This is a genomic window from Streptomyces himalayensis subsp. himalayensis, assembly GCF_013778455.1.
In the GTDB taxonomy this organism is placed as follows: Bacteria; Actinomycetota; Actinomycetes; order Streptomycetales; family Streptomycetaceae; genus Streptomyces; species Streptomyces himalayensis.
This window is the reverse complement of the sequence record NZ_JACEHE010000022.1, coordinates 57,439-113,980: the sequence shown is the minus strand read 5'-3', so window position 1 is coordinate 113,980 and position 56,542 is coordinate 57,439. Positions and strand designations below refer to the sequence as shown.

Annotated in this window: 51 protein-coding genes, 1 tRNA gene and 1 riboswitch (2 of these 53 running past the window's edge); of the genes, 20 read left to right on the top strand and 32 right to left on the bottom strand. The window is 70.9% G+C overall.

The window, feature by feature from the left end; all coding sequences use genetic code 11:
* Together H1D24_RS29885 and H1D24_RS29880 are read left to right on the top strand one after the other, a co-directional pair.
* Window positions 1-64: the end of an RNA polymerase sigma factor SigF gene (locus H1D24_RS29885; RefSeq protein WP_374064434.1), read on the top strand. It extends 980 nt beyond the left edge of the window; 64 of the gene's 1,044 nt are visible here — the last part of the coding sequence; its start codon lies off the left edge, out of view; the stop codon is at window positions 62-64.
* A 381-nt stretch (window positions 65-445) separates the two neighbouring features.
* Window positions 446-2,191: a ricin-type beta-trefoil lectin domain protein gene (locus H1D24_RS29880; RefSeq protein ID WP_181660836.1), complete on the top strand. Its 1,746-nt coding sequence runs from the start codon at window positions 446-448 to the stop codon at window positions 2,189-2,191.
* A gap of 37 nt (window positions 2,192-2,228) precedes the next feature.
* Here the strand turns inward: H1D24_RS29880 and H1D24_RS29875 are convergent, their stop codons facing one another.
* The 3 genes from H1D24_RS29875 to H1D24_RS29865 form a co-directional block, all read right to left on the bottom strand.
* Window positions 2,229-2,600 (bottom strand): PIN domain-containing protein, encoded by a 372-nt coding sequence (locus H1D24_RS29875; RefSeq protein ID WP_181660835.1) that lies wholly within the window; start codon window positions 2,598-2,600, stop codon window positions 2,229-2,231.
* Entirely contained in the window at window positions 2,597-2,860 is a 264-nt protein-coding gene (locus H1D24_RS29870) for a hypothetical protein (RefSeq protein ID WP_181660834.1), read from the bottom strand. Before H1D24_RS29870 ends, H1D24_RS29875 begins: the two co-directional genes overlap by 4 nt.
* 90 nt (window positions 2,861-2,950) lie before the next feature.
* Window positions 2,951-3,412, bottom strand: coding sequence for an ATP-binding protein (locus H1D24_RS29865; protein ID WP_181660833.1), 462 nt, complete (start codon window positions 3,410-3,412; stop codon window positions 2,951-2,953).
* A gap of 118 nt (window positions 3,413-3,530) precedes the next feature.
* Between H1D24_RS29865 and H1D24_RS29860 the strand changes: the two genes are divergently transcribed.
* Window positions 3,531-4,379, top strand: coding sequence for a helix-turn-helix domain-containing protein (locus tag H1D24_RS29860; protein WP_181660832.1), 849 nt, complete (start codon window positions 3,531-3,533; stop codon window positions 4,377-4,379).
* Window positions 4,376-4,576 (top strand): DUF397 domain-containing protein, encoded by a 201-nt coding sequence (locus H1D24_RS29855; protein WP_181660831.1) that lies wholly within the window; start codon window positions 4,376-4,378, stop codon window positions 4,574-4,576. The genes H1D24_RS29860 and H1D24_RS29855 overlap by 4 nt, the downstream gene beginning before the upstream one ends.
* An 84-nt stretch (window positions 4,577-4,660) precedes the next feature.
* Here the strand turns inward: H1D24_RS29855 and H1D24_RS29850 are convergent, their stop codons facing one another.
* The 5 genes from H1D24_RS29850 to hutU all read right to left on the bottom strand — a co-directional run bounded on the left by H1D24_RS29850 (window position 4,661) and on the right by hutU (window position 10,618).
* A complete protein-coding gene (locus tag H1D24_RS29850) occupies window positions 4,661-4,858 on the bottom strand; it encodes a hypothetical protein (protein ID WP_181660830.1) in 198 nt (65 codons plus the stop codon).
* A gap of 89 nt (window positions 4,859-4,947) precedes the next feature.
* Window positions 4,948-6,141 carry an imidazolonepropionase gene (hutI, locus tag H1D24_RS29845; protein WP_181660829.1) on the bottom strand — a complete coding sequence of 398 codons (1,194 nt, stop codon included), beginning with the start codon at window positions 6,139-6,141 and terminating at the stop codon, window positions 4,948-4,950.
* 24 nt (window positions 6,142-6,165) lie between these two features.
* The gene (locus H1D24_RS29840; RefSeq protein WP_181660828.1) at window positions 6,166-7,545 is read right to left on the bottom strand and encodes a formimidoylglutamate deiminase; all 1,380 of its coding nucleotides are present in this window, start codon (window positions 7,543-7,545) and stop codon (window positions 6,166-6,168) included.
* Entirely contained in the window at window positions 7,542-8,750 is a 1,209-nt protein-coding gene (locus H1D24_RS29835; protein WP_258564408.1) for an allantoate amidohydrolase, read from the bottom strand. Before H1D24_RS29835 ends, H1D24_RS29840 begins: the two co-directional genes overlap by 4 nt.
* Before the next feature lie 203 nt (window positions 8,751-8,953).
* Entirely contained in the window at window positions 8,954-10,618 is a 1,665-nt protein-coding gene (gene hutU / locus H1D24_RS29830) for a urocanate hydratase (protein WP_181660826.1), read from the bottom strand.
* Window positions 10,619-10,754: 136 nt separating this feature from the next.
* On the opposite strand from hutU, the gene H1D24_RS29825 reads away from it, so the two are divergent.
* Together H1D24_RS29825 and H1D24_RS29820 are read left to right on the top strand one after the other, a co-directional pair.
* The gene (locus tag H1D24_RS29825; protein WP_181660825.1) at window positions 10,755-12,146 is read left to right on the top strand and encodes a type III PLP-dependent enzyme domain-containing protein; all 1,392 of its coding nucleotides are present in this window, start codon (window positions 10,755-10,757) and stop codon (window positions 12,144-12,146) included.
* Window positions 12,147-12,370: 224 nt separating this feature from the next.
* Complete coding sequence (locus H1D24_RS29820; RefSeq protein ID WP_181660824.1) at window positions 12,371-13,732, top strand: APC family permease; 1,362 nt, start codon at window positions 12,371-12,373, stop codon at window positions 13,730-13,732.
* A gap of 58 nt (window positions 13,733-13,790) precedes the next feature.
* Here H1D24_RS29820 and H1D24_RS29815 read toward each other — a convergent pair whose 3' ends face one another.
* Together H1D24_RS29815 and H1D24_RS29810 are read right to left on the bottom strand one after the other, a co-directional pair.
* Entirely contained in the window at window positions 13,791-14,633 is an 843-nt protein-coding gene (locus H1D24_RS29815; protein ID WP_181660823.1) for a MurR/RpiR family transcriptional regulator, read from the bottom strand.
* Window positions 14,634-14,758: 125 nt separating this feature from the next.
* Window positions 14,759-16,306: an aromatic amino acid ammonia-lyase gene (locus tag H1D24_RS29810; RefSeq protein WP_181660822.1), complete on the bottom strand. Its 1,548-nt coding sequence runs from the start codon at window positions 16,304-16,306 to the stop codon at window positions 14,759-14,761.
* A gap of 151 nt (window positions 16,307-16,457) precedes the next feature.
* Between H1D24_RS29810 and H1D24_RS29805 the strand changes: the two genes are divergently transcribed.
* From H1D24_RS29805 to H1D24_RS29785, 5 genes are all read left to right on the top strand, one after another.
* Complete coding sequence (locus H1D24_RS29805) at window positions 16,458-17,507, top strand: ABC transporter ATP-binding protein (RefSeq protein WP_181660821.1); 1,050 nt, start codon at window positions 16,458-16,460, stop codon at window positions 17,505-17,507.
* Window positions 17,504-18,151, top strand: coding sequence for an ABC transporter permease (locus H1D24_RS29800; RefSeq protein WP_181660820.1), 648 nt, complete (start codon window positions 17,504-17,506; stop codon window positions 18,149-18,151). Before H1D24_RS29805 ends, H1D24_RS29800 begins: the two co-directional genes overlap by 4 nt.
* 4 nt (window positions 18,152-18,155) lie before the next feature.
* Window positions 18,156-18,818, top strand: coding sequence for an ABC transporter permease (locus H1D24_RS29795; RefSeq protein ID WP_181660819.1), 663 nt, complete (start codon window positions 18,156-18,158; stop codon window positions 18,816-18,818).
* Between the two features lie 19 nt (window positions 18,819-18,837).
* Complete coding sequence (locus H1D24_RS29790) at window positions 18,838-19,779, top strand: ABC transporter substrate-binding protein (RefSeq protein ID WP_181660818.1); 942 nt, start codon at window positions 18,838-18,840, stop codon at window positions 19,777-19,779.
* Window positions 19,780-19,851: 72 nt separating this feature from the next.
* Window positions 19,852-20,271 (top strand): hypothetical protein, encoded by a 420-nt coding sequence (locus tag H1D24_RS29785; protein WP_181660817.1) that lies wholly within the window; start codon window positions 19,852-19,854, stop codon window positions 20,269-20,271.
* Between the two features lie 487 nt (window positions 20,272-20,758).
* On the opposite strand, the gene H1D24_RS29780 is transcribed toward H1D24_RS29785, so the two are convergent.
* A complete protein-coding gene (locus tag H1D24_RS29780; RefSeq protein WP_181660816.1) occupies window positions 20,759-22,150 on the bottom strand; it encodes a cystathionine beta-synthase in 1,392 nt (463 codons plus the stop codon).
* Window positions 22,151-22,340: 190 nt separating this feature from the next.
* Here H1D24_RS29780 and H1D24_RS29775 point away from each other — a divergent pair, with 190 nt between their 5' ends.
* From H1D24_RS29775 to H1D24_RS29765, 3 genes are all read left to right on the top strand, one after another.
* Window positions 22,341-23,438: an SGNH/GDSL hydrolase family protein gene (locus H1D24_RS29775; RefSeq protein WP_181660815.1), complete on the top strand. Its 1,098-nt coding sequence runs from the start codon at window positions 22,341-22,343 to the stop codon at window positions 23,436-23,438.
* Window positions 23,439-23,920: 482 nt separating this feature from the next.
* Window positions 23,921-25,141 (top strand): acetyl-CoA C-acetyltransferase, encoded by a 1,221-nt coding sequence (locus H1D24_RS29770; protein ID WP_181660814.1) that lies wholly within the window; start codon window positions 23,921-23,923, stop codon window positions 25,139-25,141.
* 280 nt (window positions 25,142-25,421) lie between these two features.
* Entirely contained in the window at window positions 25,422-26,195 is a 774-nt protein-coding gene (locus tag H1D24_RS29765; RefSeq protein ID WP_181660859.1) for a hypothetical protein, read from the top strand.
* A gap of 221 nt (window positions 26,196-26,416) precedes the next feature.
* Here H1D24_RS29765 and H1D24_RS29760 read toward each other — a convergent pair whose 3' ends face one another.
* Complete coding sequence (locus H1D24_RS29760) at window positions 26,417-26,728, bottom strand: hypothetical protein (RefSeq protein ID WP_181660813.1); 312 nt, start codon at window positions 26,726-26,728, stop codon at window positions 26,417-26,419.
* Between the two features lie 101 nt (window positions 26,729-26,829).
* On the opposite strand from H1D24_RS29760, the gene H1D24_RS29755 reads away from it, so the two are divergent.
* The gene (locus tag H1D24_RS29755; protein ID WP_067276214.1) at window positions 26,830-27,060 is read left to right on the top strand and encodes a DUF4287 domain-containing protein; all 231 of its coding nucleotides are present in this window, start codon (window positions 26,830-26,832) and stop codon (window positions 27,058-27,060) included.
* 118 nt (window positions 27,061-27,178) lie between these two features.
* On the opposite strand, the gene H1D24_RS29750 is transcribed toward H1D24_RS29755, so the two are convergent.
* Complete coding sequence (locus H1D24_RS29750) at window positions 27,179-28,081, bottom strand: Bax inhibitor-1/YccA family protein (protein ID WP_181660812.1); 903 nt, start codon at window positions 28,079-28,081, stop codon at window positions 27,179-27,181.
* Window positions 28,082-28,332: 251 nt separating this feature from the next.
* A complete protein-coding gene (locus H1D24_RS29745) occupies window positions 28,333-29,508 on the bottom strand; it encodes a 4-hydroxybenzoate 3-monooxygenase (RefSeq protein ID WP_181660811.1) in 1,176 nt (391 codons plus the stop codon).
* 151 nt (window positions 29,509-29,659) lie between these two features.
* Here H1D24_RS29745 and H1D24_RS29740 point away from each other — a divergent pair, with 151 nt between their 5' ends.
* Window positions 29,660-31,429: an IclR family transcriptional regulator domain-containing protein gene (locus H1D24_RS29740; protein WP_181660810.1), complete on the top strand. Its 1,770-nt coding sequence runs from the start codon at window positions 29,660-29,662 to the stop codon at window positions 31,427-31,429.
* A 440-nt stretch (window positions 31,430-31,869) separates the two neighbouring features.
* On the opposite strand, the gene H1D24_RS29735 is transcribed toward H1D24_RS29740, so the two are convergent.
* The 15 genes from H1D24_RS29735 to H1D24_RS29665 all read right to left on the bottom strand — a co-directional run bounded on the left by H1D24_RS29735 (window position 31,870) and on the right by H1D24_RS29665 (window position 48,716).
* Window positions 31,870-31,953 (bottom strand) — tRNA-Leu (locus H1D24_RS29735).
* 391 nt (window positions 31,954-32,344) lie between these two features.
* Window positions 32,345-33,640, bottom strand: a complete 1,296-nt coding sequence (locus H1D24_RS29730; protein WP_181660809.1) for a class I SAM-dependent methyltransferase — start codon at window positions 33,638-33,640, stop codon at window positions 32,345-32,347.
* A gap of 333 nt (window positions 33,641-33,973) precedes the next feature.
* Entirely contained in the window at window positions 33,974-35,368 is a 1,395-nt protein-coding gene (locus H1D24_RS29725) for an NAD(P)/FAD-dependent oxidoreductase (protein ID WP_181660808.1), read from the bottom strand.
* Window positions 35,369-35,809: 441 nt separating this feature from the next.
* On the bottom strand, window positions 35,810-36,751 hold the full coding sequence (locus H1D24_RS29720; protein WP_181660807.1) for a Ppx/GppA phosphatase family protein: 942 nt from the start codon (window positions 36,749-36,751) through the stop codon (window positions 35,810-35,812).
* A gap of 129 nt (window positions 36,752-36,880) precedes the next feature.
* Entirely contained in the window at window positions 36,881-37,402 is a 522-nt protein-coding gene (locus H1D24_RS29715) for a DUF501 domain-containing protein (RefSeq protein ID WP_181660806.1), read from the bottom strand.
* A gap of 103 nt (window positions 37,403-37,505) precedes the next feature.
* Window positions 37,506-37,976: an FtsB family cell division protein gene (locus tag H1D24_RS29710; protein WP_181660805.1), complete on the bottom strand. Its 471-nt coding sequence runs from the start codon at window positions 37,974-37,976 to the stop codon at window positions 37,506-37,508.
* A gap of 258 nt (window positions 37,977-38,234) precedes the next feature.
* Window positions 38,235-39,521, bottom strand: a complete 1,287-nt coding sequence (eno, locus tag H1D24_RS29705; RefSeq protein WP_181660804.1) for a phosphopyruvate hydratase — start codon at window positions 39,519-39,521, stop codon at window positions 38,235-38,237.
* Window positions 39,522-39,768: 247 nt separating this feature from the next.
* Window positions 39,769-40,674 (bottom strand): LysM peptidoglycan-binding domain-containing protein, encoded by a 906-nt coding sequence (locus tag H1D24_RS29700; RefSeq protein WP_181660803.1) that lies wholly within the window; start codon window positions 40,672-40,674, stop codon window positions 39,769-39,771.
* Window positions 40,675-40,678: 4 nt separating this feature from the next.
* Window positions 40,679-40,874, bottom strand: a riboswitch (cyclic di-AMP (ydaO/yuaA leader).
* Window positions 40,875-41,045: 171 nt separating this feature from the next.
* Window positions 41,046-41,999 carry a LysM peptidoglycan-binding domain-containing protein gene (locus H1D24_RS29695; protein WP_181660802.1) on the bottom strand — a complete coding sequence of 318 codons (954 nt, stop codon included), beginning with the start codon at window positions 41,997-41,999 and terminating at the stop codon, window positions 41,046-41,048.
* Between the two features lie 171 nt (window positions 42,000-42,170).
* Window positions 42,171-43,451: a cytochrome P450 family protein gene (locus H1D24_RS29690; RefSeq protein ID WP_181660858.1), complete on the bottom strand. Its 1,281-nt coding sequence runs from the start codon at window positions 43,449-43,451 to the stop codon at window positions 42,171-42,173.
* Window positions 43,452-43,574: 123 nt separating this feature from the next.
* Window positions 43,575-44,567 (bottom strand): nucleoside triphosphate pyrophosphohydrolase, encoded by a 993-nt coding sequence (locus tag H1D24_RS29685; protein ID WP_181660801.1) that lies wholly within the window; start codon window positions 44,565-44,567, stop codon window positions 43,575-43,577.
* Window positions 44,568-44,613: 46 nt separating this feature from the next.
* A complete protein-coding gene (locus tag H1D24_RS29680) occupies window positions 44,614-45,276 on the bottom strand; it encodes a SurA N-terminal domain-containing protein (RefSeq protein ID WP_181660800.1) in 663 nt (220 codons plus the stop codon).
* A gap of 198 nt (window positions 45,277-45,474) precedes the next feature.
* Window positions 45,475-46,959: a serine/threonine-protein kinase gene (locus H1D24_RS29675; protein WP_220137388.1), complete on the bottom strand. Its 1,485-nt coding sequence runs from the start codon at window positions 46,957-46,959 to the stop codon at window positions 45,475-45,477.
* Window positions 46,960-46,997: 38 nt separating this feature from the next.
* A complete protein-coding gene (locus tag H1D24_RS29670) occupies window positions 46,998-47,732 on the bottom strand; it encodes a hypothetical protein (RefSeq protein WP_258564407.1) in 735 nt (244 codons plus the stop codon).
* 231 nt (window positions 47,733-47,963) lie between these two features.
* Complete coding sequence (locus tag H1D24_RS29665) at window positions 47,964-48,716, bottom strand: HNH endonuclease family protein (protein WP_374064435.1); 753 nt, start codon at window positions 48,714-48,716, stop codon at window positions 47,964-47,966.
* 332 nt (window positions 48,717-49,048) lie between these two features.
* Here H1D24_RS29665 and H1D24_RS29660 point away from each other — a divergent pair, with 332 nt between their 5' ends.
* Window positions 49,049-49,246 carry an antitoxin gene (locus H1D24_RS29660; RefSeq protein ID WP_181660798.1) on the top strand — a complete coding sequence of 66 codons (198 nt, stop codon included), beginning with the start codon at window positions 49,049-49,051 and terminating at the stop codon, window positions 49,244-49,246.
* Between the two features lie 171 nt (window positions 49,247-49,417).
* Here the strand turns inward: H1D24_RS29660 and H1D24_RS29655 are convergent, their stop codons facing one another.
* Window positions 49,418-50,254 (bottom strand): SCO6745 family protein, encoded by an 837-nt coding sequence (locus H1D24_RS29655; RefSeq protein ID WP_181660856.1) that lies wholly within the window; start codon window positions 50,252-50,254, stop codon window positions 49,418-49,420.
* A gap of 212 nt (window positions 50,255-50,466) precedes the next feature.
* Between H1D24_RS29655 and H1D24_RS29650 the strand changes: the two genes are divergently transcribed.
* Window positions 50,467-51,048, top strand: coding sequence for a TetR/AcrR family transcriptional regulator (locus H1D24_RS29650; RefSeq protein ID WP_181660797.1), 582 nt, complete (start codon window positions 50,467-50,469; stop codon window positions 51,046-51,048).
* Between the two features lie 75 nt (window positions 51,049-51,123).
* Here the strand turns inward: H1D24_RS29650 and mfd are convergent, their stop codons facing one another.
* Entirely contained in the window at window positions 51,124-54,654 is a 3,531-nt protein-coding gene (gene mfd, locus H1D24_RS29645; protein WP_181660796.1) for a transcription-repair coupling factor, read from the bottom strand.
* Between the two features lie 144 nt (window positions 54,655-54,798).
* Here mfd and H1D24_RS29640 point away from each other — a divergent pair, with 144 nt between their 5' ends.
* Window positions 54,799-55,074 carry a type II toxin-antitoxin system Phd/YefM family antitoxin gene (locus H1D24_RS29640; RefSeq protein WP_181660795.1) on the top strand — a complete coding sequence of 92 codons (276 nt, stop codon included), beginning with the start codon at window positions 54,799-54,801 and terminating at the stop codon, window positions 55,072-55,074.
* Complete coding sequence (locus H1D24_RS29635; protein WP_181660794.1) at window positions 55,071-55,325, top strand: type II toxin-antitoxin system RelE family toxin; 255 nt, start codon at window positions 55,071-55,073, stop codon at window positions 55,323-55,325. Before H1D24_RS29640 ends, H1D24_RS29635 begins: the two co-directional genes overlap by 4 nt.
* A 70-nt stretch (window positions 55,326-55,395) precedes the next feature.
* Here H1D24_RS29635 and H1D24_RS29630 read toward each other — a convergent pair whose 3' ends face one another.
* Window positions 55,396-56,542 carry the 3' end of an ABC transporter permease gene (locus H1D24_RS29630; protein ID WP_181660793.1) on the bottom strand. 1,433 nt of this gene lie beyond the right edge of the window, so the window shows 1,147 of its 2,580 coding nt (coding positions 1,434-2,580); its start codon lies off the right edge, out of view; it ends in the stop codon at window positions 55,396-55,398.

Below are 56,542 nucleotides of genomic sequence, written 5' to 3'. Positions count from 1 at the left end.
CGTGTCGCGTCTGCTGTCGCGCACGTTGGTGCGGCTGCGCAGGGGGCTGACGGTCGAGGAGTGACCGGCGACGGAGCGGCAGCTGTGCGTCGGCGACCACTGGGAGGTGCCCCGGACGAGCTGGATTTTCCAGCCCGTCCGGGGCACCTCCCGGCGTTTGCTGGGGGAGTTTGAGGACGAGCCCGAAGGGCGATTTCGGGGGTCCAGGGGGCTAGCCCCCTGGTTACGGGAAGGGGCGGGGCTGGGGGAGAACACCGACACCACCGCTGCGCCGATATAGCCCCGTTACCGTGGGAAACACCTTTTCCCGGGCAGCCGCTTCCACCACTATGGGCACACCTTACTCACCGGTACGCCGAAGTACCGGACGGTCAGGCCTACTTGGCGAGGAGGCGTGCGCGTGCGGATGGGGCGGCTCGGCCGGACGGACAGCGACACTTCGACCATGCAGTCGGCCGTACAGGGGGTGCACGCCCAGGCCCCCGACGTACAGCTCACCGATCTGCTCCGGGCCAACGCCTCGACCGCGTACCCGGCACTGCGCGAGCTCCGCCGCCGCCACCGCCCCGCGGTCCTCGGGTACGCCCGGCTGTGCGGCATCGGCGAGAACTCCGCGCGGCAGCTGACGGCGCAGGCGTTCGCGCTCGCCGCGCACGAGGTGAAACAGGGCGCCGAACCGCGTGGCACCTGGCGGCACCATCTGCTGCTGCACGTACTGCGCGTGGCCCGCGCCTGGGCCGCGGACTCCCGGTGCGGACGCCTCGCTCCCGGGCTGCTCGCCCGTCTCGACGCGACGGCGGCGACGGCCACCGCGCCGGACGGGCTCTTCGGCCGGGACGCCGCACCTGCGCACCCGGGAGGCCCGACGGGCCTGGCCGACCCCGTCATGGTCGCCGCCTTCCAGAGCCTTCCGCTCCGTCTGCAGGGCATCATCTGGTACGGCGTGGTGGAGGAGGAGCCGGACCCGAACACGGCCGTCTACGTGGGTGCCTCGCCCGACGAGGTCGCCCAGCTGAAGGAATCGGCCCTGAACGCGATGCGCCGGGCCTGGCTGAACTCCCATCTCACGCACTGCGGAGACACCCGCTGCCGGGGCTACGGCCGCCTCATCGAGGAGGCGGTACGCCCCGGGTACGCCCGGCACAGCCCGGACCTGCACGCCCACCTCGCCGACTGCGCGTGCTGCAGCACGGCGTACGCGGAGCTGACCGGCCTGCGGGACACCCCGCGGGAGGTGCTGGCGGACGGGTTGCTGGGGTGGGGCGGGGCCGAGTACGCGGGCCGCGGCGTCGCACGTGCAGGGGGTGGGGGTACGGCGTGCGGGGTCGGCGGCGCGTTCGGCCGTTCCCGGCGCGCGGGTCGTGCGGAGGTGGACGCGCATGCGCGCTCGGGGACGTACGCCGAGGCGGCCGGCCCCAAGTCCGTGCACCCGGGGACGTACCCCGCGGCAAGGGGCAGTGACGAGGCAGCCGACTGGTGGCCCTCCCGGCGGCTCGTACTCGTGTCGGTCGCCGTGGGTGTGGCCCTGGCTCCGCTTCTCGTGCTGTTGCTGTCGACCGACTCGGAACCAGCCGGGCGCGGCGCCATGCTGCCGCCTCAACAGCCGCCCGTCACGGTGACCAGCACCGCGACCGTCTCCGCGTCGCCCACACCCACGATGTCCGCGAAGCCGACGAAGTCGGCGAAGCCGTCAGAGCGCCCCGCTCCCCCGCCGCCTCCGCCTCCGCCTCCGTCACCGTCCCGGACGAAGTCCCCCGCACCCCCGCCACCGGGCGCCCACTTCACCCAGTTCGTCAACGCGGCCTCGGGACTCTGCCTGGACCTGCCTCCGCACGCCTACGCCCAGAACGGCACGGACGTGGTCACCGCGCCCTGCAGCTCATCGCCCACCCAGCGGTGGCGCGTGGACGCCGACCGCGGCGTCATCCAGTCGTATGCCGCCCCCGCGTACTGCCTGGACAGCCGCGGAGACGTCGACAAGACCATCGGCATCTGGACGTGCTCCTCGGTCGACGGCCCCAACGGCCGCAACCTGACCTTCACCGTCGACACCCATGGCACGATCCACCCGGCCATCGCCCCGGACCACGCCGTCACCCCGTACTCGGAGGCACCGGGCTCCCTACTCGCCCAACTCCCGTCCGGGGGCCGAGCAGACCAACGCTGGACAGCGGGTACCGCACCGGCCTGACGGACTTGCCGATGAACCGGCTGTCGGCGCTCCTGACTCAAGGTTTGCCGATGTCGACCGCCCATACGCCCGTGCCGTTGTAGGCGTCGGGGGTGGCGGTCAGCACTTGACCCTCGACGGTCCTCGAAACAGCGGCGTAGACGGCATGCCCATAGGCCCAGTCCATCCCCTTGGAGACCGTGTGCTCGACCGCAGCCGTACCGGAGAAGTCCAGCGGCAGGAATTCCAAGGCGGGCAGCGCCCCGACATGCGCCGCAGCGCCAGGAAGCTCCAGACTCGCAGCGACCAGGCAGAGCGCCGGAATGTGCGCTCGCTGGTCAGGGTCGTCGACCTCGACGACGGCCAGTCCTGACAGCAACCGATGACCTCGGCACAGGGCGAGGACCGCGGTGTGGTCCAGGATGATCACCGGCGTTCCCCCACTCGGCCGGCCACGATCGCATCCCGCCACTCCTGCGCCTCTCGCACATCGCCTTCGGTGAAGTCCGGGCGCAGGTTCGCGCGGATGTACGCGATCGCCCGCGCCGTGCGCTCGGCTCGCTCTGCCTCGGTGGGAGTCGCGGCGACCACGCGCTCGACATACGCGCGCGTGCTGAGCCCCCGCTCCTCGGCGAGGGTGCGCAGGCGGTCCCTTATCGATTCACTGATCTTGATGGTCGTGTCAGCCATGCAGGAAGAATACAATTGAATACCCTGCTGCAGGTTCCTTCGGCGCACCGGCCACCCGGACCGGCAGACGGCCCACCATCGCCGACGCACCTACACCGCCACCTCGGCCCACACGGTCTTGCCGGGGGCGCCGGTGCGCGGCTCGACGCCCCATCGCACGGTCGACTGGGCAACGAGCCACAGTCCACGTCCGCCGTCCGCGAGCGGATCGGGGGCGAGGTGTTCACCGACGGGGAGCCGGTCACGGTCGCCTCTGGCGTCCGTGACTTCGATCCGTACGGCACCGGATGGCGCCGTCAGGCGGAGCCGGAAGTCCCGTCCCGGCACCCGCCCGTGCTGCACGGCATTCGCCGTGAGCTCGGCGACGATCAGCGTCGCGGTGTCGTTCACGCCCGTCCCGTAGGGCCACCCCCAGGCGTCCAACCGTTGGGCGGCGAGCCGACGGGCGAGGCGGGCACCGCGGGGTGTGGAGGTGAAGCACATAGTGAACTCCTGGTAGATGGCGGCCCGTTGGGCATCGGTGTCCTCGGACGAGGGAATCTCGGTCGTCATGGACTCGAGGCTGGCGTCCGACTCGTACGGTGACCAGCGACGACACCCTCACATGGCGTGACTGTCCGGGTGCGGGGTGTGCGCTGTCGGGGCAGCAAGGGGAAATGAGGGGACGCCCATGACGTACGTACAGGAACGGGCCGCAGCGCCCGCACGCCGCGAGGACCCAGCCGACGAGTTCCTGCGCTCGTTCGGCCGGCAGATCAAACTCTTCCGCGAACGGGCCGGACTCACCCAGACCGAGGCGGGCAAGCGCCTGGGCTACGGCGAGCAGACGATCGCGGCGATCGAGCAGGGGCGGCGCATCCCACGCCCCGAGCTGATCGAGAAGGCGGACGAACTTTTCGACGCGGGCGGGGTCTTGCTGGCGATGAAGAAGGAGGTGGCCAGGACTCGGTATCCGGCGTTCTTCCGGGATGCGGCGCGGATCGAGGAGGAGGCGGTCGAGTTCCACGCGTACGCCGTGATGGCTGTTCCTGGTCTGCTACAGACGGAGGAGTACGCCGGGACGATGTTCACGGTGTGGCGGCCCCGTCGGACTGAGGCCGAGATCGACCAGATGGTTGCGGCACGGCTGGCACGGCACAAGATCTACGAGCGCAAGCCTGCGCCGACTCTGAGCTTCGTCATCGAGGAGGCCGTGCTTCAACGCCCGTTCGGTGGCGCGTCGGTATTGCGTGGGCAGCTCGAACACCTGCTGCTCACTGGAGACAACCCGAACGTCGAGATCCAGGTGATGCCGACGTCCGTGACCGATCATGCCTGTGCGGACGGACCGTTCACGCTGATGACGCCACGAGGCGGGGAACAGGTGGCGTACCTAGGAGCACAGGGCACCGGGCGCGTCATCACCGATCGGGAAACAGTCCGTGGAATTTCCGTTCGATATGGGATCCTGCGGGCTCAGGCGCTGTCTCCGGCAGAATCCCTGCGCCACATCGAGAAGTTGCTGCAAGGAGAGCTATGAGAACCGAGCAGTCCACGGCCCGCCCGCTCCGCTGGTTCAAGAGCAGCTACAGCGGTGGCGATGGGGGCGAATGCATCGAGGTCGCCGCCTGCCCCTCCGCCATCCACATCCGCGACTCCAAGGACACCACCCGCGCCAGCTTCACCGTCTCCCCCGCTGCCTGGTCGTCGTTCCTGGCCCTGACCCGACAGGGCTGACCGGGAGTCCCTGCCCCACCGCCGGGTCGGGCCTTCCCCGACCCGGCGGACCGCGTTCCGGGGATGCTCGCCACCCCGTACGGCTCAGGCGACGTCGCGCCGACGCTCGGCATAGGTGAAGGCGATGAACTCCTCCAGCTCCTCGTCGGACTCGAAGGTGTCCGCCTTCAGATCAGCGAGGGACCGGATCGGCTGAGTGTTCTTGGCAGCCAGCAGTTCCTCGATCGACAGCCGCGGCCGGATCGGCGGGTGAATCGGATGCTGGCTTTCCGTGGCGCCCATGGTGAGGCCTCCCCGCTGATACCTGTCACTGTGTGCTACGGCTCATGATAGGGCCGCGTCCCTGTGGCGTCCTCGATCTCGGGGCGCTGTCAGGCCTCGCGTACCCCCCGCCGCCACACCCCCGAAACCAGCGGCACCCCCGGCCGGTACGCCAGATGGACATGGCTCGGGGCGTCCAGCAGGGCCAGGTCCGCGTATGCGCCCGGCGCCACCCGCCCCACGTCGCCCCGGCGCAGGGCCGCCGCCCCGCCCGCCGTCGCCGACCACACCGCCTCGTCCGGGGTCATCCCCATGTCCCGTACCGCCAGCGCGATGCAGAAGGGCACGGAGCTCGTGAAGGACGAGCCCGGGTTGCAGTCCGTCGAGAGGGCGACCGTGGCGCCTGCGTCGAGGAGGCGGCGGGCGTTCGGCCACTCGGCTCGGGTGGAGAACTCCGCGCCGGGGAGGAGGGTTGCCACCGTCTGCGAGTTCGCGAGGGCGTCGACGTCCTCGTCCGTCAGGTGCGTGCAGTGGTCGGCGCTCGCCGCGTCCAGTTCGACCGCCAGCTGGACGCCCGGGCCGTACGAGAGCTGGTTCGCGTGGATGCGTGGGTGCAGGCCCCTCGCCTTGCCCGCCGTGAGAATCGTGCGGGCCTGGTCGCCGTCGAACGCGCCCTTCTCGCAGAAGACGTCGATCCAGCGGGCGTGCGGTGCGCAGGCCTCCAGCATGTCGCCCGTCACCAGTGCGACGTACGCGGCCGGGTCGTCCGCGTAGTCCGGCGGGACGATGTGTGCGCCCAGGTATGTCACCTCGTCCGTGTGGGCGGACGCGATGCGCAGGGCTCGGGCCTCGTCCTCGACCGTCAGGCCGTAGCCCGACTTCGTCTCGAACGTCGTCGTGCCCTGGCGGAGGGCCTCGCGGAGGTAGCGGGTGAGGTTCGCCTCCAGGTCTGCGTCCGTCGCGGCGCGCGTCGCGGCCACCGTGGTGCGGATGCCGCCTGCCGAGTAAGGGCGGCCCGACATACGGGCGTTGAACTCCTCCGTACGGTCGCCCGCGAAGACCAGGTGCGAGTGCGAGTCCACGAAGCCGGGGATCACGGCCCGGCCGTCCGCGTCGTACGCCGTGTCGGCGGCGGGGGCCCCGGCCGCCGGGCCGACCCAGGCGATGCGCTCGCCCTCGATCACCACGGCCGCGTTCTTCAGGAGGCCCAGCGGGCCGTCGCCCGCACTCGGGTCGTTGGTGACCAGGCTGCCGATGTTGGTGATGAGCGCGGTGGTTCCAGCGGTTGTTCCGGCGGTGGTCATGGTTCTGTGAGTCCTCTCGGCGAGCTAGCCGCGCAACGCTTCGATCGATTCCGCCAGCGCCGACGGTACGTCCGGGATCAGGGTGTGCACCCCGTCCCGTACGACATGGCGGCCCCCTACGACCGTGTGGCGGATGTCCGCCGACGTGGCCGCGAAGACCGCCGTCTCGGCGCCGAGGCGGGGCAGGGTGCCCGCCGTGCGGACCGAGTCCAGGGCGATCGTGGTGAAGTCGGCCAGGGCACCCGGTTCCAGTACGCCGGCGTCGTCGCCCCAGCCCAGCGCCGCGTAGCCGTCCGCCGTGGCCGCCCGCAGCAGCGCTGCCGCCGTCCAGTGGCCGCGGGTGCGGGTGCGGAGCCGCTCGTTCAGTTCCATCGCGCGTGCCTCCTCCAGGAGGTCGATCACCGCGTGGCTGTCGGAGCCGAGGGAGAGCGGGGAGCCTGCCTTCTGGAGGGCTGCCGCGGGGCCGATGCCGTCTGCCAGGTCCCGTTCCGTGGTCGGGCACATGCAGGTGCCCGTGGATGCCGAACCCAGCAGCCGGATGTCCTCGGGGGTGAGGTGTGTGTTGTGTACGCCCGTCGTGCGCGGGCCCAGCACACCGTGGTCCGCGAGGAGTCGCGTCGGTGTGCAGCCGTGCGCCGCGTGGCACGCGTCGTTCTCGGCGGTCTGCTCGGAGAGGTGGACGTGGAGGGGCGCGCGGCGGGCGCCGGCCCATTCGGCGACCGTCGCGAGCTGGTCGGCCGGTACCGCCCGTACCGAGTGGATCGCCGCGCCGATCCGCGCGTGGTCCTGCTCCTTCAGCTGGGATGCCAGCAGGGATGCACGCTCCGCCCACGCCTGCGCCGTGCCGTCCGAGAAGCGAAGCTGGTGCTTGTTCGGGGGCTGGCCGAAACCGGACGAGACGTACGCCGTGTCGAGGAGCGTGATGCGGATCCCGGCCTCCGACGCCGCCGCGATCAGCGCCTCTCCCATCGCGTTCGGGTCGGCGTACGGGGTCCCGCCGGGCGCGTGGTGCAGATAGTGGAACTCGCCGACGACCGTGACGCCCGCGAGAGCCATCTCCGCGTACACCGCCCGCGCGAGCGCGTGGTACGTCTCGGGGGTCAGCCGGTCCGCGACCGAGTACATGATCTCGCGCCACGTCCAGAACGTGCCTGAGCCGACCTGCACGGTGCCGCGCAGTGCCCGGTGGAAGGCGTGGCTGTGGGCGTTGGCGAGGCCCGGGATGGTCAGGCCACGGAGGATTTCGGCGCCGGGGGGTGGGGTGTCGGCTCCCTTGTGGACGGCGGTGATCCGGCCGTCCGCGACGTCCAGTGCGACCCCGGGCTCGACGTTCGTGTCGAGCCACGCCTGTTCCAGCCAGTACGTCTGGGTCTGCTGCTGGGTCTGCTGGGTTTGCGCGTTCACTTGCACGCCAGACCTTCCAGTACGTCGGCCAGTGCGGTCACACCTGCCAGGCAGTCGTCCTCCGACGCGTACTCGGCCGGCGAGTGCGAGACGCCGGTGGGGTTGCGTACGAACAGCATGGCCGTGGGAATCGAGCCGGAGAGGATTCCGGCGTCGTGTCCCGCGCCGGTGCCGAGGACGGGGACCCTGATGTCCGTGTCCCTGCCCTCGCCCAGGATGCGGGCCATTTCGTCCCGCAGTGCGTGCTCGAACTCGACGACGGGCGTGAACGACTCGCGTACGACGTCCAGTTCGATGCCGTGCCGGTCGCCGTACTCGCGGGCCGCCTTCTCGATTCCCTCGACGACCGTGTCCAGGGTCGCCTGGTCGGCCGCGCGGGAGTCGAGCCAGCCGCGGACGAGGGACGGGATCGCGTTGACGCCGTTCGGCTCGACCGAGATCTTGCCGAACGTGGCGACCGCGCCCGCGAGTTCCGCCTCACGGCGGGCCGCCAGGACCGTCTCCGCGTACGACAGCATCGGGTCGCGGCGGTCGACCAGGCGCGTCGTGCCCGCGTGGTTGGCCTCGCCGCGGAAGTCGAAGCGCCAGCGGCCGTGGGGCCAGATGGCGCTGGCGATGCCGATGCGGTCGCCCGACAGGTCCAGGGCTCGGCCCTGTTCCACGTGGAGTTCGACGAACGCGCCGATGCGGGCGAGGCGGTCCGGGTCCGGGCCGATCGCCTCCGGGTCGTGGCCGGCCCTCTCCATCGCCTGGGGGAGGGTGATGCCGTCCGCGTCTCGAAGCCTGTGCGCCTGCTCGGGCGTCAGCTGTCCTGCGGTGAGGCGGGAGCCTACGCAGGCCAGGCCGAAGCGGGCGCCCTCCTCGTCGCCGAAGTTGACGATGGCGAGGGGCCTGGTGAACTCCGCTCCCCTCCTGCGGAGTTCGTCCAGGGCGGCGAAGGCGGAGACCACGCCGAGGGGGCCGTCGAAGGGGCCGCCGTCGGGGACGGAGTCCAGGTGGGAGCCGGTGACTACGGCGTTCCCCTGGGCGGGGTCGCCGAGCCAGGCCCACTGGTTGCCGTTGCGGTCCAGTTCGTAGGTCAGGCCCCTTGAGCGGGCCTGGGCCTCGAACCAGGCGCGGCACTCGGCGTCTGCGCCGGTCCACGCGTACCTGCGGTACCCGCCGCTTTCCGGGTTGCGGCCGATGGGCTTCAGGTCCTGCCACATCTGGTGGAACGACGGTGGACTTTCCCCAACCCCGCCCCTTCCCGAAACCGGGGGCTTCGCCCCCGGACCCCGGGGTGGTGACTGCCGTCCGCCGTCTGCGGGTGCGTCTGTGCCCACCCTCCCCCACTCTCGGCTTCGCTCGAGCGGGGGGACCCCCATCGCCTCAGCGGAACGACTGCCCACAGACGCGGCGTCGTCCTGCATCACTCGGCGTCACCCTCACGCATCGGCACCCGTACGCTCCGCTCCCGCGCCACCTCGTCCGCGCGGTCGTACCCCGCGTCCACGTGGCGGATGACCCCCATCCCGGGGTCGTTCGTCAGGACGCGGCGGATCTTCTTGCCTGCCAGCGGCGTACCGTCCGCCACCGTCACCTGGCCTGCGTGGATCGAGCGACCCATGCCGACGCCGCCGCCGTGGTGGATCGAGACCCACGACGCGCCCGATGCCACGTTCACCATCGCGTTCAGCAGCGGCCAGTCCGCGATCGCGTCCGACCCGTCGAGCATCGCCTCCGTCTCGCGGTACGGCGATGCGACCGAGCCGCAGTCGAGGTGGTCGCGGCCGATCGCGAGCGGGGCCGCGAGTTCGCCGCTCGCCACCATGTCGTTGAAGCGCTCGCCCGCGCGGTCGCGCTCGCCGTAGCCGAGCCAGCAGATGCGGGCCGGGAGGCCCTGGAAGTGGACGCGCTCACCCGCCAACTTGATCCAGCGGGCCAGGGACTCGTTCTCCGGGAACAGGTCCAGGATCGCCTTGTCCGTCTTGGCGATGTCCGAGGCCTCGCCCGACAGCGCCGCCCAGCGGAACGGGCCCTTGCCCTCGCAGAACAGTGGCCGGATGTACGCCGGTACGAAGCCGGGGAACGCGAACGCCCGGTCGTAGCCCGCGAGCTGGGCCTCGCCGCGGATCGAGTTGCCGTAGTCGAAGACCTCCGCGCCCGCGTCCATGAAGCCGACCATCGCCTCGACGTGGCGCGCCATCGACTCCCGCGCGCGCTGCGTGAAGTCCGCCGGCTTCTCCGCCGCGTACGACGCCATGTCCTCGAAGGCCACGCCCAGCGGGAGGTACGACAGGGGATCGTGGGCCGACGTCTGGTCGGTCACGATGTCGATGGGGGCGTTCATGGCGAGGAGCTGCGGGACGAGCTCGGCTGCGTTGCCGAGGACGCCGATGGAGAGCGGGCGGCGGGCGTCGCGGGCCTCGACCGCCAGCTGGAGCGCGTGGTCGAGCGAGTCGGCCTTGACGTCCAGGTAGCGGTGCTCGATGCGGCGCTCGATGGCGCGCGGGTCGCAGTCGATGCAGATCGCGACACCGTCGTTCATGGTCACGGCGAGCGGCTGGGCGCCGCCCATGCCGCCGAGACCCGCGGTCAGCGTGATGGTTCCGGCGAGCGTGCCGCCGAACTTCTTCGCGGCCACCGCGGCGAACGTCTCGTAGGTGCCCTGCAGGATGCCCTGCGTACCGATGTAGATCCACGAGCCGGCGGTCATCTGGCCGTACATCGTCAGGCCGAGGGCCTCCAGCCTGCGGAACTCCTCCCAGTTGGCCCAGTCGCCGACCAGGTTGGAGTTGGCGATGAGCACCCGCGGCGCCCATTCGTGCGTCTGCATCACGCCGACCGGGCGGCCCGACTGCACGAGCATCGTCTCGTCCTGCTTCAGGGTCCGCAGGGTGCGGACCATGGCGTCGAAGGAGCGCCAGTCGCGGGCCGCCTTGCCCGTGCCGCCGTAGACCACGAGCTTGTCGGGGTGCTCGGCGACCTCGGGGTCGAGGTTGTTCTGCAGCATCCGCAGCGCGGCCTCCTGCTGCCACCCCAGGGCGCTCAGCTCGGTGCCACGCGGCGCTCGTACGGGCCTGGGCTCTGACATGGTCTGCCTCCTTGCGGCGGGCCGGCGGATGTTGCCGCGGATATTCACATCCTGGGTCCCTGAATAGAACTAGTCAATACGTTCCCTTCACTGAGTGCGGCAGCGCGGGCGCGCGACCGGTGGTTCTCTGGAACGCATGGGCGAGGGCACGGAACACGAGAACGAAGAGAACGAACGACACAAGCAGGACGAACCACATGACGCGGGCGCGCGACGCGACGACGCCGTGCGCGCAGCCGTCGAGCAGGGCATCGTCGGCCCCGGAAACCCCATCATCGGCCTCCTCGACGTCGTCGGCATCCGCGCCACCGCCACCGCCCTGCGCGACGCGTTCGATCAGGTCACCCCGGCCGGTACGCCCGTACTGCACGCCTTCGCCGTGAAGGCGACCCCGCTCGTGCCCGTACTGCGGCTCCTTGCCGCATGCGGCATCGGCGCGGAGGTCGCGAGCCCCGGCGAGCTGGCCCTGGCCCGCGCGGCCGGGATACCGCCGGACCACACCGTGCTGGACTCCCCCGCCAAGACCCTCGACGAACTGCGCGAGGCCCTCGCCCTCGGCATCGCCGTCAACGCCGACAACCCCCAGGAGCTGTCCCGCATCGACGAGCTGGTCGCTTCCGGCCCCACCGCCTCGCCCCTCGGCCTGCGCGTGAACCCGGGCGTCGGCCGCGGTTCGATCGAGGCCCTGTCCACGGCCACCGCCACCTCCAAGTTCGGCGTGGCGCTGCTGGACGAGGGCGCCCGCGCGTGGGTGGTCCGCGCGTACCTGGACCGCCCGTGGCTGACCCGCCTCCATGCGCACTCCGGCTCGCAGGGCCTGCCGCTGGAGCTGATGGCGCGGGGTGTCCGGACGACGTACGAGCTCGCCGAGGAGATCAACGCCAAGGCCGGTCGGCGGCAGATCGACACCATCGACATCGGCGGCGGCCTGCCGGTCGACTTCACGACGGACGATCCGACCCCGGCCTACGGAACGTATGCGCGACTGCTCAGGCGGGAGGTCCCGGGGCTGTTCGACGGGCGCTACGGGCTGGTGACGGAGTTCGGGCGGTCGCTGCTCGCCAAGCACGGCACGGTGCTGGCGCGCGTGGAGTACGCGAAGTCGTCGGGCGGCCGGCCGATCGCGGTCACGCACGCGGGCGTGCAGGTGGCGACCCGTACCGTCTACGCGCCGGAGCTGTGGCCGCTGCGGATCGCCGCGTACGACGCGAAGGGCCGCCCCAAGAACGGGCCCGACGTCATACAGGACATCGCGGGCCCGGCCTGCTTCGCGGGCGACCTGCTCGCCACGAACCGCTCGCTCCCGCTGCTCGAACAGAGCGACTACGTGGCGGCGCTGGACACCGGCGCGTACTACTTCGCGCACCACTACGCGTACAACTCGCTCGCCCGGCCCGGGATCTACGGCTTCACCGCCGACGCGGGCCGCGAGGTGCGCTTCGCCGTGGTCCGCACCCCGCAGACGCTCGACGAGATCGTCGCCGAGTCGGGCGGGGCCCACGCGGGGGCGCTCACGGACGGCCTCTGACCGGCATGACCGGCATGACCGGCACGAGAGGCATCTGACCCATCTCGCACACCCGTGCAGGTGTGCTGCCGGCGCAGGGGCGCATTGCAGGTCCCGGACGGGGCAGACAGTTCTCCGACAGACCGACAGACCGACAGACCGACAGACCGACAGACCGACAGACCGACGGATCGACGGATCGACGGATCGACGGATCGACGGATCACCGATCGGGGGAAGTTCTCGTGTCCACCGCAGAAACCGCTGCCGCCACACCACCGGCCGAGGGGTCGCCGCTCAAGCGCGCCATCGGCCCCAAGCTGCTGATCCTCTTCGTGATCGGCGACATCCTCGGCACCGGCATCTACGCCACCACGGGCAAGGTCGCGGGCAAGGTGGGCGGGGCGCTGTGGCTGCCGTTCGCCATCGGGTTCGTCGTGGCGATCCTGACGGCGGCCTCGTACGTGGAACTCGTCGGCAAGTACCCGAAGGCCGCGGGCGCCGCCCTCTACACGCAGAAGGCGTTCCAGCTGCCCTTCTTCACGTTCATCGTCGCCTTCATGGTGATGTGCTCGGGCCTGTCGTCCGCGAGCGCGGCGGCCCGTGCCTTCAGCGGCGACTACATGGCCGAGCTGACGAACAACGCCCTGCCGCCCACGCTCATCGCGATCACCTTCATCGTTCTCCTCGCCGCGCTGAACCTGCGCGGCGTCTCGGAGTCGGTCAAGACGAACGTGGTCCTGACACTGGTGGAGCTCTCCGGCCTGATGATCATCCTCGGGATCGGTGCGTACGCCGTCCTGACGGGCGGCGGGGACCCCTCCCGGCTGGGCGAGTTCCAGGCGGAGGGCACCGGATACGCCCTGCTCACGAGCGTGCTGGGGGCCACCGCCCTGGGCTTCTTCGCGTTCGTCGGCTTCGAGGACTCCGTGAACATGGCCGAGGAGACGAAGGACCCGGCCCGCAACTTCCCCCGGGCGATCTTCCTCGGTGTCGCCGTGACGGGCACGATCTACGTCCTGGTGGCGCTGATCTCCTCGCTGCTGGTCGACTACCGGGTCCTGGAGGGATCGAGCGGCCCGCTGCTGGAGGTCGTGAAGGCGGGCGGCGTCGAGTTCCCGCCCAAACTCTTCGCCCTCATCGCGCTCTTCGCCGTCAGCAACTCGGCGCTGATCAACATCATGATGGCCTCGCGGCTCTGCTACGGCATGGCGAACGAGCGGATCCTGCCGCGCGGCATGGCCCGGATCCTGCCCCGGCGCCGCACGCCCGTGGTGGGCATCGTCTTCGTCTCGCTCCTGGCGATCGGCCTGGTGTCGACGGGTGAGATCGAGGGCCTGGGCGACACGACGGCGTTCCTGCTGCTGTGTGTGTTCGCGGTGGTCAATGTGGCCGTGCTGGTGCTGCGCCGAGACCGGGTGGAGCACAAGCACTTCCGTACACCGACGGCGCTGCCGGTACTGGGCGCCCTGACCGCCGTCGTCCTGGCCAGCCCTCTCGCGGACCGGGCCGCCGACGTCTACATCCGGGCCGGCGTCCTGCTCGCGATCGGCATCGCGTTGTGGGTGGTGAACAAGCTGGTGCTGCGGGCGCGGGGCGAGGACTGAGGCGCCTGACGGGACCGGTACGAGTAGGCTCATCGACAGCGCCCGCACCAGCCTGCGGCTATTCGACGAACAATCCCCGCGCCGCCGCCCCCGCATCGAACTCCTCAAGCCGGGCCTGGGCGTCCGGGATGTCGTCGCACATGGCCTCCAGCAGGACCCGGCCGAGCAGCATCGGGGCGCAGGCCGTGTCGAAGGCGAGGCCCGTACCCACGGCGGCGGGGAGCAGGACGTCCGAGACCTTGGCCACCGGGGCGAACGCGCTGTCGGCGACGGTGACCACCGTCAGCCCGGCCTCCTGTGCGTACGTCAGTGCGTCGACGACCTCCCGCGGATGGCGCGGCAGCGCGAAGCAGAGCAGTGCCGTCGCCCCGGCGCGGGCGGCCGCGTCGATGCGGTCGGCGAGCATCGTGCCGCCCTCGTTCAGCAGGCGTACGTCCGGATGCACCTTCGCGGCGAAGTACGCGAAGCCGTACGCCTGGGACGCGGCCGCGCGCAGGCCGAGGACCGGGAGCGGGCGGGACGCCGCGAGCAGGCGTCCGGCGCGGGCAACCGGCCGCGGATCGGCGAGCAGCTCCGCGAGATGCCGGAGGTTTTCGATCTCCGCCTCGACGGCCTGCTGGTACTCGTTGTACGAGGTCGCGCCCGCCGGGGCCTCCGCCGGCGCCACCTCGCGCAGGTGCCTGCGCAGTGCCGGATAGCCGTCGAAGCCGAGCGCGACCGCGAAGCGGGTCACCGACGGCTGGCTGACGCCGGCGAGCTCGGCCAGCTCCACGCTGGACAGGAACGGCACGTCGGCGGCCCGGCGCACCATGCTGTGCGCGATGCGGCGCTGGGTGGGTGTCAGCCGGTGGCCCTCGAACAGCGCCTGCAGCCGGGCGGCCGGGCTGTCGTTCCCGCTCATGTCCGTGTCTCCCCTCGTCACGTCGGCTCCCGTCACCGCGTCGCCCCCGTTCCTCACGTCGGACGCCGCCATCGCGTCGGACCTGTTCGTCGCGTCGGACCCCGCCATGCCGTCGCCCGACTTCCTCACATCGCGCCCCGCCATGGCGTCGCCCCCCTCGTTTCGGGCCCCTTCACCACGTCGGACACCAGGTCCGTGAACCGGTCGAGCAGTGCGGCCGCGGCGCTCACGTCGTCGGTGAGCGGCCGGTCCGCGAGGTCCGGGTCGAGCACCGACTCGGCGAGCTCCAGCGCCCGCCCCACCGGCAGCTCCGGCTCGGGCCGCAGGTCGCGCTGGCGCAGCGCGCGTACGGCGGCGACGAGTTCGCAGCCGACGACGAGCCGGAACGCCCCACAGGCCCGCAGCGTCTGCCGGGCCGCGAGGGACGCGAAGCTGGCCTGCTCCTCGACGCCCCGGGAGAGTACAGCGTGGCCGAGCGAGGCCGGCGCGGAGAAGGCCCGCAGATCGCCGAGCGCGGCCCCGGCGGCGTACTCCAGGATCATCACCCCGGACGAGGCGGGCTCGTGGTCGGCCAGGAAGGGCCGCAGCCGCGTGTACGCCGGTTCGTTGAGGGTCGACAGGCGCGAGGTGGACAGGCGGGCGACCGAGGCGAGGGCGAGCCTGAAGTGGTCCAGGGCCAGGGCGAGCTGGGCCATGTAGAAGCCGCCGTGGTGGTAGGCCGCCATGTCCTCGGGGGAGATCAGCGGGTTCTCGGCGGCCGCGTTGATCTCGACGGTCAGTATCTCCTCGAGGGTGTCCGCCGCGTCGTGCGCGGGCCCGTGGATCTGCGGCAGGCAGCGGAAGCCGTACGGGTCCTGGATGCGGCCGAGCGGCGGGACGGGGCGTTCGGCGGCGCCGATCAGCTCGCGCATGAGCCGGGCGACCTCGTACGAGCCTCGGTGGCGGCGGGCCGCGTGCACGGGCTCCGCATACGCCTCATGCGACCCGTCGACCGCCAGCAGCGACAGGGCGGCGACGACCTGGGTGGCGTCGATGAGGCCGCGCAGTTCGTGCAGGGCGAGCGCGGACTGGCCCAGCGTCAGGGCGTTGCTGCTGATCAGGGCGAGCGCGTCGTTGTTGTCGAGCGGCTGCGGCTCGGGACCCTGGCCCCGCCAGGGGTGTTCGCCGGCGAGCGCGAGGCCCACCTGTGCGAGTGCGGCGATGTCGCCGGTGCCGACCGAGCCGAACTCGTTGACGACGGGGTACGCGCCCGTCTCCAGGGCATCGCACAACGCGGTGACGACGCCGGGGCGCAGGCCCGCGCCGCCCGCGAGCAGCTGGTTGGCGCGCACCGCGAGCATCGCCCGGGCCTGCCGGGCGGGCAGCTCCTCGCCGATGGCACCGGCGTGGCTGCGCAGCAGGCGCAGTCCGTGTCCGGCGGCGGCCTCGGTGGGCACGTCCTCGCTGCGGTTGGCGCCGACGCCCGTGGAGCGGCCGTAGACGCGACCGGTCGCGGCGATCTCGCGCGCCGCGTCCCAGGACTCCTTGACGCGCTTCATCGCCTCGGCGCCCGGCAAAGGGCGGGCGGTGCCGTCGGCGAGCCGCACGACGTCGGCGATCGCCAGCTCCTGCCCGTCGAGGACCACGCTGCCGGACGGCTTACGAGCCGTCGTGTCCACATTACGAGACGACATCACGCGCAAATCCTCCCTCTCCGGACGTCAGCGAACGTCGGCGTCTTGCTCCTCGGCCATATGTAACCAGCGATTAACGCCGAAGCATTGACAACCTATTCATTACCGAGAACTCTGCATGACGATATGCAGACCGGGCAAGGGACAACTCATGATCCAATTCGATGCGGTCCACAAGCGCTTCCCCAACGGCACAACGGCGGTCCATGACCTCTCCCTCGACATGCCGGAGGGCGGCATCACCGTACTCGTCGGATCCTCCGGCTGCGGAAAGACCACGACCCTCCGCATGATCAACCGAATGGTCGACCCGACCTCCGGAACCATCCGGGTCGGCGGCCGCGACGTCCTCCAGCAGGACGCCGCGGAACTTCGCCGCTCCATCGGCTACGTCATCCAGCAGGCCGGACTCTTCCCGCACCGCACCGTGCTCGACAACATCGCCACCGTGCCGCTGCTGCTCGGCTGGGGCCACAGGAAGGCGCGTACGCGGGCGGCGGAACTGCTGGAGACCGTGGGCCTGCCCGCCGAGGCCGGCAAGCGCTACCCGCACCAGCTCTCCGGCGGCCAGCAGCAGCGCGTCGGCGTGGCCCGCGCGCTCGCCGCCGACCCGCCGGTGCTGCTCATGGACGAGCCGTTCGGCGCGGTCGACCCCGTCGTACGCACCCAGCTCCAGGACGAACTGCTCCGGCTCCAGAAGGAGTTGAGCAAGACCATCGTCTTCGTCACGCACGACATCGACGAGGCCGTCCGGCTCGGCGACCGCATCGCCGTCTTCCGCACCGGCGGCCATCTCGTCCAGTGCGCCTCGCCCGCCGAACTCCTTGCCCGACCGGCGGACGACTTCGTGGCTGACTTCCTCGGCGCCGAACGCGGCCTGAAGCTGCTCTCGCTGACGACGCTGGCGGACGTCCCGCAGGGCCCGGCGCCGGAGGGCGCCCGCTGGGAACTGGTCCTCGACAGCGCCCGTACGCCCCTCGGCTGGCGCGACACGGACGCCCCGAAGGACGCTCCCCTCACGCCCGTACGCCCCCTGCGCGACACCGACGCGCTGCTGTCCGCGCTCAATGAGGCCGTCGCCTCACCCGCCGGGCTCGTCGCCCGCGTCGACGCCGACGGCGCCCTCACCGGCGTCACCTCGCGCGACGACATCCACATCCACGCAGGACGCGCCCACGCCGAAGCGAGTGTCGCCGCATGACCATCGAGTGGAGCTGGATATCCGGCCATGCGGGCGACCTGGCCGCCCTCACCGTCTCGCATCTCCAGGCCGCCCTGTCCGCCGTCTTCTTCGGGCTGCTGATCTCCCTGCCGCTGGCCGTCGTGGCGCACCGGATCCGCCCGCTGCGCGGCTTCCTGCTCGGCCTGTCGAACGTCTTCTTCACGATCCCGTCGATCGCGATCTTCGTACTGCTGCTCCCGGTCTCCGGTCTGACCCGCACCACCACCGTCATCGGCCTGACGGTCTACACCCTGGTCGTGCTGTTGCGGAACACCGTCGAGGGCCTCGACTCCGTCCCCACGAGGACCAAGGAGGCCGCGACGGCCATGGGCACCAGGCCGCTGCGCGTGCTGCTCACCGTCGAGCTCCCGCTCGCGCTCCCGGTGATCATGGCGGGCGTCCGGATCGCCACGGTCATGTCGATCTCCCTCGTCTCGGTGGCGACCTACATCGGCGACGGCGGCCTCGGCCAGCTGTTCACCGACGGCTTCCAGCGCAACTTCCCCACCCCGGTCCTCGTCGGCGTCGCCCTGACGCTGCTGCTGGCCCTGGTCGCGGACGCGCTGCTGGTCGCCGTCCAGCACGTCCTGACTCCCTGGACCCGTCAGAAGCGGGGGGCCTGAGCCCATGTACGAGCTGTTCAAGAACCTCGGCGCCTGGCTGGTCAGCGGCGAGCAGTGGTCCGGCCCCGACGGCATCGCACACCGCCTCGCCGAGCACCTCCAGTACTCGCTGCTGGCCACGCTCATCGCGGCCGCCATCGCCCTTCCGGTCGGCCTGCTCATCGGCCACACCGGCCGGGGCGCCTTCCTCGCCATCAACCTCTCGTCGTTCGGCCGGGCCCTGCCCACCGTCGGCCTGGTGGTGCTGGTCTTCCTGGCCAGCGGCCTGTCCATGTGGCCGGTGTACGTTGCGCTGGTCGCCCTCGCCGTCCCGGCCATCGTGACCAACACCTACGCGGGCATGACCGCCGTCGACCCGGAGGTGAAGGACGCGGCACGCGGCCAGGGCATGCGCGCCCACCAGGTCCTCTTCCAGGTGGAACTCCCCCTCGCGCTCCCGCTGATCATGACCGGCCTGCGGCTCGCGCTGATCCAGGTGGTCGCGACGGCCACCATCGCCGCGTACGTCAGCTTCGGCGGCCTCGGCCGGTACGTCTTCGACGGCCTCGCCCAGCGCGACCTCGTGCAGGTGCTGGGCGGCGCCGTTCTGGTCGCGGTCATCGCCGTCGTCCTGGACCTCGCGCTCTCCGCCCTCCAGCGCGCCCTCTTCCGACACCGCCCCGCCTAGGGCCAAGGAGCAACGAACCATGAACCGCAGGACTCTCCTCGGCGGCCTGTTCGCCGCCGCCTCCGTCCCCGCGCTCGCCGCCTGCGGCAGCGGCATCACCTCGCTGGACGGCCAGGGCAGCGTCGGCAGCGGCGCCGGCTCCAGCAAGAACGGCATCACCATCGGCACCGCCAACTTCACCGAGAACCAGGTGCTCGGCTACCTCTACGCCGCCGTCCTCGAGGCGGCCGGCGTCAAGACCACGGTCCGCCCCAACCTCGGCACCCGCGAGATCCTCATCCCCGCACTCAAGGGCGGCGACATCGACCTCCTGCCCGAGTACCAGGGCGCGCTGCTGCACTACCTCGCGCCGAAGGCGACGGCCACCGAGGAGGGCGAGATGCAGAACGCCCTCGCCATCGCCCTCCCCCAGGGCCTGCAGGTACTGCCGTACGGCATGGCAGAGGACTCCGACGCCTTCGCGGTCACCCGCGAGACGGCGGAGAAATACGGGCTGAGGACGCTGGCCGACCTGGCGAAGCACAACGGCAAGCTCATCCTGGGAGCCGCCCCCGAGGTCAAGAAGCGCGAGGTCGGGGTGGTCGGCCTCAAGGACGTCTACGGCGTCGAGTTCAAGGAGTTCAAGTCGCTCGACTCCTCCGGACCGCTGGTCAAGGGCGCCCTCAAGAAGGGCGACGTGGACGTGGCGAACCTCTTCACCACCGACACCGACATCCAGACCGAGGGCTGGGTCGTCCTCACCGACCCCAAGAACCTGATCCCCGGCCAGCACGTCGTCCCCCTCATCGCCGACCGCAGGGCCGACTCGACGGTCCGCAAGGCACTCGCCGAGCTGGGCAACGTACTGACGACGGAGGACCTCACCGAACTCAACCGGCAGGTCGACAAGGACAAGAAGGACCCGGAGGACGTGGCACGCGCGTACGCGGAGAAGAAGGGGCTCACGAAGGGCAGCTCCTGAACGGAAGACCCCTTCGAAGAGGGGGGTTAGCCCCAGTGCCACAGGTGCGTCGGCTCCGTAGCGTGGGACGGCATGGACACCCGTGACGCCGAACTCAAGAAGGAACTCGACGCCACCCTGCACGCGCGCAGGGAGCTCGGCGAGGAGTACGAGTCCGCGCTGGTCGACTCGTTCCTGGACAAGGTCGACCAGCGCCTCGACGCCGTGGTCGACCGACGGGTACGACGCCACCTCGCCGAGCAGCAGATGGTCGCCGCCCGGGGCACGCGCTCTCCGGGCTCCGGCGACTCCTGGGGCGACCGCTTCGGCTTCGGCGTGGTCTCGCTGATCCTGGCCGTCCCGCTCTCGGCGATCGGCGCGGGAACGACGGGCAGCCTGTCCGGCCTCATGGTGGCCTGGGCGGGCATCGTCGGAGTGAACACGGTCTACGCCCTACGCACCCGCCCCCACTTCAGCAGGCGCCGGGAGAAGCCCTCGGACTGGGAGGAATAGGAGGCCAAGCGGTGTCTTTGGAAACGAAGAACACCGCAACCATCAATTGAGAAACCCCCGCGGCGAGCAACCACGTCCGCGAGAGCGGCGCCGGTTTAGGCGCAAAAAGAGGTGTGCGCGGGGACCGCCGCACCCCCGTTGCCGGGGGGCGGGACGACGGCGGTCCCCGCGAGGGACGCGGGCCGGGTCAGGGCCGGGCTGGCGCGTCCGTGGCGTCCATGGAGGTCCGGGAGCCGCTCCGGAGGTCCTTGGCGCCGTTTCGGTTGCCGGCCCGGGAGGGGAGCCGCTCCCTCCCTGCCGACACCCACTAATGTGCCGGACCCGTGTTAAGCCGGTGCTGCGCGGACGTGACGCGTGCGTACCACTTCCACGAAGTTCCCGAAGGTCCGAACGGTGGTTCCCGAAGCCCCGGAGCGAAGATCGCGAAGTGCCGGCGGGGCAGACCCCGAAGAAGCGAAGCCTGCACCCCGGAGTCCCCCGAAACGGGTTACTGCTTGCCGCCCTTGGCCAGGAACGCCAGCAGGTCCTGCCTGCTCACGACCCCGCTCGGCTTGCCCTCGACGAGCACGATCGCCGCGTCCGCGGCGCCCAGTACGGACATCAGGTCGCCGACCGGCTCACCGGAGCCGACCTGCGGCAGCGGCGCCGACATGTGCTTCTCCAGCGGGTCGTCGAGCGAGGCGCGCTGGGTGAACAGGGCGTCCAGGAGCTCGCGTTCGACGACCGAACCCACGACCTCGGCGGCCATGACGTCCGGATGCCCGGCGCCCGGCTTGACGATCGGCATCTGGGAGACGCCGTACTCGCGCAGCACCTCGATGGCCTGGCCGACTGTCTCGTCCGGGTGCATATGGACGAGCGAGGGCATGCTGCCGCCCTCCTTGTCGTTCAGTACGTCACCGACGCGCGCGCTGGGACCGGTGTCCTCCAGGAAGCCGTAGTCCGCCATCCACTCATCGTTGAAGATCTTGCTGAGGTACCCGCGACCGCTGTCCGGCAGCAGCACGACCACCACGTCGTCCGGCCCGAGCCGCTCGGCCACCCGCAGCGCCGCGACCACCGCCATGCCGCAGGAGCCGCCGACCAGCAGGCCCTCCTCGCGCGCGAGGCGGCGGGTCATCTGGAAGGAGTCCTTGTCGGAGACGGCGATGATCTCGTCGGCGATGGTGCGGTCGTACGCGGTCGGCCAGAAGTCCTCGCCGACGCCCTCGACGAGATACGGGCGTCCGGAGCCGCCGGAGTAGACGGAGCCCTCGGGGTCGGCGCCGATGACCTTCACGCGGTCGTCGCTGACGTCCTTCAGATAGCGGCCGGTACCGGAGATCGTCCCGCCGGTGCCCACGCCCGCCACGAAATGGGTGATCTTCCCCTCGGTCTGCTCCCACAGCTCGGGGCCGGTCGAGTGATAGTGCGAGAGCGGGTTGTTGGGGTTGGAGTACTGGTCGGGCTTCCAGGCGCCGGGGGTCTCCCGTACGAGCCGGTCGGAGACGTTGTAGTACGAGTCCGGGTGCTCGGGGGCGACGGCCGTGGGGCAGACGACGACCTCGGCGCCGTACGCCCTGAGGACGTTGATCTTGTCGGTCGACACCTTGTCCGGGCAGACGAAGATGCACTTGTAGCCCTTCTGCTGGGCCACGATCGCCAGGCCGACACCGGTGTTTCCGCTGGTCGGCTCGACGATGGTGCCGCCCGGCTTGAGTTCGCCGCTCTGCTCGGCGGCCTCGATCATGCGCAGGGCGATCCGGTCCTTCACGGAACCGCCGGGGTTGAAGTACTCGACCTTCGCCAGGACGGTCGCCTGGATGCCCGCGGTCACGTTGTTGAGCCTCACCAGCGGGGTGTTGCCGACGAGGCTGATCATCGAGTCGTGGAATTGCACCGTTGTCTCCGGAGCTGCAACGAGGAGGCCGCACGGGGATCCGTAAGGGGATCCGCGCGGGGACTCCGCACAGGGATGGTGCCGTCAGCCTAAGGCCGCTCCGGCCTCCGTTCACGCGCCGTTGAGATTGGGCGGCCCACTTCACGGGGCAAGGTGTGGTTGTACGGCTACGAGGAGGTGGCTCCGGCGTATGTCGAGGGCGAGGGTGGCACGGAGGATCGCCGCGGGAGCGGCGTACGGCGGTGGCGGGATCGGTTTGCTGGGCGTCGCTGCGGTCGGGGTGTTACTGACCGAGGTGCAGATGGCGAAACGTCACGTCGGGAACGGCGGCTCGGATGAGCCGCCGCCGCGCGCGGATGGGCTGTACGGGCTCCAGTACCCCGGCCATGACGGCCCTCTCCGGCTGACCATGCTGGGTGACTCGACGGCGGCAGGGCAGGGCGTGCACCGGGCCCGGCAGACCCCCGGGGCGCTGATCGCCTCGGGGCTCGCGGCCGTCGCCGAGCGTCCCGTCGACCTGCGGAACGTGGCGCTGCCCGGAGCCAGGTCCGACGACCTGGACCGGCAGGTGACCCGGGCGCTCATGGACGCCGACCGGGTCCCCGACGTCTGCGTGATCATGATCGGTGCGAACGACGTGACGCACCGGATGCCGCCCACGCGCTCCGTGCGCCACCTCTCCGCGGCGGTACGCCGGCTGCGTACCGCGGGCGCCGAGGTGGTCGTCGGGACATGTCCCGACCTGGGCACGATCGAGCCGGTCCAGCAGCCGCTGCGCTGGCTGGCCCGCCGCGCCTCGCGCCAGCTGGCCGCCGCGCAGACGATCGGCGCGGTCGAGCAGGGCGGCCGTACGGTGTCGCTGGGCGATCTGCTCGGCCCCGAGTTCGAGGCGAACCCCCGGGAGCTGTTCGGCCCCGACAACTACCACCCCTCGGCCGAGGGGTACGCCACCGCGGCCATGGCCGTCCTGCCCACCGTCTGCGCCGCGCTGGGGCTGTGGCCGGCCGAGGAGGAGCGCCCGGACGCGTCGCGCCGCGAGGGCTTCCTGCCGGTGGCCCGCGCCGCCGCGGAGGCCGCGTCGGAGGCCGGTACGGAGGTCACGGCCGCGGTTCCCGCCGGGCCGCGCGGCCCCTGGGCCCTCCTCAAACGCCGCCGCAGGCGCCGCCTCCCGGCAACAGATCCGACTCCGAGCCCGGACACGCCCCAGGACCAGGACCAGGACCAGGCCCCGGAGCAGGACACGTCCGGGGCCGCGGCCCCGGACCCGGCCGCGAACCGGGCGACGTAGTCCCGTGGGGTCCGGCACATGGGCGTTCCGGCCCGTGCGCCTGCGTGCCGTGGTCGGCCGGGGCGCCTGCAGCCGGTGGATGAGCCGGAGCGGCGCGGGTCCCGTTACGGCGGGCGCTGACCGTTGTGGGCAGTCGTTCCGCGGGGGCCGGGTGGGCACAACCCACGACGGCGGGTGCCCTGGCGCCGTACCCAGACCCCCGCGGGGTTGCGGCGGGGCCCAGGCGTGGGACCCGCACACCCGCGGGGTGGGCGGCGGGTGCCCAGGCGTGGGACCCGCACACCCGCGGGGTGGGCGGCGGGTGCCCAGGCGTGGGACCCGCACCCCGGCGGGGTGGGCGCACCCCACGACGTACCCTGATACTGAGCGGCCGCTTAGAAATGCGGCCCTCATCACAGTGCGTACCGCATGACCATCGCGATACGTGCGGGTAACTTCCCAGGGAGTCCTGCCGATTCCCTCACCGGACACCTGGAGCCGTGATGCCCGAAGCCGTGATCGTCTCAGCCGCCCGTTCTCCGATCGGCCGCGCCTTCAAGGGGTCGCTGAAGGATCTGCGGCCGGACGACCTGACCGCCACGATCATCCAGGCCGCCCTGGCCAAGGTCCCCGAGCTGGACCCGAAGGACATCGACGACCTGATGCTGGGCTGCGGCCTGCCCGGTGGCGAGCAGGGCAACAACCTCGGCCGCGTCGTCGCCGTGCAGATGGGCATGGACCACCTGCCGGGCTGCACGATCACCCGTTACTGTTCCTCGTCGCTGCAGACCTCCCGCATGGCGCTGCACGCCATCAAGGCTGGCGAGGGCGATGTCTTCATCTCGGCCGGCGTCGAGATGGTCTCCCGCTTCACCAAGGGCAACTCCGACAGCCTCCCGGACACGCGCAACCCGCTCTTCGCCGAGGCCGAGGCCCGTACCGCCGCCGTCGCCGAGACCGAGGGCGCCGACTGGCACGACCCGCGCGAGGACGGCCTGGTGCCCGACCCGTACATCGCGATGGGCCAGACCGCCGAGAACCTCGCCCGCCTCAAGGGCGTCACGCGCGAGGAGATGGACGAGTTCGGCGTCCGCTCGCAGAACCTCGCCGAGCAGGCCATCGCCAAGGGCTTCTGGGAGCGCGAGATCACCCCGGTGACGCTTCCGGACGGGACGGTCGTGAGCACGGACGACGGCCCGCGCGCCGGCGTCACCCTCGAGGGCGTACAGGGCCTGAAGCCGGTGTTCCGCCCCGACGGCCGTGTCACCGCCGCCAACTGCTGCCCGCTCAACGACGGCGCCGCCGCCCTCGTCATCATGAGCGACACCAAGGCGCGCGAGCTCGGCCTGACCCCGCTCGCCCGCATCGTCTCCACCGGCGTCTCCGGCCTCTCCCCCGAGATCATGGGCTACGGCCCTGTGGAGGCGTCGCAGCAGGCCCTCTCCCGTGCCGGGCTGACCATCGGCGACATCGACCTGGTCGAGATCAACGAGGCCTTCGCGGCCCAGGTCATCCCGTCGTACCGCGACCTTGGCATCGACCTGGACAAGCTGAACGTCAACGGCGGCGCCATCGCGGTCGGCCACCCCTTCGGCATGACGGGTGCCCGGATCACGGGCACGCTGATCAACAGCCTCCAGTTCCACGACAAGCAGTTCGGTCTGGAGACCATGTGTGTCGGCGGCGGCCAGGGCATGGCCATGGTCATCGAGCGCCTCAGCTGAGTCGGCGCCTCCGGATCCTGAGCCGGCGCTCCGGCCCCTGAGCCGGTGCCTCGGCCCGCCGTCCCGGGGGCCTGGTTCGTGATCCAATCTCCCCCAGGATGTGACCTATCTCCTGGGGGAGAGTCGTTTCCGCAGGTCAGTCAGGTATCCCGCTGAACCTCGTGACGAAAGAACTGTCCAATTCGTGACGTATTGCACTGACAGCTGGGCGCTGGAGGCCCCAAGCTGAGGTAGGAAGTCGGGGGTCTCTGTCTGAATTTGGAGTTACGTCGTGAGTGCCATGCCTCTAGCCCTGCTGCTCACCACGACCGCCGCCACGGTCGTGGGCGCCGCCGCCCTGCGCTCCCTGTACGGGGTGCGCAAGCAGCTCACGGCGCTGCGCGCGGAGCTGGCCGAGGGACGCATGGCCTTCGTCCGCGCCACGGTGCCCGCCGCCCGTACGACGTCCGACGCGGATGCGATACGACTGGCCGTCGCGGCCGCCCTCGCCGACGAGCGCGAGCGCGAACTGGCCGAGGCCCGTGCGTTCTGGGCTGCCCAGGAGGCGCGCGACGCCACGGACGCCCCGTCGTTGCTGGGGCTGCCGCTGGACGACGTGTATCTGCCGCGCCCGTCCGACTTCGCTGGTCTGGAGCCGGTGGCCGAGCCCGCGTCGGACGTCGACGATTTCGCCGGGGAGTCCCCGGAGCTGGCCGCGGCCCGGCGCCGCCACCCCTCGCACCCGGACTTCGTCCCCGCGCAGACCAGGGGCACGGACGACCACGAGCGCACCGTGACCCGTCTCGGGGAACTCGCCGAGTCCGGCACGGCGCTGGCCGACGTACGGCCGGGGCCGCTGGGCACGCTCGATGTGTATGTGTTCGCGGACGGCACGACGCTGTGCATGACCCCGGGGCACCGGGACACGGCCGAGCGGCTGGCCTCCGCACTGCGCGGCGGCGAGGCGCCCGTGCTGCTGGGCGGGTCCGCCGTCTCGGGCGCCTATGCGCTGACCTTCGCCTGCGGTGACGAGAACGTGTTCGTCCTGGCGGACCGGGTCATCGCCAGCCTCTGAGCGCCCCGGCGGGACCCCGGCGGCCGGAGCTCCACCTTCGCCTTGGAGTGGGCGCCGGCCCTCCGGGTGCGCCCCTAGGGCCCCCGCCGTCGTGGCGTTGTGCCCACCCTCGCCCGTTGCCTCACGGGCATGGGGGTACCCCCATCGCTTGGGGGCACCTCCTTGGGGCTCGGGGAGGAACGGGGCTCGGGGAGAAACGCCTGCCCACAACCTGGTAACGGCTACACCCCGGCGCGGTTCTGCGCCTCCGCCACCAGCGCCACCGCCTCGGCGAGCTGACCCTCGTCCTTCAGTACGAGCGCCAGGTCGCGGGCCGCGACCGTGATCTGGTCCGCGGCCGCGAACATCCCCGCGTCCGGCATCTCGCGCGGCGCCGCCTCCGGGTCTTCCAGGCGCTGGGCCCGCAGCGAGAGCTCCCTGGCCAGGGCCAGTGCCTCGGCCGCGGCTCCACGCTGCAGGCGGCTCTGCGGAGCGGCCCTCAGCCGGTCGGCGAAATGGTCCACGGCGGACGTCAAAGGAGTCGTATCAAGCACGCCGCGACCCTATGCGCCTGAGCCTGCCTGTTGCCAACGGGCGAACGCTCAGGCACGGTGGCGTGAAGGACGGAACACATCGAATGCGTCCGGAGGCGCCGATGTCCCAAGTCTTCTCCGAGGAGACCCACCGCAATCTGCTCGCTCGAATCCCTCACTGCACCGGCCGCGAAGTCTCCGACTGGCTTCGGGCTGTCGACGAAGGCCCCGCTCTCTTCCGCTTCGAGGAGAAGGTCAGCTGGCTCCGCGCCGAGCACAATCTCGCGTACGGGCACGCCAAGGCAATCATTCACGAGCACGACCTGAGGCGGGCCGCGCGCAAGCTGCGCTGAGCTGCTCCGCTGGAAGGCGTCACGACCGACAACGGCGAGGGGCCCGCGAACCGTGGTTCGCGGGCCCCTCGCCGTTGTCGCTGACGGCCGCAGCCGTGGGCGGCCTTTTCAGGCGTCTTTAGTCGTCGCCGCTGAAGATGGCGACCAGCCGCAGCATCTCGACGTAGATCCACACGAGCGTCATGGTGAGGCCGAACGCGGCCAGCCAGGACTCCTCGCGGGGGGCGCCGTAGGCGATGCCGTCCTCGATCTGCTTGAAGTCGAGGGTGAGGAAGAAGGCGCCGAGCACGATCGCGATGATGCCGACGATCGCACCGAGCGGGCCCATGCTGCGCAGCCCGCCGTCCTCGGCGACGCCGAAGGCGACCAGCAGCAGGTTCACCGCCATGACCAGGATGAAGGCGATGGCGATCGCCATGCCGATGCGCGCGTACCGTGCGGTGACGCGGATCCAGCCCGCCTTGTAGATCAGCAGGGTGGCGCCGGAGACCGCCATGGTGCCCAGCACGGCCTGGAAGGGCGCGCCGCTCCAGCGGGCGTTGAACATCTCGCTGAAGACACCGAGGAAGACACCCTCGAAGGCGGCGTAGGCGAGGATCAGCGCGGGCGACGCCTTGCGCTTGAAGGACTGGACCATGGCCAGCACGAACGCCACGAGCGCAGAGCCGATGGCGAGGCCGTAGCTCGAGGGCGACACCGGCAGCACCGCCCAGGCAAGGACGGCGAAGACGGCGACCGTGCCGAGGGTCATGGCCGAGCGCATGATGACGTCGTCCATCGTCATGCGGCCGGTGGTGACCGGGGCCTGCGGCGGGGCGCCCTGCTGCAGGCCCTGAGGCGCGTACGGGTTCTGGGCGTAGGGGTTGGCGGGCGCCTGAGCGTACGGGTTACCGCCTGCGTACGGGTTGGGCTGCGTCCCGACAGCGGGTCCCCCGGCCTGCGGCTGCTGCGCGTTGAAGCCCGCGTAGCCGTTGTCGCGGCTGAACCCCCGTCGCGAGAAGACCGGGTTACTGCTCCTCATTTCACTCCTCCATGGCCGCCCTGCGCGGCCTTGCCCCAAGAGTAATGGCCGGGCAAAGAATTGCCTCTAGTGCTTGGGGAGGATCTTTCCCCGCTTGTGACCAGGAACACCGGCCTCTCGCCCGGCATTCCCCCGATCGCTACCACGTCGCCGCGGGCGGTTCGGTTGCGCCGGACGACTGAACGAACAGGACGACTGAACGAACAGGACGGCTGAACGAACAGGACGGCTAAATGAACAGGACGGCTGAACTAGTCGAGGAGAAAGCCGGTGTATCCCTCCGCGAGGTCGGTCTCGGCCGAGCGTGCTGTGGTGATGCGGTCCAGGCGGGCGAGCTGGATGCGGTCGTCGAAGGGGGTCGCGTCGGGAGCGCGGTGCAGCATGGTCGTCATCGCGTACGAGAAGCGCTCGGCCTGCCAGACGCGGCGCAGGCACGTCTCGGAGTAGGAGTCGAGGCGAGTCGCGTCGCCCGTCGCGCGGAACTCGATCAGCGCGCGGGCGAAGGTGACGACGTCGCCGACGGCGAGGTTGAGGCCCTTCGCGCCGGTGGGCGGCACGATGTGCGCCGCGTCGCCCGCGAGGAACAGCCGGCCGTGCCGCATGGGCTCGTGGACGAAGCTGCGCATGGGCGTCACTGACTTCTGCGTGATCGGCCCGCGCTCCAGCCGCCAGTCGTCGTCCGTCTCGAAGCGCCGCTCCAGCTCGTCCCAGATCTCCTCGTCGCTCCACTCCTGCGCGTCGGTGCCCTCCGGCACCTGCAGATAGAGCCGGGACACGGACGGGGAGCGCATGCTCAGCAGGGCGAAGCCGCGGTCGTGGCGGGCATAGACGAGTTCGTCGTGCGAGGGCGGCACGTCGGCGAGGATGCCCAGCCAGCCGAAGGGGTACGCCCGTTCGAAGACCTGGGAGAGTTCCGCGGGCACCGCCTTGCGGGCGACACCCCAGAAGCCGTCGCAGCCCACGACGTAGTCGCACTCGAGGACGTCCTCGCGGCCCTCGTGCCGGAAGCGGACCCGCGGGCTGTCGGTGTCGGCGCCCTCGACGGCCAGCGCCTCGGCCTCGAACAGCAGCGGCCCGCCGGCCTTGAGCTGGAGCGCGATGAGGTCCTTGCACACCTCGGTCTGCGCATAGACCATCACCGACCTGCCGCCGGTCAGCGCCGGGAAGTCGACGCGGTGGCGGCGGCGGTCGAAGCGCAGCTCGATCCCGTCGTGCGGGAGCCCCTCGCGGTCCATGCGCTCGCCGGCCCCGGCCTCGCGCAGTACGTCTACGGTGCCCTGCTCCAGGATTCCGGCGCGCTGGCGGTGCTCGACGTAGGCCCGGTCGCGGCTCTCCAGGACGACGGAGTCGATGCCCGCGTTGTGGAGAAGGCGGGCGAGGAGGAGACCTGCGGGACCGGCTCCGATGATGCCGACGGTGGTACGCATGGACGACCTCTTGTTCGTATGGTGAACTTAAGTTCATAATCTTGCTCAGCGGGAGTGTCATCCGGCTCGGGGCCGGTGTCAACGGGTCGTGCGGCGATCCGCGACACAGCCGGTCCGGCTCGCCGGGGGCTCGGTGGAAGGAGGGGCGCGCATGCCCGATGAGTCCGTACGGCCGCTGGAGCGCGGCCTCGCCGTCCTGCGCGCCCTGGCGTCGGCCCCGTACGGGGACCAGGTGCGGGCGGGCGACCTCGTGCGCGCCACGGGCCTGGCCCGCTCCACCGTCGACCGGGTCGTGGCGACGCTGATCCGGCTCGGTTACGTACGCCAGCAGGGCCAGGAGCTGCGTCTGACGCCACGTCTGATGGAGCTGGGCAACGCGTACCTGGCCGCGGCCGGCCTGACACCCGAGGTGGCCGCCCGTACGGCGCGCCTCGCGGACGAACTCGACGAGTCGGTCTCGCTGGCCGTGCCCGACGGCGACGGCGCCCGGTTCGTCGCCCAGGCGACCCGGCGCCGCACCATGTCCGTGGCCTTCCGCATCGGCGATCTGCTGCCGGCCGAGCGCTGCGCGCCGGGCGCGCTGTTCGCGGCGGGCTGGGACGAGCGGCAGTGGGCTGCGTGGCGCACGCGCCGGGCCGCCGACCCGGAGGCCCATGGGTTCACGGCGGTGCCACCGCGCCGGGTCACGGAGTCGGAGTTCGCCGACCTGGCCGGGCGGGCGGAATCGTCGGGCTGGGCGCTGGACGACCAGCTGATCGAGCCGGGGCTGGTCGCCGTCTCCGTACCGGTACCCGCACCCGGCGGAGGCGTCCGATGCGCCCTGAGCGCGGTCAGCCATACGAGCAGACACACGGCCGAGGCCCTCGCGAAGGCCGTACTGCCACGGCTGCGGGAGGAGGCGGCGTGGCTGGCCGAGGCGCTCGAACGGTCGCACACGACGCCGCCGCCCGCGCCGTCGACACATGCGGCGACGCCGGCAGCGACGGATGTGGCGGAACAGAAGGGCCCTTCGGAGGGAAAGCCGACCCAGCGCGGGCCGGAGGCCGTCGCCCCGTCGGTCGCCCATCGCACCGCCGCTCCGGCCTGGTCCACGGCCTCTCCCGCCGACGTCGCGCGCGACGCCAAGGCCGAGCTAGGGGCGGGCTTTCTGCAGTCGCTCGCGCGCGGGCTGGGCGTGTTGCGGGCGCTGGGGGCGGCGGGGGGCGAGGGGCTGCCGCTCACGGCGCTCGCCGCGGCGACGGGGCTGCCGCGGGCCACGGCCCGCCGCTGCCTGATCACGCTGGAGCAGGAGGGGTACGCGGCCCACGACGGCCGCCTCTTCCGCCCCCTGCCCCGCATCCTGGAGCTCGGCTACGCCCGCCTCTCCGCGCTCTCCTTCGCCGAACTCGCCGAGCCGCACCTGCGCGACCTCGTCGGCCGTGTCCACGAGTCCGCATCCGTGACGGTGCTGGACGGCACGGACATCCTGTACGTGGCGCGCGTACCGACCGTCCGCATCATGAGCGTCCACATCGCGCCGGGGACGCGCTTCCCCGCGTATGCGACCGCCATGGGCCGGGTGTTGCTGGCGGGGCTGCCCGAGGCCGAGCGCGCCCGCGTGCTGACGGCCGCACAGCCGTGGTCCCTCACCGAGCACACGGTCACCTCGGTCCCGGCTCTCGCCGACATCGTGCGGGCCACGGCCGAGCGGGGCTACGCGGCCATCGACGAGGAACTGGAGGAGGGCCTGCGCTCGGTCGCCGTGCCCGTGCGGGACGCATACGGCCGGGTGATCGCCGCCCTCAACGTGGCGCGGCACTCCGGGGACACCCCTCTCGAGGCCACCCGCGACGCCCTGTTGCCCGCCCTCCGCGAGACGGCCGCGGCAATCGAGGCGGACCTGCACACGGCAGGGCGCTTCAACACCGTGCGCGTGGCCTAGGCCCTGTCGTCAAACTCCCGCCGTCCGCCCGAAGGGCGGGCCCCGGGGCGTCATGGGGGTCCCTCCCTGCTCGAGCGAAGCCGAGAGCTTGGGGGAGCGTGCGATCGCAAGGCGCCGGAAAGTCCTCGATGGGGGTACCCCCATGCCCTTAAGGCTATGAGGGAGGAGCTACTAGGGCTTTTCGGCAACGCGGCGTGGGGGCACCTCCTGGGGGCACCCCCAGCGTTAGCTGGGGGAGTGCGTGCCAGACGCCGCGGGGCTGGGGGCACCTCCCAGCGGTAGCTGGGGGAGGGAGTTTGACGACAGGGCCTAGGGGCTGTCTGACGGCTCGGTCATCGCGCGTCCGCCCGCCGGCCGATCCCTGGCGGGGCGCGGCCGCTGAGTTCATTGCGTCCGCGCAGGATCGCCGTTTGCTCAAGACGGTCGCCTGAGCGTGAAGGTGCCCGGAGCCGGACTTGAACCGGCACGCCCGCGAAGGGGCAGCGAGGTTTAAGCTCGCCGTGTCTGCATTCCACCATCCGGGCAGGTCGTGGCTCCGCATCGAGGGTCAGAGCCTATCCGGCACGCATCCCCCGAACAGCGGAACGACAGACCGATGTTGTCTTATTTTATTGACGTCTGAGGGTCCATCAGTCGACGAGACGGGTCATCCGCACTTGCCAAGAGCCCGTCCACTGCCCCGGCCCTGCGACATGGAATGACGGAATATCACCGCCCCGTCAGCTGCCTGAGGGCCCGCGACCGCGCGATCCCACGCCTTCGGGTGTGCCCGGCTCTCTGGAGTTGACGCCATCCGTACGTGTGACACGGAGTTGCGCCGGTCCGTTCGCGCCGGGTTCATCCGGAGGCCGCACGCACGCGACGGAGGGGCCCGGACGGTGCATCCGTCCGGGCCCTTCCGCCGTCGTCCGCGTGTCAGCCCCAGGTGCGGGCCCGCAGTGGCATCTCCGACGCACCGGACTCCGGGGTCTTGACCGCCAGGATCTGGTTGACGCCGATGCGGTTGCGCTCGAAGGACAGTGCCGAGGCCGCCATGTAGAGGCGCCAGACGCGGGCCCGGCCCGGGCTCGTCAGCTTCACGGCGGCCGGCCAGCCCGCCTCCAGGTTGGCCACCCAGCGGCGCAGCGTCAGGGCGTAGTGCTCGCGGATCGACTCGAGGTCGCGCACCTCGAAGCCGGCCTGCTCCAGCAGCCCGACGGTGGTGCCGACGGGCTGGAGCTCGCCGTCGGGGAAGACGTAGGCGTCGATGAACTCGTCCACCGCGTACGACGATTCGTCGGCCTGCGGGCGGCGCGCGATCTGGTGGTTGAGCAGACGTCCGCCGGGCTTGAGGAGGGCGTGCAGACTCTTCGCGTACTCCAGGTACCGCGCCGAGCCGACGTGCTCGGCCATGCCGATCGACGAGATCGCGTCGAACGGGCCGTCGACGACGTCGCGGTAGTCCTGGACGCGGATCTCGATCCGGTCCGTGAGGCCCTCCTCCGCGATCCGCTTGCGCGCGTGCGCGGCCTGCTCGCCGGAGAGCGTGATACCGACGACGCTCACGCCGTGCTCGCGGGCCGCGTGAATCGCCATGGAACCCCAGCCGCAGCCGACGTCGAGCAGCCGCTGCCCGGGCCCCAACCCGAATTTGCGGGCGACGAGTTCGAGCTTGTCGCGCTGCGCGTCCTCGAGGGAGCTCTCCGGGGACTCCCAGTACGCGCACGAGTAGACCATCGACGGGCCGAGCACCAGCTCGTAGAAGTCGTTGCCCACGTCGTAGTGGTGGCTGACGGCCCGTTTGTCGCTGCGCTTGGTGTGCAGATGGAGGCGTCCTTGCCGGCGCATCTCCTCGCGCGGCGGGGGCGGCGGCAGGAACGGCCCGGCCACCTTGATGAGGCCCCGCACGGCGGTACGCGCCTCGGGGTCGCGCAGCGCGTCCCACACGCCTCTGGCGTCCTCGTCGCGCTCCCAGATGAGCCCGGCGATCAGGCCCAGGGCCTCGAAGAGATCGCCGTCCACATCCAGGTCACCGGCCGCCCAGCCGCGGGCCAGCCCCAGCTCACCGGGCTTCCACAGCAGACGCCGCAGGGCACGGCGGTTGCGTACGACGAGCGTGGGGGCGCCCGGCGGACCTGCTTCCGACCCGTCCCAGGCGCGGACACGCACCGGGAGCGGGGTGCCCAGCAACTGCTCGGCAAGACTCTTCAGCCGCAGTGCGGCATCCTGCATGGCGCACACCTCCGTGATGACGGACGAACGCGGAACAGTCCAACACCACGTAAACACCTACGGGGCCCGTGCGCAGTCCCACCGAAGCGTTACGTCCAGGCAAAATGCTTGCGGCCCACACGTATGGCGCACGTCCAGGGGCGGGACGCAGGCCGCGGAGACCATCAGGCAGCCGTCCGGGGGCAGTTCGGGGTTCGGACACGCCGAAGGGGTCGCCTCGATCGAAGGGGCCGCCTCGGACACGCCGAAGGGGCCGCCCGCACCACGGATGGCGGGCGGCCCCTTCGGGCTGAGCAGATGACCCTCGGTCAGGAGGCCTTGTTGACCCTCGGGTCAGGAGGCCTTGGCCTTCTCCTCGGGCTTGGCGGCGGCCTGGGCCGACGCCGGCGCGGGGGTCGGCTTGGCTGCCTCGTAGAACTCCTCGCGCGGAGTCTCCATGGCGCCGAGGGAGACGACCTCGCGCTTGAGGAACATGCCGAGCGTCCAGTCGGCGAAGACCCGGATCTTGCGGTTCCAGGTCGGCACGGCCATGCCGTGGTAGCCACGGTGCATGTACCAGGCGAGACGGCCCTTGAGCTTGATCTTCATCTTGCCCATGGAGATCATCGCGACGCCCTTGTGCAGGCCGAGACCGGCGACCGCACCCTTGTTGGCGTGGCTGTACTCCTTCTGCGGGAAGCCACGCATACCGGCGATCACGTTGTCGCCGAGGACCTTCGCCTGACGCAGCGCGTGCTGGGCGTTCGGCGGGCACCAGGCGTTCTCCACACCGGCCTTGCGGGCGGCGACGTCCGGCACCTGGGCGTTGTCGCCCGCGGCCCAGATGTAGTCGGTGCCCTGGACCTGGAGGGTGGCGGCGGTGTCGACGTGGCCGCGAGGGCCGAGCGGCAGGCCGAAGCGGGCCAGCGCCGGGTTCGGCTTCACACCGGCGGTCCACACGATGGTGTTGGAGTCGACCTCGAGGCCGTTCTTCAGCACCACGTGACCGTCCACGCAGGAGTCCATGGAGGTGGAGAGGTAAACCTCGACCCCGCGGCTCTCCAGGTGCTCCTTGCCGTACTGGCCGAGCTTGGGACCGACTTCGGGGAGGATCTTGTCCGCGGCATCGACGAGGATGAAGCGCATGTCCTCGCGGGACACGCTGCTGTAGTACTTCGCGGCGTCGCGGGCCATGTCCTCGACCTCGCCGATGGTCTCCGCACCCGCGAAGCCACCGCCGACGAAGACGAAGGTCAGCGCCTTGCGGCGGACATCCTCGTCCGTCGTGGAGTCGGCCTTGTCGAGCTGCTCGAGGACGTGGTTGCGCAGGCCGATGGCCTCCTCGATGCCCTTCATGCCGATGCCCTGCTCGGCGAGGCCGGGGATCGGGAAGGTCCGGGAGATGGCGCCGAGCGCGATGACGAGGTAGTCGAAAGGCAGCTCGTACGCCTCGCCGACCAGCGGGGCGATCGTGGCGACCTTGCGGTCCTGGTCGATGGTGGTGACACGGCCGGTGAGGACCTCAGCCTTGGGCAGCACGCGTCGCAGCGGGACGACGACGTGCCGAGGCGAGATGCTGCCGGCGGCGGCTTCGGGGAGGAAGGGCTGGTACGTCATGTACGAGCGGGGGTCGACGACCGTGACGGTCGCCTCGCCGTAGCGCATCTTCTTGAGGATGCGGCGAGCTGCGTACAGGCCTACGTACCCGCCCCCGACTACGAGGATCCTGGGACGCTCCGTGGTGCTCATGGCATCGAGTATCCACCCGTACAGAGGGGGTCGCTCGTGCGCCCCTTCACAAGCTCCGGCAGGGGCTCTGCTACACTGCGCGGCCCACGTGACGGAGGTCATGATTCCGCAAGGAACCACGGCACCTCACAAAACGTTGTCAAGCCCGCGTGAGCTGCTCCTCAACAGTCTCGGAGGAGATGTACCACCTACCCCGCGCCCGCGGCTTGCGCCGCCCGAGCGACGGTCCGGAACGGGCCTTCCGGGGGCCGACCACCCTTGCTGACAGGGCCGGCAGTGGGAATCCGTGCCCTACCGGGCGGATTTCCTTGTGAAGAACTTCACGAAGTTTTCCGACGGGGGGCACCTCCCAGGCCCTTAAGGCTCTGGGGGACTGTCGCCGAGGGGGTTTTCGGGCCCCCTCGGACGCGCTCAGACGCGCTCAGACGCTATAGGACCCGCTCAGGCGATCGACAGGGCAATTCCGTCAAGGATGTCGTGCTCGCTGACGACGACCTCGCGGACACCGACCCGTTCCATGATCGCGAGCAGGACGAGGGCCCCCGCACCGATGACGTCCACCCGGCCCGGGTGCATCACGGGGATGGCCGCGCGCTCGGCGTGGGTGGAGGAGAGCAACTGCCGCGTGATGGCGGCGACCTGCTCGTAGGAGATACGGGAGTGGTGGATCGCGGCGGAGTCGTACTCCTGAAGCCCCAGCGCGATGGCGGCCACGGTGGTGACCGACCCGGCGAGCCCGACCAGCGTGCGCGCCTCCTTGAGGGGCACCGTCTGCTCTGCGAGGTCGAGCGCGGCTTCGATGTCGGCCCGGACGGCCTCGATCTGACCCCCCGTCGGAGGGTCGGTGACCACCCCGTCGCGTACAAGATGGCGCTCGGTCATCCGTACGCAGCCGATGTCGACGGAACGGGCCGCGCGCACGTGCTCCTCGCCGACGACGAACTCGGTGGAGCCGCCGCCGATGTCGACGACCAGGAAGGGCTTGTCGAGGTGGTCCCGCCCCACGAGCTCCTTGGTCGCGCCCGTGAAGGAGAACTCGGCCTCCTGGTCCCCGGTGACGACCTCCGGCTCGACTCCGAGGATGTCGAACACACCTCGGACGAAGTCGTCGCGGTTCTCGGCGTCGCGGGACGCGGAGGTCGCCACGAAACGGACCTTCTGCGCACCGTGCGCCCTTATCGCCTCGGCGTATTCGCGGCACGCGGCGAAGGTCCGCTCCAGCGCCTCGGGCGCCAGCCGCCCGGTCCGGTCGACGCCCTGCCCGAGCCGCACGATCTTCATCCGTCGGTCGAGCTCGACGAGCTCACCGCTGTCGGGATGGACGTCGGCGACGAGCAGCCGGATGGAGTTGGTACCGCAGTCGATGGCGGCGACACGGGTCATGGCGGATTCCTTCAGCGGTTCGTGAGCCGAGTAAGCCCGTCCGGCGATTGAGGACGAGGCCGTCAAGGCCGAAGCGGGGTCTGGGGGCGCAGCCCCCAGGGACGGGAGGGGTAGGGGCGGCGGGGGCGATCACCCTTCGTCAGTCACCACGCACGCTCCCTTGCGCCACCACTCGGGAAGCATCGCAAGGGCCTCGTCCCCGAGCGGGTTGACCCCCGGGCCGGCGGCCAGCGAGTGCGCCACCAGAACGTGCAGGCACTTCACCCGGTCCGGCATCCCACCCGCGCTCGGAAACCCGGTGAGCTCCTCGATCTCGTCCCGCCGCCGGATGTAGTCCTCGTGCGACGCCCGGTACGCGGCCGCCAGCTCGGGATCGGTGGCCAGCCGCTCCGTCATCTCCTTCATGACACCGTCGGCCTCCAGCGTGCCGATCGCGGACGCGGCCCGCGGACACGTCAGGTAGTACAGCGTCGGGAACGGCGTACCGTCCGGCAGCCGCGGCGCCGTCTCGACGACGTCCGGCTGTCCGCACGGGCAGCGGTGCGCGATGGCCCGCAGCCCGCGCGGCGGCCGGCCGAGCTGCTGCTTGAAGGCCTCGACGTCCGCGTCGGTCGGCTCGGTGCGCGGGGTGGGCGGCGGGGGGGTTTCCATGCCGTGAGGTGCGTCTTTCAGTAGTCAGATGCGAGGTTGTACGGGGTTCGTACGAGGTTGCACGGGGTTCGTACGGGTTCGTACGAGGTTGTACGGGGGGCGGTCAGTCGTCGGAGCTGTCGGCCTTGTCGACACCGTCCCAGACATTGGAGTACCAGGGGCGGTGCGCCGCCCCCTGGTTCGTGCGCGTCTGCTTCGCCGGGTTCGGGTCGACCACGATGTAGCCGGTCTCGCCCGGCATCACATAGTGCAGCCGCTCCCGGATCCGCTGCTCCGCGTACGCGTCGTCCTTCCAGCGTGCCTTGAGATCGCGCAGCTCCTCGACCCGCTCGCGGGCCTCCTTCCGCTGCCGCTCAAGATCCTCTATCTCGGCGCGCTGCGCGACGTACTGCCTTATCGGATACGCGAGCGCGACGATCAGCGAGCAGAGCACCAGCGCGAGGAGCGCGGCGCGGCCGGTGAGCCGGGAACGGCGGGCCTGGCGGCGGGTCTGGGAGCGGTAGACACGGGCGGCGGTCTGCTCGCCGAGCAGCCGCAGCCGGGTCGCGGTGGAGAACCGGTCCCGGCCGGTCACGACATCTCACCTCGCCTCAATGCTCCAGTCACCTGCTCTTCGGCCGGGGGTCCGGGGGTTGTCCCCCGGGATAACACAGCACGGCCATGTTCCCGCCTCCCCGTCACGTGCGTACGTCCCCGCACACGGTACGGGACCGGGTACGGGGACGTACGTACGACTGGCTAGACCGGCCTTGGGAGGGCTGGGCTCAGCCCTCCCAAGCGGCTGCTGGGCTCAGCCCTTGGGCGTCAGCCCTTGGGCGTCAGCCCTTGGGCGTCAGCCCTTGAAGCGCGGGAAGGCGCTGCGGCCGGCGTACACCGCCGCGTCGTCGAGGATCTCCTCGATGCGGAGCAGCTGGTTGTACTTGGCGACGCGCTCGGAGCGGGCCGGGGCACCCGTCTTGATCTGGCCGCAGTTGGTGGCGACGGCCAGGTCGGCGATGGTGACGTCCTCGGTCTCGCCGGAGCGGTGCGACATCATGCACTTGAAGCCGCTGCGCTGGGCCAGCTCGACGGCGTCGAGGGTCTCGGTCAGCGAACCGATCTGGTTGACCTTGACCAGCAGGGCGTTGGCGGCGCCCTCCTCGATGCCGCGGGACAGGCGCTCGGGGTTGGTGACGAACAGGTCGTCGCCGACCAGCTGGACCTTGTCGCCGAGCTTGTCGGTGATGACCTTCCAGCCGGCCCAGTCGTCCTCGAACAGCGGGTCCTCGATGGAGACGAGCGGGTACGCGGAGACGAGCTCCTCGTAGTACTCGGTCATCTCGGCGGCGGAGCGCTCCTTGCCCTCGAAGAGGTACTTGCCGTCCTTGTAGAACTCGGAGGCGGCGACGTCGAGCGCGAGGGCGATCTGCTCGCCGGGGGCGTAACCGGCTTCCTTGATGGCCTCGAGGATGAGGTCGAGGGCCTCGCGGTTGGAGCCGAGGTTCGGGGCGAAGCCGCCCTCGTCGCCGAGGCCGGTGGCCAGGCCCTTGGACTTCAGCACCTTCTTGAGGGTGTGGTAGACCTCGGTGCCCCAGCGCAGGGCCTCGGAGAAGGACTCCGCGCCGATCGGGGCGATCATGAACTCCTGAATGTCCACATTGGAGTCGGCGTGCGAGCCGCCGTTCAGGATGTTCATCATCGGCACCGGCAGCAGGTGCGCGTTGGGACCGCCCAGGTAGCGGAAGAGCGGGAGGTCGGAGGCCTCGGAGGCGGCGTGGGCGACGGCGAGCGAGACGCCGAGGATGGCGTTGGCGCCGAGGGATGACTTGTCCGGGGTGGCGTCCAGGTCGAACATCGCCTGGTCGATCAGGCGCTGCTCGGTGGCGTCGTACCCGACGAGCTCCGGGCCGATCTGCTCGATGACGGCGAGGACGGCCTTCTCGACGCCCTTGCCGCCGTAGCGGTTGGCGTCTCCGTCACGGAGCTCGAGGGCCTCGAACGCACCGGTGGACGCACCGGACGGTACGGCGGCACGACCGGTGCTGCCGTCGTCGAGGCCGACCTCGACCTCGACCGTGGGGTTGCCTCGGGAGTCCAGGATTTCCCGGGCTACGACGACGTCGATGGACGGCACGAGCATCTCCTTCTGGGATGTGACGCTGGAAGTGCGGGGCTGTGTTTCTTTGGCCTTGCGACAAGAGCCTATCCGGCTCCGGGGCGACGGCCAGCCGACCGACCGGCCCGTGGACAAAACTGAGAGCAAATTGTTTCTGAACGAAACAAAGCTCCTCGCTCCGGCCGGTACGGATACGGCCTCGCCCCGGCGCGTACGGGGGAACACGCACCGGGGCGAGGGGTTCGGGGAAGCCTCAGAGTTCGGGGAAGCCTCAGCCGAGGCGGAGCTGCTGACCCGGGTAGAGCTGGTTGCAGTCCGCGACGACGTCCTTGTTCAGCTCGTACAGCTTCTTCCACCCGCCCTTGACCTTGTGGTCCTTGGCGATCGCGCCGAGGGTGTCGCCGTTCTCGACCTCGTACTCGCCGTCGCCCTTCTTGACCGTCTCGCCGGTCGGGGTCTCGACGGTCGCAGTGCTCTCCTCGGAGCCGGGGGCGGCCTGCTCCTCCGTGCTCGGCACGGTCTCAGTGGTGGTGCTGGGCGCGGTCTCGGTGGTGGTGCTGGGGGTGGTCGTGCTCGGCGTGGGCGCGGTCTCGGTGGTGGTGCTGGGCGCGGTCTCGGTGGTGGTGCTGGGGGTGGTCGTGCTCGGCGTGGGCGCGCTCTGCGTGGGCGCGCTCTCGCTCGACTCGCTCTGCTGAGTGGCGTCGCCCTGCTGGGTCGCGTCGCCCTGCTGGGTCGCGCCGCTCGGCTGGGTCGTGGCGGAGTCCGTGGTGCCCGCGCTCGAACCGCCCTCGTGCGGGGTGTTGGAGAGACCCACGCCACAGCTCGGCCAGGCGCCCTTGCCCTGACCGGCCAGGACCTTCTCGGCGACGGCTATCTGCTGCTCCTTGGTGGCCTTGTCGGCCGTGGCGGCGTACTCCGTACCGCCGTACGCGGCCCAGGTGGAGGCCGAGAACTGCAGGCCGCCGTAGTAGCCGTTGCCGGTGTTGATGGACCAGTTGCCGCCCGACTCGCACTGGGCGACGGCGTCCCACTCGGCGGCGGTGGCGGCGGAGGCGGAGCCGGCCGTCATCAACGGGGCGGCGATGGCGACACCGGTGACACCGGCGAGCGCGGCGATACGAGAAGTCCGGCTGAGAACGGACGAGCGACGGTGGTTGCCCTTGCTGGAACGCAGCATGGAGTGATCCCCTCACCGACGCCTGCGAGGTGAGCTGTCGGGTTCGGGCCGAGTGAGTGCCCGGTCGCACGTTGTTGCGCACGACTTCACCCCAAGCCGGTTCCTGCAGTCGTCAGCCGACACCATGTGCTCAGCTGCTCAACTGCCGTTGCCGGCGCAAACCTTGGGTCCCCCGCTCCTGCCTACGGCGCTGGACGCGACGACTGAACCCGTATGGCCGCTGGCAGGATTCGGCGTAACGACCGCGGGTGCTCGCTATGGCGAGCGGTCACGACCGTAAACATCCGCTTCGGCGGATATCAAAGACGATCAGGGCTTCTGAGACACATCTCTCAGTCTCACAAAAACGGACAATTAGCCCTGAACTATAGCTATTTATCGGTCGATTCGAGACCGAGATCCAGGGTCTGACCGGGGAGGATGAGGTCCGGGTCATCACCGACGGTCTTCTTGTTCTCGTCGTAGAGAGCGGTCCATCCACCCTCGACGTCATGGGCGTCGGCGATCGCCCAGAGGCTGTCGCCCGTGCGCACGGTGTACGAGCCGTCGTCGCCGCGGTCCGCGTCGGAGCGTGAGGCGTGGCGGCCGGAGGAGTCGGAGGAGCGGGTGTCCTCCAGGCCCTCCTGGGCGCTCTCGCCCCGGTGCCGACCGGTTCCCGTGCCGGAGTCCTCGGAGTCGGAGGACTCGGCGGAGCCGGAGGGGCTCTCGGTGGCCGAATCGGAGGGCGAATCACCCTCATCCTGGGCAGACTCATCGGACTTGCCCGACTCGTCCGGATTACCCGTTTCTGACTCGCCGGAGGCTTCCGACCCTTCGGCAGCCTTCGGGGAGTCGTCGGTCGGCTCAGCGGACGTGGAGGACTCCGCCTCGTCCGACGAGCCGGACGAGGCGTCGGACGAGGGGCTCGACGTGTCCTCCGACACACCCGGGTCGACGTCCGCCGCCGCCCCGCCCTGAGAGAGACCCACGAGCAATGCGCACGTCGGCCAGGCCTTGGGACCCTGGTCCGCGAGGATCTTCTCGGCGACGGCTATCTGCTGTGAACGGCTCGCCTGGTCCGCGCTCGGGGCGTAGTCGAGGCCGCCGTAGTTCTCCCAGGTCTCCTGCGTGAGCTGTAGGCCGCCGTAGTGGCCGTCGCCCTCGTTCGCGCTCCACGCGCCGCCGCTCTCGCACTCGGCGAGCCGGTCCCAGGTGGTGGCGTCCGCGGCGCCGGCGCTGGTGGCACCGAGCAACGGGATCGCGATGGCCGATCCGGTCACCCCCGCCGCGACGATGAGGGCCGGAGCCTGGCGGGGGCGACGGTGTCGGCCGTTCCCGGAGAGCATGCGGTTGCCTTTCGCGGTCGGGGACTTACCCGGCCGACGGAGCCAACCGGGCAAGACTGGGTCGACTGGGACAGTTGATACCCGAGTCGACCGTGAAAGTAGCGGGAGTCGAACGCTTGTCACAAGTCGATGCAGCGGAGATCACGTGAAAGTCACAGTATTGACGAGACGTCAGCTGTCATGTCGGCGCGGCTGCGGGGTGAAGCCCACCGGCAGTGTCCGCAGCCCCCGCATGATGAGCCCGCCGCGCCATCTCAAATCGTCCGGATCGGCGTCGAGTTGCAGGTCAGGAAGGCGCGTCAGCAACGTGGCGATGGCTGTCTGCCCCTCCAGCCGGGCCAGGGGCGCGCCCAGGCAGTAGTGGATGCCGTGCCCGTATCCGAGGTGCTGGTTGTCGCGCCGGGCCAGGTCGAGGGTGTCGGGTTCGGCGAACCGCTCGGGGTCACGGTCAGCGGCGGCGAGTACGACGAGGACGGGGTCGCCGGGCTCGATGTACTGCCCACCGATGGTGAGCGCCTCCGTCGCGAACCTCCAGGTGGCGAGCTCCACCGGCCCGTCGTACCGGAGGAGTTCCTCGACTCCCGTGGCGAGCAGGCCCGTCTCCCCCGCGGCGAGGGACTTCTGCAGCCGCTCGCGCTGAGCTGGGTTGCGCAGCAGGGCGTAGGTGCCGTTGCCGATCAGGTTGACGGTCGTCTCGAACCCGGCAAACAGAAGGATGAAGGCCATCGCGGCCGCCTCGTTCTCGGTGAGGTGCTCACCGTGGTCGGAGGCGCGGATGAGCCCGGAGATGAGGTCGTCGTCGCCGTCCTGGCGCAGGCCTTCGCGCTTGCGGTGGATCAGCTCGGCGAGATAGCCGCGCATCTTCTTCACGGACCGCGCGACGCCCCCGCGCGGTCCGCCACCGTGCCGGATCATCATGCCCGCCCAGTCCCGGAAGTCGTCCTGGTCCTCGCGGGGGACGCCGAGCATGTCGCAAATGGCGTAAATGGGGAGCGGGAACGCGAACTCGTGGATGAGGTCGGCGGTGCCTCTGTCGGCGAACTGGTCGATGAGGTGGTCGGTGAGCTCCTGCACGCGCGGCGCGAACTCGGCGACCCTGCGTGGAGTGAACGCCTTCGACACCAGCCGCCGCAGCCGCGTGTGATCCGGCGGATCGATGTTGAGCAGATGCGTCATCAGCTCGGCCTTGCGCTCGCCGGGGATCCCCGTCTTGCCCTTGGCGTGCGCGGGCTCGTCGTGGTGCGCGGGGTTCTTCGACAGCCGCTGGTCGGCGAGGGCCTGCCGCGCATCCGCATACCGGGTGACCAGCCAGGCCTCGACCCCGCTGGGCAGCCTGGTGCGGTGCACGGGGGCGTGCTCGCGCAGCCACGCGTACGCGGGGTACGGGTCGGTGGCGAACTCCCAGGTGAAGAGCTCGGGGGCGGGTTCCCTCACGGGATCGGGCGCCCTCAGCGAGTCGGACTCCCGTGCGGGGTCGGCGGCGTTCTGATCGTGCACGTCTCGACCGTATCCGCTGTCCGGGCATCACCGCTGACAGCGGCAAAGGGGCGGTGGCAGCCCTTGCCGTCGGCTGGCTCAGCCCCTGGCCCTCGCCTCTTCCGCGGCGCGGATCGCGTCCCGGTAGGCGCGGGCCGCCACCCGCAGGGCGGTCTCCGGGTCCGTGCCCTCCGCCTCCGCTCGCGTGGCCAGCGCCAGTAGTTCGTACCCGATGCCGCCGCCGGCCGGGAGCGCGACGTCGAGCCCCGCCGTGCGGGTGCGCGACGCGAGCTTGGCGGCGAGCGCGAGGGCGGGCTGGTGCAGCGGGATGCCCTCGGTCACGGACGTCCGCTGCTTCTCCACCGCCTTCGTACGCAACCAGTGCGCCTTGACGTCCTCGGGCGTCTCCGCGGTGTCGTCGCCGAAGACATGGGGGTGGCGGTGGATGAGCTTCTCGACGATCGTGCCGGCCACGTCATCGATGGAGAACGCCTCAGATCCGTCCTCCGGGCGGCCCTCCTGCGCTATACGGGCGTGGAACACCACCTGGAGCAGCACATCGCCCAACTCCTCCCGCAGCTCGTGGCGGTCGCCGGACTCGATCGCCTCGACGAGTTCGTACGCCTCCTCGATGCCGTACTTGGCGAGGCCCTGGTGCGTCTGCGTCGACGACCAGGGGCATTCGGTGCGGATGCGGTCCATGACCTGGACGAGGTCGAGGAGGCGGGCGCCCGGCAGGTCGTACGAGCCGGGGAGCAGCTCCAGTGCGGGCATCTGCACACGGCCCGAGCCGGCCAGCCTCGCCAGTCCGTCGGTCAGCCGCGGCTCGCCCTCGCCCGTGGCGACGACGGCCACCGTCCGGCCGCCCGCACAGGCGTCCACCAGCTCCTGGGCCGTGGGGGCCTCCTGCTCGACCTCGATGCCCGCGTCCCGCAGATAGGGCAGCTGCGGGTGCGCCTCGTCGGCGCAGAGCACGCGGTCGGCCGTGCGGAGCGCCTGCCAGGCGGGCCAGGACAGCAGCCCGGGCGCGACGCGATGGCTGGTGGTGAGCAGGACGATACGGCCGGGGTCCTCAGAGCTGGTTGCGTTCACGCATCGAACGTAACCCACGCCACCGACACCGCCGCGACGCCTACGCCTACGCCTGCTTGTCCCCGGCCGACGTGACCTCGCGGATCCATGGCGTCTTGGCGTCCGCGCGGCGGCTCTTGTCCACGTCCCAGGTGCCGTACCGCGGGTTGAGGTCGATGTTGAGCGCCTTCGACGCGTCCGAGAGGGCCTTCCAGAACGTGGCCTGGCCGGCCGATGTGTTCATGTCGGCGCCGAGCCGCTTCGCGAGCTCCTGGGCCTCGATCTCGGTACGGAGGGCCTCGTCGACGCGCGCAGGGGCGACGCTGTACTGCTGCAGCCAGGCCGCCTCCAGCTGCTTCGCGCCGCCGGCCTGCTGTTCGAGGCCCGACCGGACGCCCTGGACCTGCTTGCGCGTCACACGCACCCCGGCGTCGGCGGCGGCGCGGTGCACCACCCGGTCCAGCACCAGGGTGTGCAGGGTGTCGCGGCTGAGGCCGCCGGTCGCGGCGATGGCCTGCGCGTACTGAGCTTCGTCGGCGGAGGCCGCCCGCTGGGCGTCCCGCACCTCGGCCACCCTCCCCTCCAGCTGTGCGACCGTGATCCGGTCGCCGCCGACGACGGCCGCGGCACCCGGGCGTGCATCGTTTCCGCAGGCGGTGAGCAGCGGTGTTGCGGCGAGGAGCGCCGCGGAGGAGACGGCGAGCGCGATACGGCGACGGCGGCGGTGCAAGGAAGCCTCCCGAGGAGATTGTGCGACGGTGCACAAAGTCTTGCGGTGATCGATGGTAGGCAGTGGCCACGCTCTCGGCCACCCATTCGACCAACGATTCGCGCGGACTTCCGGCACCCCTTGGTCAGCCGTTTTCAAGCGCGTCGGCCGCTCTCGGCCGCTCTCGGCCGCTCTCCGGCCGCTTTCAGCCAGCCGTTCTCAGCCCCGCACCTGCCCCAGCCACTGCAGAGTCCGGTGGATCTCGGCCTGGAAGGGGTGGCCGGGTCCGTGCACCCTGTCCGCGTCGTGCAGCAGCCGGACCAGGGTGTCGTGGGCGGCGGCCCGGTCTCCGAGGGCGAGCAGCAGATGGCCGATGCGGCGGCGGATGTCGAGCGGCAGCTCGGGATCTCCGGACACGTACTGGTTCTGGTAGTACGGCAGCAGCGACCGGTACTCGGCGAGCGCGGCGGCGGCTTCGCCGAGCTGCTCCAGGCACTGGGCCGCGTCGTAGCGGAACCGCAGTGCTCCGGGGTCGGAGGATCCGGCCTCGGCGGCGCGTTCGTCGGCGAGACGGCGCAGCTCGGGCAGCGCGCGGCGATACTGCCCGTCGTCCATGAGCGTGGCCGCGTACTGCTTGCGCAGCGTCCGTACGACGGGTGAGCGCTCGCCGTGCTGAGCGGCGGCTGTCGGCAGGATCGCGCCGAGGATGTCGACGGCCTGGGTGATGCGGCCCTCGCCGAGCAGCTTCTTGACCTCGTCGACGGCGGCCGCGACGTCCTGCCGGCCCGGAGAGACGGGTGCGGCCGGCTGGGGCGACGGCGTGACGGCACGGTCCGGCCAGGGGGCATGCGGGCGGACGAAGGGGCGCGTGGGATCGAGCGGTCCTCCGGGGAAGGCGCTCGCGCGCGGGGGCAGCAACGCGGCCAGCTTCTCGTAGACGTCCTGTGCGGAACCCGGGCGATGCTGGGGGTCCTTGGCGAGCAGCCGCAGGACCAGGTCCTCGAGCGCCTCGGGAACCTCGGGGCGCAGTCGGCGCACCGGCAGCGGCGGCTCGTAGAGGTGGCGGTGCAGGACGCCTAGGACGGTGCTTCCGGAGAACGGCACGTCTCCGCTGAGGAGTTCGTGCAGCACCACGCCGAGGGCGTACAGGTCCGTGTACGGGCCGACGGCACCGCCCATCGCCTGCTCGGGAGCCATGTAGGCGGGGCTGCCGATGGGCGAACCGGTGTGGGTGAGCCGGGTGGTGTCGTTGTCCATGACGGAGGCGACGCCGAGGTCGAGGACGGTGACGGTGCCGTCCTGTTTCACCATCACGTTCCGCGGCTTGAGGTCGCGGTGCACGATCGGCACGGCGTGCACCGCGGAGAGTGCGGCGCACAGCTGCGCGGCCACGGCGACGGCCCACTGCCAGGGGTAGGGGGAGTGCTCGGCGAGATGGTCGGCGAGGTCGGCGCCGTCCACGTACTGCATGACGAGGAAGAGCTCCTCTCCCTCGCTGCCCGCGTCGTGCACGGTGACCAGGCCGGGGTGGTCGACCTGCGCAGTGACGCGGCACTCGCGCATGAAGCGGCGGCGCAGCTCGTCGGCCTCCTGCCCGGCGACCTTGTCGGGGCGCAGCAGCTTCACGGCGACGCGCCGGTCGAGCCGCTGGTCGTAGGCCGTCCAGACCTGGCCCATGCCGCCCTGCCCGAGGAGCGCGGACAGTTCGTAGCGGCCGGAGACGATGCGTCCTGCCGCCACGGTCACCTGCCGCCCTCGGGCCGGAAGCCGCCCTGCGGGCCGCCACCGGGCATGCCGCCCTCCTGCGGGGCGCCGCCGGCCGGGCCACCGTCACGTATGCCGCCGCTGTGCATGCCGCCGTCCTGCTTGCGCAGATAGTCGCTGAGCTCGTCGAGTTCGGCGCGGACCTGGTCGATACGGGCGGGCGCGGGGCGTCCCGGCGCGGGGGGTTGCGGCCCGGGGGGCACCGCAGGGGTGAACGGCGCCGACGGCTGAGACGGAGGCGGGCTCGGCGCGGAGGCCTGCGGGGTCGGGACCGTCGTCGCGTTGTACGGCTGGGGGTGCGGCCCCGGGTAGCCGTACCCGCCCTGGGGCTGGGTGTAGCCCGTGGCGGGCGCGTAGGCCCCGGTCGCCGGCCGGCTGTAGTGGCGTATGTCCGCGGCCAGGTAGTACGCGACGACGACGAGCAGGCCGACGAGCAGGATGCCCATCCCGACGTTCCCGCGCCAGGTGGTGAACTCCTCCTCGCCCGGGTCCTGGACGAGGAGTGTGATGACGACGATGTCGAGAACGACCTTGGCCGTGAACAGGATCCAGTCGAGCCTTCTGCGGGTCGTGACGGCAAGCCGCAGCAAGGCAGGCCAGGCGAGGAATCCACAGCTCAGCACCGCCAGCGCCACGAAGACCACGCGCAGCGTGATCTGCACACCCTGCGTGGGGCGATGACGCGGTGGCGGCAGTTGGCCGTGGCCGTGCATGGCTGCTCCTGAATCCTCGACGAGGACGACGTACGACATGAACACTCGAACAGGGACGGGAACGAGTGCAGGGCTGAGCGTATCCGTCGACTCGGACAACCGGTCACGGGTTGTACCGAACCGTTGCCGGACTGATCGCCTCCGGCTTGGGGCCACGTTGCCGTGGCGCGGCGTACCGTGCCTCGCCCGCCCACGCACCACCGCGTCAACTCCGTGGCGCCAAGGCCGGGATCAGCCTCCGCACCGGGCGAGCATCATCTGCTTGTCCGCCGCCGTCACAGGCATCTCGTACTTGAGCGCCACCTGCCCGAACCTCACCGCGTACGAACAGCGGATCGGCTTGCTGGGCGGCAACCACGAGGCGGGCCCGGAGTCCCCCTTGCTGCTGTTCGTCGGTCCGTCGACGGGGAGGAGATTGAGCGGGTCGTTGGCGAGCTGTTCACGTTTGCTCTCCGGCCAGCGGGAGGCGCCCATCTGCCAGCTGTACGACAGCGGCACCACGTGGTCGATCTGCACCTCGGCAGCCCGCTGCTTGAGCCACTTGATGCTCTGGCCCTTGTACGGGTCCTGCAGCGTCATGGAGACGACGACGCAGTCGGAACCGGACCGGAAGCGAAGCTCCCGGCCATCACGCTTCAGAAGATCGTTTCGAGTGTCGCAGCCGTTGCGGGCCAGCGGGACTCCGTCGGCGGTGTCCATCCAGGCGTAGCCGAACTCGTCGCGGTCGTAACCCGTCTTGGGACCCCGTCCCTTGACCTGCAGCCTCTCGATGAGCTTCAGCGCCTCACCCCTGTCCGCGTCCGAGGTGATGGGCGCCAGCCCCGGCTTCATCCCCTCCGGGTTCTCCAGGGGACTGGCAGCACGCCCGTCGGAGACACCGGCTCCGGACCCCGACGAGGAATGCGAAGACGTGTGGGAAGAAGAGGGGACGTCGATGGCGTCACACCCCACGGCGAACGCCGCGACCACGACCAGGGCAAGCACCGACCGGGCGCGCCGGGTGACCGCCGCCCAGCGCGTGGCCTCAGCCCGTCGGCGACCCCTGGCCGGGCACCCGACCGTGGCCGGGCGGCCCGGCTTCGGCTCGCTCACCCGCCCCACAACTCCTGCGTCCCTTATGTCCCCGAGCGCCACAGCGCTCCCCTCCCCACACCCGCTCCCATATCCACTCCTTCAGGGCCTTCCGGCCCTTCGGCGCGGTTCTCCGGCGGCCCACGGTAGCGGCGGAGCGTTCAGGGCACGCCGACGGACAGGCGCGCATTCTCCGCAACTCGGGCGTATCGTCGGGGTTGAATCCCTCCGGAAGGAGCTCTGACATGGGCATCTTCGACAGATTCAAGGGCCAGGGACGGCACAGAGCCGGGCACGCCTCCGAGACGACCGCGCATGAGCCCGACGAGAGGACCGGCGGCCACCCTTACGGGGACAGGGAAGACAATCCGGACACGATCCAGCAGCAGTTGAACGAGCGGCTGGCGGACCGGGAGCACGAATCCGACCGGCCGCAGCCCTGACGAACGACGCAGCACGCGGGCCTCGACGCAAGCCGCAGCCCGCATCCTGATGCCGCAGCACACCGCCCTCGGGCGACGAATCAGTCAGACGGCGGCACGGCATGCCTGGCCGCTTCGGCATGCCTCGGGCGCCTCACCCCCTCCCCTCCCCTCCTCTCCTCTCGCCTCCTCTCACACCTTCCCGATCCCCAGCGTCGTCTCCGACGGGAGCAGTCCCGAGCCGAGTACGGCGACCCAGAACTCCCCCAGCAGATCGGCGAGCCGGGCGGTGCCATCCGGGCCGAGGGCTCCCCACGGGCCGGCGCCCAGCTCGTCGGTGCGCCGCTCCACCTCCGCACGCAGGGCACGGCCCGCCTCGGTGGCCACGCCGTCCTCGTCCAACAGCCCGCGTGCCACGAGCCGTTCGCGGGCGGCTCCCCACTCCTCGTCACCCCACCCGCGGCTGCGGAACGTGTCGGCGGACGCCGCTCCGATGCCCGCGAAGGAGACCAGCGCCTCGGTCGGGTCCAGTCCGGCTATGAGCAGGGCGGCAAGGTGGCCGTCGCCGCGGTGCTCGCGCAGGATCGTCGCCGCGTGCCACAGCTGCTGATGCGGGGCCTCCGGCCACGCCAGTTCCGCGTTGGCCGCGGCGAGGGGGCGGCCCGCGGTGTTCGCCGCCTCGGCGGCCCGGCGGGCGAGCACGGCCGCCTCGGCGAGCTCCGGGCTGTCGACCCGGTCACCCCATATCGCCCGGTAGGCGCGGTCGATCGCCCGCTCCCGCGCCTTCAGCACGTCGCCGGGCCGGGCTATGCGCCATGCCGGATCGACGTACTCGGCGACCATCCGCGGGCTGAAGCTGTAGAACGCGGAGGTCACGCGCTCGGCGCCGACCTGGCCCAGCGGGGCCGCCCGGAACGGGAAATAGCTCGGCCATCGGACGTCCGTTCCGTAACCGAGTGCTGCCGCCTCCTCGAAGGACTCGGGCGCGTAGTAGAGCACGGCATGCAGGGGCTCCAGCAGATGCCACATCTGCCGCACCCGGCCGAGCTCGACCCTCTCGGCCCTCTCGGCCCTCTTGGCCTGCGCCACCGTCCCGCTTGCCTTGCTGACGTTCTCGGACATGGCTTCGCTCCTCGTCGCGCCACCGGCCAGTAACCCGTACCCGCAGAACTTGACAGTGACTAGATTGCCCGCGCAAGCGAGAACTTGTCAATGCCTAGATACGGCGTAGTCTGCTGGGCATGACCCATCAGCGCCCCTACCACCACGGCGACCTGCGGCGGGCCGTGCTGTCGGCCGCCCTCGATGTGATCGCCACTGACGGGCCGTCCGCGCTGAGCCTGCGCGACCTTGCCCGCAGGGCCGGCGTGTCACACGCCGCCCCAGCCCACCACTTCAAAGACCGCACGGGCCTGCTCACCGCGATCGCGGCCGAGGGATACGCACTGCTGGCCACCGCGCTCGACGAGGCGAAGGACCTGCGGGACGCCGGCGTGCGCTATGTCCGGTTCGCGCGCGAGCACCCGGCCCACTTCCAGGTGATGTTCACACCGGAACTGCTGCGCGAGAACGACCTCGAACTCGCCACGGCCAGAGCGCTTGCGGGCGAGCGCCTGCGCACCGCGGTGGCCGCCGTCCCGTCCTCGGGCCGCGGCCCCGACGCCCGCCTCGCCGGTGTGGCCGCCTGGTCCCTGGCCCACGGCTTCGCCACGCTGCTGCTCAGCCACAACCTGGACGGACCGGTGGGCGACCGCGATCCCGAGGACGTCTTCCGCGCCCTGACGGGGATGCTGTTCCGATCGGGCGCGACCCCGGAGTCGTAAATCCCCCGGAGCCGTAACCCTGAGCCGTAACGCGGAGCCGGACGCGGAGTCGTAACCCGGAGTCGTAAATACCTGCTACGACCCCAGAATCGACGTCAGGAACTCCCCGGTCCACCCCAGCAGTTCCCTCCCGACCAGCGGCTTCCCGCCGACCTTCGCGGTCTTCGGCCGGGGCACCAGCACCTGGTGGACGGCGGGCTTGATGACCGTGCCCGGGTAGAGCCGCTTCAGCCGCAGCTCCTGGGACTCCCTCAACTCCACAGGCGCGAAGCGGATGTTGTTGCCCTGCAGCACGATCTCGCCGACGCCGCACGCACGCGCCAGCATGCGCAGCCCCGCCACCAGCAGCAGGTTCTCCACCGGCTCCGGCAACTTGCCGTAGCGGTCGACCAGTTCCTCGCGTACCGACTTGATGTCGTCCTCCGTGTTGACGGAGGCGATCGCCCGGTAGGCCTGCAGGCGCAGGCGCTCGCCCGGCGCGTAGTCGTGCGGGACGTGCGCGTCGACCGGGAGCTCGATCTTGACCTCGAGCGGCGGCTCCTCCTCGACACCGCCCTCCAGCGACGCCCGGTAGTCCGCGACGGCCTCGCCGACCATGCGTACGTACAGGTCGAAGCCGACACCCGCGATGTGGCCCGACTGCTCGCCGCCCAGCAGGTTGCCGGCGCCGCGGATCTCCAGGTCCTTCATCGCCACGTACATGCCCGCGCCCATCTCCGTGTGCTGGGCGATGGTCGCGAGCCGCTCGTGGGCGGTCTCGGTCAGCGGCTTCTCCGGCGGGTAGAGGAAGTAGGCGTAGCCGCGCTCGCGGCCTCGGCCGACGCGGCCGCGCAGCTGGTGCAGCTGCGAGAGGCCGAAGTTGTCGCCGCGCTCCACGATCAGCGTGTTGGCGTTGGAGATGTCGATGCCCGACTCGACGATCGTCGTGGAGACGAGGACGTCGTACTTCTTCTCCCAGAAGTCCACGACGACCTGCTCCAGGGTCCCCTCGGACATCTGGCCGTGGGCCGTGGCGATGCGGGCCTCGGGCACGATGTCGCGCAGCCGCGCGGCCGCACGGTCGATCGACTCGACCCGGTTGTGGATGTAGAAGACCTGGCCCTCACGCAGCAGTTCACGGCGGATCGCGGCGCCGATCTGCTTCTCCTCGTACGGCCCGACGAAGGTCAGCACCGGGTGCCGCTCCTCCGGCGGTGTCGTGATCGTCGACATCTCGCGGATGCCGGTCACGGCCATCTCGAGCGTACGGGGGATGGGGGTGGCCGACATGGTCAGGACGTCGACGTTGGCGCGGAGCTTCTTCAGCTGCTCCTTGTGCTCGACGCCGAAGCGCTGCTCCTCGTCGACGATGACCAGGCCGAGGTCCTTGAACTTGGTTTCGGAGGAGAAGAGGCGGTGCGTGCCGATGACGATGTCGACCGAGCCGTCGCGCAGCCCCTCCAGGGTGGCCTTCGCCTCCGTATCCGTCTGGAAGCGGCTCAGGGCGCGGACGTTCACGGGGAACTGTCCGTATCGCTCGGAGAACGTGCCGAAGTGCTGCTGCACCAGCAGAGTCGTGGGGACCAGGACCGCGACCTGCTTGCCGTCCTGGACCGCCTTGAAGGCCGCGCGGACCGCGATCTCCGTCTTGCCGTAGCCGACGTCGCCGCAGATCAGGCGGTCCATCGGGACCGTCTTCTCCATGTCCTCCTTGACCTCGGCGATCGTGGTCAGCTGGTCGGGCGTCTCCGCGTACGGGAAGGCGTCCTCGAGCTCGCGCTGCCAGGGCGTGTCCGGGCCGAAGGCGTGGCCGGGGGCCGCCATGCGGGCGCTGTACAGCTTGATGAGGTCGGCGGCGATCTCCTTGACCGCCTTCTTGGCGCGCGCCTTGGTCTTGGTCCAGTCGGCGCCGCCGAGCCGGTGCAGCGTGGGCGCCTCGCCGCCGACGTACTTGGTGATCTGCTCCAGCTGGTCGGTGGGGATGTAGAGCCGGTCGCCGGGCTGGCCGCGCTTGGCGGGGGCGTACTCGACGACGAGGTACTCGCGGGTCGCGCCCTGCACCGTGCGCTGCACCATCTCGATGTAGCGGCCGACGCCGTGCTGCTCGTGGACGATGTAGTCGCCCGCCTCCAGCGTCAGCGGGTCGATCGTCTTGCGGCGGCGGGCGGGCATGCGCGCGCCGTCCTTGCCGGCCGCCTTCTGCCCGGACAGGTCGGTCTCGGTGAGGACCGCGAGCTTGAGGGCCGGGTCGACGAAGCCGTAGTCGATCGAGCCGCACGCGACGTGCACGACGGACGGGGTGAGCTCGCCCAGGTCCTGGTCGAGGCGGGCCGCGATGCCCTCGCCGCCGAGCACCTCGACGGTGCGAGCCGCGGTTCCGTGGCCCTCGGTGACGTAGACGGTGCGCCAGCCGTCCGAGATCCAGCCCTTGGTGTCGGCCAGCGCCCTGGCGGTGTCGCCGCGGTACGACTCGGGGGCGTGCATCGCGAGCTTCAGCGTGTCCGCGTCGAGCTCCTCGTCCGCGGCGAACGGGGACACCGACCACCACATCATGTCCAGCTCGCGGGCCCGGTCACGGACGTCCGCGATGGACCAGAGCGATGCGGCGCCGACGTCGATGGGGGCGTCGCCCCCGCCCGCGGTCGCAGCCCACGACGCCTGCAGGAACTCCTGCGACGTCGCCACCAGGTCCGCGGCCCGGGTGCGCACCCGCTCCGGGTCGCAGACGACGGCCATGCTGCCCTTGGGCAGTACGTCGAGCAGCAGCTCCATGTCGTCGACGAGGACCGGCGCGAGGGACTCCATGCCCTCGACCGCGATGCCCTCGGCGATCTTGCCGAGCAGTTCGCCGAGCTCCGGGTGGCGCTCGGCGAGCGCGGCCGCCCGCTGCCGCACGTCGTCGGTGAGCAGCAGCTCACGGCAGGGCGGCGCCCACAGGCCGTGCTGGGCGACTTCGAGGGAGCGCTGGTCGGCGACCTTGAAGTAGCGGATCTCCTCGACGTCGTCGCCCCAGAACTCGATGCGGAGGGGGTGCTCCTCGGTCGGCGGGAACACGTCGAGGATGCCGCCGCGGACCGCGAACTCGCCGCGCTTCTCGACGAGTTCCACGCGCGCGTACGCGGCGGCGGCCAGCGCGTCGACCGTCTCCTCCAGGTCGGCCTGCTGTCCGGTGCGCAAACTGACCGGTTCCAGGTCGCCGAGGCCCTTGACCTGCGGCTGGAGCACGGAGCGTACGGGCGAGACGACGACGGAGACCGGGCCGGTCTCCGGGTCGTCGTCGCTCGGGTGCGCGAGGCGGCGCAGGACCGCGAGGCGGCGGCCCACGGTGTCCGACCTCGGCGAGAGCCGCTCGTGCGGGAGCGTCTCCCACGACGGGTACTCGACGATCCCGTCCGGCGGGAGCAGCGAGCGCAGGGCCGCCGCGAGGTCCTCGGCCTCCCGGCCTGTCGCCGTCACGGCCAGGATGGGGCGGTTCGACTCGCGCGCGAGCGCCGCCACCGCGAAGGGGCGGGCCGCGGGCGGTCCCACCAGGTCGACGTGCATGCGGTTGCCGTCGGTGGCGGCCCTCACCGCTTCGGCGAGTGCGGGGTCCTTGACTACGGCGTCGAGCAGACCGTGCAGGCTCATGAAGGGCATCCGTCCGGAGTGAGGGGGCAACGCGAACCGCCCGACACGTCGCACGGGCCGGGGGTGTCCAGAGTACGACGCCCGCGGAGGGCTCACCCTTTTGAGGGATCGACTCGCCACGGGTCGAGCCGTACAGTTCTGTACATGAGTGCAACGTTTCCCATCACTGAGGCCCGCGCTCAGTTCGGCTCCCTGATCCGCCGGGCGTCCCACGATCGCGAGCGCATCACCATCACGGATCACGGTCAGGCTGCGGCCGTGTTCATAAACCCGAGAGAGTTGGCCGAATTGGAGGAGCGGCTGGAGGATCTGGAGGACCAGCTGGCACTGGCTCGTTACCGGGCCCGCCAGGCCAGCGGTGAGGTGGTCGGCATTCCGCAGGACGAGGCCCGTGCCCGTCTTGGATTGGGCCGCCCATGAGCTATTTAGTCCACTGGGACGAGCCAGCCCTCGACACTGCTGCCAAATTCCTGGTGGACGACCCTGACGGCCTACGACGAGTGTTCGAGGCAACCGACCTCCTCGCCTCCGACCCTCGGCCACCGGGAACAGTGGAGCTCGGCTCACGCGACCTGCGGCGGATGAGAGTAGGCCAGTACCGCGTCATGTACGAGATCATCGAGAGCACTGTCACGGTCATGGTGCTCCACCTCGGCCGCAAGAAGGGATGAGCACAGGCGGGGCCCGGGGAGACGCTCGCTCCCCGGGCCCCGCACTCCCCCGGTTCCCCGCCCGCAATGGCTATTCGGTTGCGATCGCGTTCAGCACGTTCATCCGCCCCGCCCGGAACGCCGGTACCAGTGCCGCGAACAGGCCCACGAAGGCCGAGGCCACGAAGACCGCCGTGATCGTCGGCCAGGGGATCTCCAGGACCTTCAGGCCCTCGAGGGCCAGCAGCTTCTGGGCCGTGGCGCCCCAGCCCATGCCAAGGCCGAGGCCGAGCAGCGCTCCGAAGAGGGCGATGACGACCGACTCGAGGCGGATCATGCGGCGCAGCTGGCGACGGGAGAGACCGATCGCCCTCATGAGGCCGATCTCGCGGGTCCGCTCCACCACCGAGAGGGCCAGGGTGTTCACCACACCCAGGATCGCGACGACGACCGCCAGGGCCAGGAGGCCGTAGATCATGTTGAGCAGCTGGCCGATCTGGTCCTTCAGCGCCTGCTTGTAGTCGGTCTGGTCGCGGACCGTGTACTGCGGGTAGTCGTCCAGAGCCGCCTTCAGCGACTTGTACGCGGCCGCCTCCTGGCCGTCCTTCGCCGAGGCGAAGAGCAGGACGTCGAGGGGCATCTTGTCGGCGGGCACATACCTGGCCACCGTCGCGATCGACGCGTACATCGCGCCCTTGTCGATGACGGCTTCGTCGCTGGTGATCGCGCGGACCGTCAGCTCCGCCGTCGCCCCGTCCCTGAATTCGACCCCGACCTTCGAGCCGAGCTCGATGCCGTGCTTCTTCGCGAAGCCCTCGAAGACGGACATCGAGTCGGGGCGGTAGGCGTCCGAGAGATCGCCGGCCACCGTCTCGGTGCGCAGGTCCTGCGCGTACGACGGGTCGGCGGCGTTGATCGTCTCGCCCTTGGACGTCTTGCCGTCCGGCGTGGTCAGCGTGGCGTCCAGCACCTTGTACTCGGTGAACCGCTCCACGCCCTCAGCCGACTTCGCTGCCTCCACCGCCTGCGGAGTGATCGGCTGCCCGCGATCGGACTGGATGATGAAGTCCGTGCCGACGGTCTTGTCGAGCTGGTCGGTCGCGGAGGCCACCATCGACGAGCCGACGACCGACAGGCAGGCGACCAGCGCGAGGCCGATCATCAGGGCCGCGCCCGTGGCACCCGTGCGGCGCGGGTTGCGCAGCGCGTTGCGCTCGGCCATCCGTCCGACCGGGCCG

Bases quoted from the DNA above. Each gene is read 5' to 3' on its own strand.
- H1D24_RS29880 (WP_181660836.1), top strand. From the start codon at position 446: ATGCAGTCGGCCGTACAGGGGGTGCACGCCCAGGCCCCCGACGTACAG.
- H1D24_RS29745 (WP_181660811.1), bottom strand. From the start codon at position 29,508: ATGCGTACCACCGTCGGCATCATCGGAGCCGGTCCCGCAGGTCTCCTC.
- H1D24_RS29825 (WP_181660825.1), top strand. From the start codon at position 10,755: ATGGGCGAGGGCACGGAACACGAGAACGAAGAGAACGAACGACACAAG.
- H1D24_RS29865 (WP_181660833.1), bottom strand. From the start codon at position 3,412: ATGACGACCGAGATTCCCTCGTCCGAGGACACCGATGCCCAACGGGCC.
- H1D24_RS29775 (WP_181660815.1), top strand. From the start codon at position 22,341: ATGTCGAGGGCGAGGGTGGCACGGAGGATCGCCGCGGGAGCGGCGTAC.
- H1D24_RS29715 (WP_181660806.1), bottom strand. From the start codon at position 37,402: ATGGAAACCCCCCCGCCGCCCACCCCGCGCACCGAGCCGACCGACGCG.
- hutI (WP_181660829.1), bottom strand. From the start codon at position 6,141: ATGACCACCGCCGGAACAACCGCTGGAACCACCGCGCTCATCACCAAC.
- H1D24_RS29850 (WP_181660830.1), bottom strand. From the start codon at position 4,858: ATGGGCGCCACGGAAAGCCAGCATCCGATTCACCCGCCGATCCGGCCG.
- H1D24_RS29720 (WP_181660807.1), bottom strand. From the start codon at position 36,751: ATGACCCGTGTCGCCGCCATCGACTGCGGTACCAACTCCATCCGGCTG.
- H1D24_RS29740 (WP_181660810.1), top strand. From the start codon at position 29,660: ATGCCCGATGAGTCCGTACGGCCGCTGGAGCGCGGCCTCGCCGTCCTG.
- H1D24_RS29810 (WP_181660822.1), bottom strand. From the start codon at position 16,306: ATGTCGTCTCGTAATGTGGACACGACGGCTCGTAAGCCGTCCGGCAGC.
- H1D24_RS29750 (WP_181660812.1), bottom strand. From the start codon at position 28,081: ATGAGGAGCAGTAACCCGGTCTTCTCGCGACGGGGGTTCAGCCGCGAC.
- mfd (WP_181660796.1), bottom strand. From the start codon at position 54,654: ATGAGCCTGCACGGTCTGCTCGACGCCGTAGTCAAGGACCCCGCACTC.
- H1D24_RS29765 (WP_181660859.1), top strand. From the start codon at position 25,422: ATGCCTCTAGCCCTGCTGCTCACCACGACCGCCGCCACGGTCGTGGGC.
- H1D24_RS29670 (WP_258564407.1), bottom strand. From the start codon at position 47,732: ATGCACGGCCACGGCCAACTGCCGCCACCGCGTCATCGCCCCACGCAG.
- H1D24_RS29660 (WP_181660798.1), top strand. From the start codon at position 49,049: ATGGGCATCTTCGACAGATTCAAGGGCCAGGGACGGCACAGAGCCGGG.
- H1D24_RS29855 (WP_181660831.1), top strand. From the start codon at position 4,376: ATGAGAACCGAGCAGTCCACGGCCCGCCCGCTCCGCTGGTTCAAGAGC.
- H1D24_RS29835 (WP_258564408.1), bottom strand. From the start codon at position 8,750: ATGTGGCAGGACCTGAAGCCCATCGGCCGCAACCCGGAAAGCGGCGGG.
- eno (WP_181660804.1), bottom strand. From the start codon at position 39,521: ATGCTCGTGCCGTCCATCGACGTCGTCGTAGCCCGGGAAATCCTGGAC.
- H1D24_RS29725 (WP_181660808.1), bottom strand. From the start codon at position 35,368: ATGAGCACCACGGAGCGTCCCAGGATCCTCGTAGTCGGGGGCGGGTAC.
- H1D24_RS29815 (WP_181660823.1), bottom strand. From the start codon at position 14,633: ATGAGCGGGAACGACAGCCCGGCCGCCCGGCTGCAGGCGCTGTTCGAG.
- H1D24_RS29785 (WP_181660817.1), top strand. From the start codon at position 19,852: ATGGACACCCGTGACGCCGAACTCAAGAAGGAACTCGACGCCACCCTG.
- H1D24_RS29730 (WP_181660809.1), bottom strand. From the start codon at position 33,640: ATGCAGGATGCCGCACTGCGGCTGAAGAGTCTTGCCGAGCAGTTGCTG.
- H1D24_RS29635 (WP_181660794.1), top strand. From the start codon at position 55,071: ATGAGCTATTTAGTCCACTGGGACGAGCCAGCCCTCGACACTGCTGCC.
- H1D24_RS29795 (WP_181660819.1), top strand. From the start codon at position 18,156: ATGTACGAGCTGTTCAAGAACCTCGGCGCCTGGCTGGTCAGCGGCGAG.
- H1D24_RS29805 (WP_181660821.1), top strand. From the start codon at position 16,458: ATGATCCAATTCGATGCGGTCCACAAGCGCTTCCCCAACGGCACAACG.
- H1D24_RS29655 (WP_181660856.1), bottom strand. From the start codon at position 50,254: ATGTGGCATCTGCTGGAGCCCCTGCATGCCGTGCTCTACTACGCGCCC.
- H1D24_RS29800 (WP_181660820.1), top strand. From the start codon at position 17,504: ATGACCATCGAGTGGAGCTGGATATCCGGCCATGCGGGCGACCTGGCC.
- H1D24_RS29770 (WP_181660814.1), top strand. From the start codon at position 23,921: ATGCCCGAAGCCGTGATCGTCTCAGCCGCCCGTTCTCCGATCGGCCGC.
- hutU (WP_181660826.1), bottom strand. From the start codon at position 10,618: ATGTCAGAGCCCAGGCCCGTACGAGCGCCGCGTGGCACCGAGCTGAGC.
- H1D24_RS29860 (WP_181660832.1), top strand. From the start codon at position 3,531: ATGACGTACGTACAGGAACGGGCCGCAGCGCCCGCACGCCGCGAGGAC.
- H1D24_RS29650 (WP_181660797.1), top strand. From the start codon at position 50,467: ATGACCCATCAGCGCCCCTACCACCACGGCGACCTGCGGCGGGCCGTG.
- H1D24_RS29790 (WP_181660818.1), top strand. From the start codon at position 18,838: ATGAACCGCAGGACTCTCCTCGGCGGCCTGTTCGCCGCCGCCTCCGTC.
- H1D24_RS29755 (WP_067276214.1), top strand. From the start codon at position 26,830: ATGTCCCAAGTCTTCTCCGAGGAGACCCACCGCAATCTGCTCGCTCGA.
- H1D24_RS29700 (WP_181660803.1), bottom strand. From the start codon at position 40,674: ATGCTGCGTTCCAGCAAGGGCAACCACCGTCGCTCGTCCGTTCTCAGC.
- H1D24_RS29695 (WP_181660802.1), bottom strand. From the start codon at position 41,999: ATGCTCTCCGGGAACGGCCGACACCGTCGCCCCCGCCAGGCTCCGGCC.
- H1D24_RS29870 (WP_181660834.1), bottom strand. From the start codon at position 2,860: ATGGCTGACACGACCATCAAGATCAGTGAATCGATAAGGGACCGCCTG.
- H1D24_RS29640 (WP_181660795.1), top strand. From the start codon at position 54,799: ATGAGTGCAACGTTTCCCATCACTGAGGCCCGCGCTCAGTTCGGCTCC.